The sequence below is a fragment of the Bartonella quintana genome (assembly GCF_009936175.1).
GTDB lineage: Bacteria > Pseudomonadota > Alphaproteobacteria > Rhizobiales > Rhizobiaceae > Bartonella > Bartonella quintana.
In genome coordinates this window covers 634,385-692,055 of the sequence record NZ_AP019773.1, presented here as the reverse complement: position 1 = coordinate 692,055, position 57,671 = coordinate 634,385, and the positions used below count along the sequence as shown (strand labels likewise).

The 57,671-nt window shown below is 38.2% G+C and carries 47 protein-coding genes and 5 tRNA genes (2 of these 52 running past the window's edge); 18 read left to right on the top strand and 34 right to left on the bottom strand.

Annotated elements, in window-relative coordinates; all coding sequences use genetic code 11:
* The 13 genes from rpoC to MF1_RS02685 form a co-directional block, all read right to left on the bottom strand.
* Positions 1-3,810, bottom strand: the 5' portion of a protein-coding gene (gene rpoC / locus MF1_RS02745) for a DNA-directed RNA polymerase subunit beta' (protein ID WP_042995392.1). Its footprint begins 399 nt before the window's first position; 3,810 of the gene's 4,209 nt are visible here — the first part of the coding sequence; it begins with the start codon at positions 3,808-3,810; its stop codon lies off the left edge, out of view.
* A gap of 175 nt (positions 3,811-3,985) precedes the next feature.
* Positions 3,986-8,137: a DNA-directed RNA polymerase subunit beta gene (gene rpoB / locus MF1_RS02740; protein ID WP_161510406.1), complete on the bottom strand. Its 4,152-nt coding sequence runs from the start codon at positions 8,135-8,137 to the stop codon at positions 3,986-3,988.
* Between the two features lie 297 nt (positions 8,138-8,434).
* A complete protein-coding gene (gene rplL, locus MF1_RS02735; RefSeq protein WP_011179457.1) occupies positions 8,435-8,806 on the bottom strand; it encodes a 50S ribosomal protein L7/L12 in 372 nt (123 codons plus the stop codon).
* 106 nt (positions 8,807-8,912) lie between these two features.
* Positions 8,913-9,431, bottom strand: a complete 519-nt coding sequence (gene rplJ / locus MF1_RS02730; protein ID WP_161510405.1) for a 50S ribosomal protein L10 — start codon at positions 9,429-9,431, stop codon at positions 8,913-8,915.
* 367 nt (positions 9,432-9,798) lie between these two features.
* On the bottom strand, positions 9,799-10,497 hold the full coding sequence (gene rplA, locus MF1_RS02725; protein ID WP_161510756.1) for a 50S ribosomal protein L1: 699 nt from the start codon (positions 10,495-10,497) through the stop codon (positions 9,799-9,801).
* A gap of 4 nt (positions 10,498-10,501) precedes the next feature.
* Positions 10,502-10,930: a 50S ribosomal protein L11 gene (rplK, locus tag MF1_RS02720; RefSeq protein WP_011179460.1), complete on the bottom strand. Its 429-nt coding sequence runs from the start codon at positions 10,928-10,930 to the stop codon at positions 10,502-10,504.
* A gap of 148 nt (positions 10,931-11,078) precedes the next feature.
* Positions 11,079-11,609 (bottom strand): transcription termination/antitermination protein NusG, encoded by a 531-nt coding sequence (gene nusG, locus MF1_RS02715; RefSeq protein ID WP_011179461.1) that lies wholly within the window; start codon positions 11,607-11,609, stop codon positions 11,079-11,081.
* A 20-nt stretch (positions 11,610-11,629) separates the two neighbouring features.
* Entirely contained in the window at positions 11,630-11,842 is a 213-nt protein-coding gene (gene secE / locus MF1_RS02710; protein ID WP_011179462.1) for a preprotein translocase subunit SecE, read from the bottom strand.
* 196 nt (positions 11,843-12,038) lie between these two features.
* Positions 12,039-12,114 (bottom strand) — tRNA-Trp (locus MF1_RS02705).
* Positions 12,115-12,173: 59 nt separating this feature from the next.
* Positions 12,174-13,349 (bottom strand): elongation factor Tu, encoded by a 1,176-nt coding sequence (gene tuf, locus MF1_RS02700; RefSeq protein ID WP_011179553.1) that lies wholly within the window; start codon positions 13,347-13,349, stop codon positions 12,174-12,176.
* 185 nt (positions 13,350-13,534) lie between these two features.
* A tRNA-Gly gene (locus tag MF1_RS02695) sits at positions 13,535-13,608 on the bottom strand.
* A 29-nt stretch (positions 13,609-13,637) separates the two neighbouring features.
* Positions 13,638-13,721, bottom strand: a tRNA-Tyr gene (locus tag MF1_RS02690).
* Positions 13,684-13,833: a hypothetical protein gene (locus tag MF1_RS02685; RefSeq protein WP_155245244.1), complete on the bottom strand. Its 150-nt coding sequence runs from the start codon at positions 13,831-13,833 to the stop codon at positions 13,684-13,686. The genes MF1_RS02690 and MF1_RS02685 overlap by 38 nt, the downstream gene beginning before the upstream one ends.
* 97 nt (positions 13,834-13,930) lie before the next feature.
* On the opposite strand from MF1_RS02685, the gene MF1_RS02680 reads away from it, so the two are divergent.
* Positions 13,931-14,761: a TrmH family RNA methyltransferase gene (locus tag MF1_RS02680; protein ID WP_014924151.1), complete on the top strand. Its 831-nt coding sequence runs from the start codon at positions 13,931-13,933 to the stop codon at positions 14,759-14,761.
* On the opposite strand, the gene MF1_RS02675 is transcribed toward MF1_RS02680, so the two are convergent.
* The 6 genes from MF1_RS02675 to MF1_RS02650 all read right to left on the bottom strand — a co-directional run bounded on the left by MF1_RS02675 (position 14,751) and on the right by MF1_RS02650 (position 21,519).
* Positions 14,751-15,491, bottom strand: a complete 741-nt coding sequence (locus MF1_RS02675; RefSeq protein ID WP_042995393.1) for a rhomboid family intramembrane serine protease — start codon at positions 15,489-15,491, stop codon at positions 14,751-14,753. The genes MF1_RS02680 and MF1_RS02675 overlap by 11 nt on opposite strands.
* Positions 15,492-16,078: 587 nt before the next feature.
* Positions 16,079-16,504, bottom strand: a complete 426-nt coding sequence (locus MF1_RS02670) for a DUF2155 domain-containing protein (RefSeq protein WP_174235332.1) — start codon at positions 16,502-16,504, stop codon at positions 16,079-16,081.
* Between the two features lie 83 nt (positions 16,505-16,587).
* Entirely contained in the window at positions 16,588-16,986 is a 399-nt protein-coding gene (locus MF1_RS02665) for an NADH:ubiquinone oxidoreductase subunit NDUFA12 (RefSeq protein WP_042995394.1), read from the bottom strand.
* 182 nt (positions 16,987-17,168) lie between these two features.
* Entirely contained in the window at positions 17,169-18,668 is a 1,500-nt protein-coding gene (gene gatB / locus MF1_RS02660) for an Asp-tRNA(Asn)/Glu-tRNA(Gln) amidotransferase subunit GatB (protein WP_161510403.1), read from the bottom strand.
* Between the two features lie 130 nt (positions 18,669-18,798).
* Positions 18,799-20,208, bottom strand: a complete 1,410-nt coding sequence (gene tig, locus MF1_RS02655) for a trigger factor (protein WP_161510402.1) — start codon at positions 20,206-20,208, stop codon at positions 18,799-18,801.
* A 1,137-nt stretch (positions 20,209-21,345) separates the two neighbouring features.
* Positions 21,346-21,519, bottom strand: a complete 174-nt coding sequence (locus MF1_RS02650; protein WP_161510401.1) for a hypothetical protein — start codon at positions 21,517-21,519, stop codon at positions 21,346-21,348.
* An 803-nt stretch (positions 21,520-22,322) separates the two neighbouring features.
* Here MF1_RS02650 and MF1_RS02645 point away from each other — a divergent pair.
* Complete coding sequence (locus MF1_RS02645) at positions 22,323-22,658, top strand: hypothetical protein (RefSeq protein WP_161510400.1); 336 nt, start codon at positions 22,323-22,325, stop codon at positions 22,656-22,658.
* Positions 22,659-22,742: 84 nt separating this feature from the next.
* Here the strand turns inward: MF1_RS02645 and MF1_RS02640 are convergent, their stop codons facing one another.
* From MF1_RS02640 to MF1_RS02610, 7 genes are all read right to left on the bottom strand, one after another.
* Positions 22,743-23,045, bottom strand: a complete 303-nt coding sequence (locus MF1_RS02640) for a hypothetical protein (protein WP_161510399.1) — start codon at positions 23,043-23,045, stop codon at positions 22,743-22,745.
* Positions 23,046-23,054: 9 nt separating this feature from the next.
* Entirely contained in the window at positions 23,055-23,177 is a 123-nt protein-coding gene (locus MF1_RS07040; RefSeq protein ID WP_276224804.1) for a hypothetical protein, read from the bottom strand.
* Between the two features lie 1,433 nt (positions 23,178-24,610).
* Positions 24,611-24,687 (bottom strand) — tRNA-Arg (locus tag MF1_RS02630).
* A 38-nt stretch (positions 24,688-24,725) separates the two neighbouring features.
* Positions 24,726-25,031, bottom strand: a complete 306-nt coding sequence (locus tag MF1_RS02625) for an ETC complex I subunit (RefSeq protein WP_011179470.1) — start codon at positions 25,029-25,031, stop codon at positions 24,726-24,728.
* 88 nt (positions 25,032-25,119) lie between these two features.
* A tRNA-Pro gene (locus MF1_RS02620) sits at positions 25,120-25,196 on the bottom strand.
* Between the two features lie 834 nt (positions 25,197-26,030).
* Positions 26,031-26,720 (bottom strand): DnaA regulatory inactivator HdaA, encoded by a 690-nt coding sequence (hdaA, locus tag MF1_RS02615; protein ID WP_161510397.1) that lies wholly within the window; start codon positions 26,718-26,720, stop codon positions 26,031-26,033.
* Positions 26,717-27,928, bottom strand: coding sequence for an AI-2E family transporter (locus MF1_RS02610; protein ID WP_042995583.1), 1,212 nt, complete (start codon positions 27,926-27,928; stop codon positions 26,717-26,719). The genes hdaA and MF1_RS02610 overlap by 4 nt, the downstream gene beginning before the upstream one ends.
* Before the next feature lie 168 nt (positions 27,929-28,096).
* Here MF1_RS02610 and purM point away from each other — a divergent pair, with 168 nt between their 5' ends.
* Positions 28,097-29,182 carry a phosphoribosylformylglycinamidine cyclo-ligase gene (purM, locus tag MF1_RS02605; RefSeq protein WP_014924161.1) on the top strand — a complete coding sequence of 362 codons (1,086 nt, stop codon included), beginning with the start codon at positions 28,097-28,099 and terminating at the stop codon, positions 29,180-29,182.
* Positions 29,179-29,790, top strand: coding sequence for a phosphoribosylglycinamide formyltransferase (purN, locus tag MF1_RS02600; protein ID WP_042995397.1), 612 nt, complete (start codon positions 29,179-29,181; stop codon positions 29,788-29,790). Before purM ends, purN begins: the two co-directional genes overlap by 4 nt.
* 216 nt (positions 29,791-30,006) lie before the next feature.
* On the opposite strand, the gene MF1_RS02595 is transcribed toward purN, so the two are convergent.
* Entirely contained in the window at positions 30,007-32,556 is a 2,550-nt protein-coding gene (locus MF1_RS02595) for a response regulator (protein ID WP_161510396.1), read from the bottom strand.
* 216 nt (positions 32,557-32,772) lie between these two features.
* Between MF1_RS02595 and MF1_RS02590 the strand changes: the two genes are divergently transcribed.
* The gene (locus tag MF1_RS02590; protein ID WP_014924164.1) at positions 32,773-33,291 is read left to right on the top strand and encodes a flagellar biosynthetic protein FliO; all 519 of its coding nucleotides are present in this window, start codon (positions 32,773-32,775) and stop codon (positions 33,289-33,291) included.
* A 52-nt stretch (positions 33,292-33,343) separates the two neighbouring features.
* Here MF1_RS02590 and dksA read toward each other — a convergent pair whose 3' ends face one another.
* Together dksA and MF1_RS02580 are read right to left on the bottom strand one after the other, a co-directional pair.
* Entirely contained in the window at positions 33,344-33,760 is a 417-nt protein-coding gene (gene dksA, locus MF1_RS02585) for an RNA polymerase-binding protein DksA (protein ID WP_011179478.1), read from the bottom strand.
* Between the two features lie 286 nt (positions 33,761-34,046).
* Positions 34,047-34,583, bottom strand: coding sequence for a flavin reductase (locus MF1_RS02580; protein WP_042995398.1), 537 nt, complete (start codon positions 34,581-34,583; stop codon positions 34,047-34,049).
* A gap of 145 nt (positions 34,584-34,728) precedes the next feature.
* On the opposite strand from MF1_RS02580, the gene rpe reads away from it, so the two are divergent.
* The 10 genes from rpe (at position 34,729) to MF1_RS02530 (ending at position 43,853) form a co-directional block, all read left to right on the top strand.
* Positions 34,729-35,403, top strand: coding sequence for a ribulose-phosphate 3-epimerase (gene rpe, locus MF1_RS02575; protein WP_161510395.1), 675 nt, complete (start codon positions 34,729-34,731; stop codon positions 35,401-35,403).
* Between the two features lie 9 nt (positions 35,404-35,412).
* Positions 35,413-36,717: an adenylosuccinate lyase gene (gene purB / locus MF1_RS02570; RefSeq protein ID WP_014924167.1), complete on the top strand. Its 1,305-nt coding sequence runs from the start codon at positions 35,413-35,415 to the stop codon at positions 36,715-36,717.
* Between the two features lie 75 nt (positions 36,718-36,792).
* The gene (locus tag MF1_RS02565) at positions 36,793-37,341 is read left to right on the top strand and encodes an RBBP9/YdeN family alpha/beta hydrolase (protein ID WP_014924168.1); all 549 of its coding nucleotides are present in this window, start codon (positions 36,793-36,795) and stop codon (positions 37,339-37,341) included.
* 175 nt (positions 37,342-37,516) lie between these two features.
* Positions 37,517-38,281 (top strand): phosphoribosylaminoimidazolesuccinocarboxamide synthase, encoded by a 765-nt coding sequence (gene purC, locus MF1_RS02560; RefSeq protein WP_014924169.1) that lies wholly within the window; start codon positions 37,517-37,519, stop codon positions 38,279-38,281.
* An 87-nt stretch (positions 38,282-38,368) separates the two neighbouring features.
* Positions 38,369-38,608, top strand: coding sequence for a phosphoribosylformylglycinamidine synthase subunit PurS (purS, locus tag MF1_RS02555; protein ID WP_014924170.1), 240 nt, complete (start codon positions 38,369-38,371; stop codon positions 38,606-38,608).
* 12 nt (positions 38,609-38,620) lie between these two features.
* The gene (gene purQ / locus MF1_RS02550) at positions 38,621-39,292 is read left to right on the top strand and encodes a phosphoribosylformylglycinamidine synthase subunit PurQ (protein ID WP_161510394.1); all 672 of its coding nucleotides are present in this window, start codon (positions 38,621-38,623) and stop codon (positions 39,290-39,292) included.
* A gap of 290 nt (positions 39,293-39,582) precedes the next feature.
* Complete coding sequence (gene purL, locus MF1_RS02545; RefSeq protein ID WP_161510393.1) at positions 39,583-41,793, top strand: phosphoribosylformylglycinamidine synthase subunit PurL; 2,211 nt, start codon at positions 39,583-39,585, stop codon at positions 41,791-41,793.
* 71 nt (positions 41,794-41,864) lie between these two features.
* Positions 41,865-42,098, top strand: a complete 234-nt coding sequence (locus tag MF1_RS02540; RefSeq protein WP_011179487.1) for a BolA/IbaG family iron-sulfur metabolism protein — start codon at positions 41,865-41,867, stop codon at positions 42,096-42,098.
* A gap of 98 nt (positions 42,099-42,196) precedes the next feature.
* The gene (grxD, locus tag MF1_RS02535; RefSeq protein ID WP_161510392.1) at positions 42,197-42,529 is read left to right on the top strand and encodes a Grx4 family monothiol glutaredoxin; all 333 of its coding nucleotides are present in this window, start codon (positions 42,197-42,199) and stop codon (positions 42,527-42,529) included.
* Positions 42,530-42,584: 55 nt separating this feature from the next.
* Positions 42,585-43,853: a multidrug effflux MFS transporter gene (locus MF1_RS02530; protein WP_161510391.1), complete on the top strand. Its 1,269-nt coding sequence runs from the start codon at positions 42,585-42,587 to the stop codon at positions 43,851-43,853.
* Between the two features lie 968 nt (positions 43,854-44,821).
* On the opposite strand, the gene parC is transcribed toward MF1_RS02530, so the two are convergent.
* Together parC and aspS are read right to left on the bottom strand one after the other, a co-directional pair.
* Entirely contained in the window at positions 44,822-47,071 is a 2,250-nt protein-coding gene (gene parC / locus MF1_RS02525) for a DNA topoisomerase IV subunit A (RefSeq protein ID WP_161510390.1), read from the bottom strand.
* Between the two features lie 746 nt (positions 47,072-47,817).
* Positions 47,818-49,611: an aspartate--tRNA ligase gene (gene aspS / locus MF1_RS02520; protein ID WP_014924175.1), complete on the bottom strand. Its 1,794-nt coding sequence runs from the start codon at positions 49,609-49,611 to the stop codon at positions 47,818-47,820.
* A 133-nt stretch (positions 49,612-49,744) separates the two neighbouring features.
* Here aspS and rnd point away from each other — a divergent pair, with 133 nt between their 5' ends.
* Complete coding sequence (gene rnd, locus MF1_RS02515) at positions 49,745-50,899, top strand: ribonuclease D (protein ID WP_161510389.1); 1,155 nt, start codon at positions 49,745-49,747, stop codon at positions 50,897-50,899.
* Between the two features lie 586 nt (positions 50,900-51,485).
* Here rnd and ppx read toward each other — a convergent pair.
* Positions 51,486-52,997 carry an exopolyphosphatase gene (ppx, locus tag MF1_RS02510; RefSeq protein WP_161510388.1) on the bottom strand — a complete coding sequence of 504 codons (1,512 nt, stop codon included), beginning with the start codon at positions 52,995-52,997 and terminating at the stop codon, positions 51,486-51,488.
* A 6-nt stretch (positions 52,998-53,003) separates the two neighbouring features.
* Positions 53,004-55,181 (bottom strand): RNA degradosome polyphosphate kinase, encoded by a 2,178-nt coding sequence (locus MF1_RS02505; RefSeq protein WP_161510387.1) that lies wholly within the window; start codon positions 55,179-55,181, stop codon positions 53,004-53,006.
* Between the two features lie 285 nt (positions 55,182-55,466).
* Between MF1_RS02505 and MF1_RS02500 the strand changes: the two genes are divergently transcribed.
* Both MF1_RS02500 and MF1_RS02495 read left to right on the top strand, forming a co-directional pair.
* The gene (locus MF1_RS02500) at positions 55,467-55,706 is read left to right on the top strand and encodes a zinc-finger domain-containing protein (protein ID WP_011179495.1); all 240 of its coding nucleotides are present in this window, start codon (positions 55,467-55,469) and stop codon (positions 55,704-55,706) included.
* 33 nt (positions 55,707-55,739) lie between these two features.
* A complete protein-coding gene (locus MF1_RS02495) occupies positions 55,740-56,975 on the top strand; it encodes an FAD-binding protein (protein WP_161510386.1) in 1,236 nt (411 codons plus the stop codon).
* A gap of 465 nt (positions 56,976-57,440) precedes the next feature.
* Here the strand turns inward: MF1_RS02495 and dnaE are convergent, their stop codons facing one another.
* On the bottom strand, positions 57,441-57,671 hold the end of the coding sequence (gene dnaE / locus MF1_RS02490) for a DNA polymerase III subunit alpha (protein ID WP_161510385.1). It continues 3,258 nt past the right edge of the window; the window shows 231 of its 3,489 coding nt (coding positions 3,259-3,489); the start codon falls outside the window, past its right edge; its stop codon occupies positions 57,441-57,443.

Sequence of the window (57,671 nt, the reverse complement as noted above, 5' to 3'; positions counted from 1 at the left end):
ATAACCAGAATCTCCAGATTCAGTAATTTCAACTTTTTGCAACATTTGACGAACAATCACTTCAATGTGCTTGTCATTAATTAAAACGCCCTGCAAACGATAAACTTCCTGAATTTCATTAACAAGATAAGATGCCAAAGCTTCAACACCCTTAATCGCCAAGATATCATGAGGAGCTGGATTACCATCAAGGATATAATCCCCTTTTTCAATTTGGTCGCCTTCTTGGAAGTGAAACAACTTGCCCTTTGGAATCAAATATTCTACTGGTTCGAGAGTTTCATCATTTGGTTCAATGATAATACGACGCTTATTTTTATAACCACGACCAAATTGAATTGTACCACTAACTTCGGCAATAATAGCATGATCTTTCGGACGCCGCGCTTCAAAAAGCTCAGCCACACGTGGAAGACCACCTGTAATATCTTTTGTTTTAGCACTTTCCATTGGCAAGCGAGCAATAACATCACCTGCCTTAACATGGGCACCAGGCTCAACAGAAAGAATAGTATCCACTGACATCATATAACGGGCTTCACCTCCCTTATATTTGGCAATGGCTTCACCTTTCTTGTCTGCATGGATGATAATGGCTGGTTTTAGATCAGCACCACGTGGATTAGCACGCCAATCAATCACTAAACGCTTCGTAATACCCGTAGATTCATCAGCCGTTTCAGTCACTGATAAACCATCAATCATGTCTTCAAAACCTACATACCCCTCAACTTCAGTAAGAATTGGACGCGTATAGGGATCCCATTCTGCAATACGTTGACCACATTTAACAACATCACCATCATCAACAAAAATACGCGCACCATAGCTAATACGATGCACAACCCGCTCTTTTCCGGATCCATCCTTGATAAGGATAACCATATTACGTCCCATAACCACTAAATGGCCTTCAGAATTATGAACCACATTGCGATTACGAATCTCTACTGTACCTTCATAAGATGCTTCTAAATGAGACGAATCCACAACCTGCGCCGTTCCCCCCAAGTGGAAAGTACGCATAGTAAGCTGAGTTCCTGGTTCACCAATTGACTGAGCGGCAATAACACCAACGGCCTCACCCTGATTAACCGGTGTCCCACGCGCCAAATCACGACCATAGCATTTGGCACAAACACCAAGGCGCGTTTCACATGTCAAAGCAGAGCGGATTTGAACAGACTGGATTCCGGCTTCTTCAATTTTAGCAACATCAGTCTCCTCAATCATCACACCACCTTCAACAATAACCTCTCCAGAAACTGGATGCAGAATATCAACAAGCGCTGTGCGACCAAGAATTCGTTGCCCAAGAGACGCAACAATTTGTCCTGCATCAACAATTGGCTGCATGGTAAGACCCTTTGCAGTACCACAATCAACTGCTGAAATAATAGCATCCTGTGCAACATCAACAAGACGCCGTGTTAGATAACCAGAGTTGGCAGTTTTTAATGCAGTATCAGCAAGACCTTTACGTGCACCGTGAGTGGAGTTAAAGTACTCATTAACAGTTAGGCCTTCCTTAAAGTTTGAAATGATTGGTGTTTCAATAATTTCACCTGATGGTTTTGCCATTAACCCACGCATACCAGCCAACTGTTTCATCTGGTTAGCAGAACCACGCGCACCGGAATGCGACATCATATAGATCGAATTCATTGGCCGCTGACGACCTGTTTTAGGATCAAATTCGACAGCCTGAATACGTTTCATCATTTCATCTGCAACGCGATCCGTACATTTCCCCCAAGCATCTACAACTTTGTTATATTTTTCACCTTGTGTAATCAGACCATCATTATATTGCTGTTCATACTCTTTAGCCAAAGCTTCCGTTTCTGCAACCAAACGTAACTTGCTATCAGGGATAACCATATCATCCTTACCAAATGAAATTCCCGCACGACAAGCATGAGAAAAGCCAAGCTGCATAATACGGTCACAGAAAATAACCGTCTCTTTTTGCCCACAGTGTCGATAAACCTGATCAATCATTTTAGAAATGTTCTTTTTAGTCATTTCTTGATTAACAATATCAAAGGAGATATTCGGGTTTTTTGGTAAAAGCTCACCAATAATCAAACGACCAGGTGTTGTATCATAAAGTTTAGCAACTTCTTTTCCGTCCTTATCGATATTTTTAACACGGCCTTTGATTTTCGTGTGAAGAGTTACAACCTTATTTTCCAGAGCATGATGGAGCTCACCCATATCAGAAAAAGCCATCCCCTCACCTGGTTCTTTTTCAGAAACAATCGAAAGATAGTAAAGACCAAGAACCATATCCTGTGACGGAACAATGATTGGCGCACCATTGGCTGGATGAAGAATATTATTGGTCGACATCATTAAAACACGCGCTTCAAGCTGTGCTTCAAGAGAAAGCGGAACGTGAACCGCCATCTGATCACCATCAAAATCCGCATTAAAAGCAGTACACACCAATGGATGAAGCTGTATAGCTTTTCCCTCAATCAAAATAGGCTCAAAGGCTTGAATCCCCAAACGGTGCAATGTCGGCGCACGATTCAGCAAAACAGGATGTTCACGAATAACCTCATCCAAGATATCCCAAACTTCTGGATGCTCTTTCTCAACAAGCTTTTTTGCCTGTTTTACAGTTGATGAATATCCCTTCGCATCAAGCCGTGCATAAATAAATGGCTTAAATAATTCGAGAGCCATTTTTTTGGGAAGACCACACTGATGTAATTTTAATTCAGGACCTGTCACAATAACAGAACGCCCTGAGTAATCAACACGTTTTCCAAGTAAGTTTTGACGGAAACGCCCTTGCTTACCCTTTAGCATGTCTGAAAGAGATTTTAGCGGACGCTTATTGGCTCCAGTAATCACACGCCCACGCCGGCCGTTATCAAATAATGCATCAACAGCTTCTTGCACCATACGTTTTTCATTGCGAACAATAATCCCAGGAGCACGCAACTCAATCAGTCGTTTCAACCGGTTATTACGATTTATAACCCGCCGATAAAGATCGTTCAAATCGGACGTAGCAAAACGACCACCATCAAGTGGAACCAATGGACGTAAATCCGGTGGAATAACCGGAATCGTTTTCATAATCATCCACTCCGGTCTATTGCCAGATTCAAGGAAATTCTCAACAATCTTAAGCCGTTTAATCAGTTTTTTCTGCTTTAATTCCGAAGTTGTCTCAGACAATTCGACACGCAAATCATTAGCAATTTTCTCCAACTCCATACCAGCTAGAAGTTCGTAAATAGCCTCAGCACCAATCATAGCTGTAAACTGATCTTCCCCGAACTCATCAATAGCAAGCATATACTCTTCTTCAGAAAGAAGCTGATGAAGCTTAAGGGATGTCAACCCTGATTCCGTTACAATATAATTCTCAAAATAGAGAACCCGTTCAATATCTTTCAAAGTCAAATCTAAAAGTGTGGAAATGCGACCTGGTAATGATTTAAGGAACCAAATATGAGCGACAGGTGCTGCAAGTTCAATGTGTCCCATACGCTCACGACGTACACGCGAAAGAGTAACCTCTACACCACATTTTTCACAGATAATGCCCTTATATTTCATGCGTTTATATTTACCGCATAGACATTCGTAGTCTTTAATCGGGCCAAATATACGTGCACAGAAAAGACCATCACGCTCTGGCTTAAAAGTCCTATAATTAATAGTCTCAGGCTTCTTGATCTCACCATACGACCAAGACAAAATCTTCTCAGGGCTCGCAATTGAAATACGAATAGAGTCAAATGTCTGCGCTGGCGCCTGAGGATTGAAAAGATTCATGACCTCGTGGTTCATGCCGTTCTCCTTCAAAGATTCTTAGAACCTATTGTAATATCTCATCAATTTTATTACAGACTTTATTTAAAATCTGTTTCTACTTTTTAACACTGTCTGTACGACCTTAATAGCAATTCCTTTATTTAACCTATCAGAACAATCAGAGCGCACTCTTTCCACTGCGCTCGTTAAATTATTGTTCTGTTGTATCAGACAATACTCGTTGTGCGATAAGCTCACGTGCATCATCAAGTTCTACATTAAGAGCAAGTGAACGCATCTCTTTCACCAACACATTAAAGCTCTCGGGTATACCTGCCTCAAATGTATCGTCACCGCGCACAATCGCCTCATAAACTTTTGTTCGACCAGCCACATCATCCGATTTCACTGTCAGCATCTCCTGCAAAGTATATGCTGCACCGTAAGCTTCAAGTGCCCAAACCTCCATTTCACCAAAACGCTGACCACCAAATTGTGCCTTACCACCTAATGGCTGCTGTGTAACAAGTGAATACGGACCAATCGAACGCGCATGAATCTTATCATCAACAAGGTGATGCAATTTCAACATATAAATATACCCCACCGTCACCGGACGATCAAAAGGCTCTCCAGTACGACCATCATAAAGCACAACCTGCCCTGAGCTATCCAAGTCCGCATCTTCGAGCATCATGTTGATATCAGCTTCATGTGCTCCATCAAAAACAGGTGTTGCAATTGAAACGCCTTTCCTCATCTGTAGCGCTAATTTGTAAAGGCTCTCATTATCGTACTGACGTACTGGTTCATTATGATCATTATCAGGCATAAGATTCTCGATACGCTGACGCAAAGGAAATATATCCCCTGTTTCTTGATACAAATCCACCAAATCGCCAATCTTCTTACCCATACCTGCACATGCCCATCCAAGATGTGTCTCAAGAATTTGACCAACATTCATACGACTAGGCACACCAAGTGGATTCAAGACGATATCAGCATGGGTTCCATCTTCAAGAAATGGCATATCTTCTATTGGAAGAATACGTGATACAACACCCTTATTACCATGACGTCCCGCCATCTTATCACCTGGTTGGATTTTGCGCTTTACAGCCACAAAAACCTTCACCATCTTCATGACACCAGGAGGCATTTCATCACCTCTCTGGACCTTCTCAACTTTATCCATAAAGCGACGTTGCAACGCTTCTTTTGATTCATCATACTGCTTGCGCAAAGCCTCAATTTCACTTTGAAGCTTTTCATCCTCAACGGTAAATTGCCACCACTGCGATCGTGGATAATGACCCATTATCGTATTATCAAGCTTCTTGCCTTTCGAAAAGCCTTTCGGACCTTCTACAGCAATTTTGCCTGTCAACATATCAGTAAGACGCGCATAAACATTACGATCAAGGATTGATTGTTCATCATCACGATCTTTAGCTAAACGTTCAATTTCCTCACGTTCAATGGCCATTGCACGTTCATCCTTTTCCACACCATGGCGGTTAAAAACACGAACTTCAACAACAGTCCCAAAAGCCCCAGGAGGCATTCGCATAGAAGTATCACGAACATCTGAAGCCTTTTCCCCAAAAATTGCACGCAGAAGTTTCTCTTCCGGTGTCATAGGACTCTCACCCTTTGGTGTAATTTTACCAACCAAAATATCACCAGGCTGAACTTCAGCACCAATATAGATAATTCCAGCCTCATCAAGATTCCTTAAGGACTCTTCCGCAACATTTGGAATATCACGCGTAATTTCTTCAGGACCAAGCTTTGTATCACGTGCAGCAACCTCAAACTCCTCAATATGAATCGAAGTAAAGACATCATCGGCAACGATACGCTCGGAAAGCAAAATGGAATCTTCATAATTGTACCCATTCCAAGGCATAAATGCCACAAGAACATTCCGACCAAGAGCTAGATCACCAAGATCCGTAGACGGACCATCCGCAATGATATTTCCCTTCTCTACCCGATCACCAACATGCACGAGAGGACGCTGATTAATACAAGTGGATTGATTGGAACGTTGAAATTTCTGTAAACGGTAAATATCAACCCCAGACTTTGAAGGATCTAAATCTTCTGTCGCACGAATAACAATACGGGTTGCATCAACTTGATCAACAATACCACCACGCTTTGCACTAACAGCAGCCCCTGAATCGCGAGCTACTATTGATTCCATACCCGTACCAACAAATGGTGCTTCAGCGCGTACAAGCGGAACGGCTTGACGCTGCATATTCGATCCCATCAACGCACGATTTGCATCATCATTTTCCAAAAATGGAATGAGAGCAGCAGCTACTGAAACTAACTGCTTTGGTGAAACATCCATCAAATCGACATGATCTCGCGGCGCCATCAAAACTTCCCCCGCATGACGGCAAACAACAAATTCGTCTGTAAAACGTCCCTCAGCGTCTAATGAAGAATTCGCCTGAGCCACATAATGCTTTGACTCTTCCATAGCAGAAAGATAAATAACTTCCGTTGTCACTTTACCATCAATAATTTTGCGATATGGACTTTCAATAAAACCATATTTATTAACCCGCGCAAAAGTTGCTAAGGAATTAATCAGACCAATATTAGGGCCTTCCGGCGTTTCAATCGGACAAATACGACCATAATGCGTAGGATGCACGTCACGAACTTCAAAGCCTGCACGTTCTCGTGTCAAGCCGCCTGGACCAAGAGCAGAAAGACGGCGCTTATGGGTAATTTCGGACAATGGATTGGTTTGGTCCATAAACTGCGACAATTGCGAAGACCCAAAAAATTCACGAACCGCTGCAGCAGCTGGCTTTGCGTTAATCAAATCCTGGGGCATGACAGTATCAATTTCAACCGATGACATACGCTCTTTTATCGCACGCTCCATACGAAGCAAACCAATGCGATATTGATTTTCCATCAATTCCCCAACTGAACGAACGCGACGATTGCCAAGATTATCAATATCATCAATTTCACCACGACCATCACGCAATTCAACCAACATTTTAACAACAGCAAGAATATCTTCCTGACGCAAAATGCGAACCGTATCTGGACAATCAAGATCCATACGTAAATTCATCTTAACACGTCCAACAGCCGAAAGATCATAACGTTCTGGATCAAAAAATAACGAATGGAACATAGCTGCTGCTGTATCCATTGTTGGTGGCTCACCTGGACGCATCACTCGATAAATATCAAACAACGCATCTTGCTGACTTTCATTTTTATCCACCTTTAAAGTATTGCGGATATATGCTCCAATATTCATGTGATCAATATCAAGAATATTAATTTGGTCAGCACTAACATCAAACAAAATTTTTAATGCTTTTTCATCAATTTCATCACCAGCTTCAAGGTAAATTTCACCTGTCTGGTAGTTAACTATATCTTCCGCTAAATAGGACCCTAATAAATCATCCTCAGTGATTTTAACCGCCTTTAGACCCTTTTCTGCTAAAGCTTTCGCAGCACGAACTGTTAGCTTTTTACCAGCCTCGGCAACAACTTCACCACTGTCTGCATCTACAAGATCAGAAATGAGCTTTACTCCTTTAAAGCGAGCAACAGAATAAGGAATGCGCCATCCATCCCCATCCCGTTCATAGGCAACTTTATTATAAAAAGTTGACAAAATATCTGATGCATCCATACCTAATGCCATCAAAAGACTCGTAATAGGAATCTTACGTCGCCGATCAATACGAGCATAAATGATGTCCTTAGCATCAAATTCAATATCAAGCCAAGAACCACGATAAGGAATAACACGGGCAGCAAAAAGAAACTTTCCCGATGAATGCGATTTTCCTTTATCATGATCAAAAAAGACACCGGGAGAACGATGCATCTGTGAAACAATAACACGCTCAGTACCATTAACGATAAAGGTACCATTCGTGGTCATTAAAGGCATATCGCCCATATAAACGCCTTGCTCTTTAATATCTTTGATATCTTTCGAACCAGTATCCTCATCAACATCAAAAACGATTAAACGCAATATCACCTTTAATGGCGCAGCATAAGTCAAATCACGTTGACGGCATTCTTCAACATCAAATTTTGGTAAATCAAATTCATAACCAACAAACTCGAGCATAGCTGTACCGGAAAAATCCGAAATAGGAAATACCGATTTAAACACAGCCTGCAAGCCTTCATCTGGACGCCCACCTTTCGGCTCCTCAATCATGAGAAACTGATCATATGATGCTTTTTGAACCTCAATAAGATTTGGCATTTCCGTCACTTCAGGAATCTTACCAAAAAACTTGCGTACGCGCTTACGACCATTGAATTGAGACGTCATTGCTAGGGTCTGAGCCATTATCGCTCCTCGATCTTTACTCTTCAAGGGAGACTAAACCTTGAAAGCTTTACATCATTAACCTGCACATGCAGACCAGTTCATTATGATACTCAATAGTGAGTACCACCAACTTGCCCCATTAATTAACACCAGCCGATCCACTTACTTGGCTTCACGACAGGGGCACTAGGAGTAAACCCCACATATCCGTTACAGTTACTAAACCGTTGAGAAAAGGGTTCCATTAATCGCCTTTCCTTTTTTCAAGAGAAAGAAGAAAATCGGTGAACATAAATGCCCACCGATAAAATTAAATTACTTAAATTCAACTTTAGCACCAGCAGCTTCAAGTTGAGATTTAATTTTTTCTGCTTCATCTTTAGAAGCACCCTCTTTAATAGGTTTAGGTGCTCCTTCAACCAGATCCTTAGCTTCTTTAAGGCCAAGTCCAGTAAGAGCGCGAACTTCTTTAATGACATTAATTTTCTGCGCACCACAGTCAACAAGAATAACATCAAACTCTGTCTTTTCTTCAGCAGCTGGAGCAGCAGCACCCGCAACAGTAGCTACAGCCACAGGAGCAGCAGCCGAAACGCCCCATTTTTCTTCAAGCAACTTAGAAAGCTCAGCAGCTTCCAAAAGGGTTAGGTTAGAAAGGTCTTCTACGATCTTCGCTAGATCAGCCATTTTAAAATTCCTTCAATTAAAAGATTCGAACCATTGTTTAGAATTTATTTAAAAAAACAGAAAAGCATCATCATAGCTCTTCTATCAACATGAACACAAAACAAGCCTAAGCCGTTTTACTCTCCTGAGCATATGCGCCAATGACACGTGCAACTTGACCAGCAGGTGCATTAACAATCTGTGCAATACGGGTTGCAGGGGTAGAAATCATACCAACGAGTTTCGCCCGCAACTCATTTAATGAAGGCAATGAAGCCAAAGACTTCACAGCATCTACACTCAAACTTGTTGCACCCATTGAACCGCCAAGAATGACAAATTTGTCATTGTTTTTCGCAAAATCAACAGCAACTTTTGGTGCCGTAATTGGGTCTTCTGAATAAGCAATAAGTGTCTGCCCAGTAAACAAATCCACTATCGATTCAGATTCCGTGCCCTGAAGAGCAATTTTAGCAAGACGGTTTTTGGCGACTTTAACAGCACCGCCAGCTTCACCCATTTTCGAACGAAGACTATTCATCTGTAAAACTGTCAAACCGGAATAATGTGCAACAACAACAGAACCAGACTTTCGAAAAGCCTCGTTAAGCCATGTGACAAATTCGCGTTTTTCCGCTCTATTCACTGTCTCTCTCCATTTGACAGATTTGTTTTAAACAAATCTGTTGGTTACCTTTGATAACATAAAATATTTCATGCTATCGATGAGGATCCTGTCCCCTTTTTCACGCACAGCGATCAAAGGCAACCCTGGCTCAAACCCTTTAAGTTTTTAAACTTTACAGTTTTTACTCCAGTCTCATGCAGGCTTTCTTTAGATTAAGATACTCAAATAGTATCACCCACAATCTCGGACAGGATATTCCGAAATTTCTTCCGGTATAACCCAAGCTTGATAAAGCTTAGATAGCCCAATGCCGGCAAAAACCGACACTTTAAATACAACTTTGATATTCACCTACCCAAAAATAAAATTACAAGTCTGCTCATAGCTACTCTGAACAAACGGTCGCAGGATCAACTTTAATTCCAATCCCCATAGTAGAAGAAACTGCAACACGCTTAATATATTCACCTTTTGCACCTTGCGGCCTAGCTTTAATAACCGCACTAGCAAAAGCTTTAATATTTTCTACTATCTTCTCAACCCCAAAAGAAGCCTTACCAATACCAGCATGCACAATACCAGCCTTTTCAACGCGAAACTCAACAGCACCACCCTTAGAAGCTTTAACAGTATTGGCAATATCAAGTGTCACAGTACCAACTTTGGGATTCGGCATTAAATTCCTTGGACCAAGAATCTTACCAAGACGACCAACAAGAAGCATCATGTCCGGCGTAGCAATACAACGATCAAAATCAATTGTCCCACTATTAATGCTTTCAAACAAGTCTTCAGCCCCCACAATATCAGCACCTGAAGCCTTAGCTTCCTCAGCTTTTTCTCCACGTGCGAAAACAGCAACACGGACATTACGTCCAGTCCCATTGGGTAAATGAGCAACACCTCGAACCATTTGATCTGCATGACGAGGATCAACACCCAAGTTCATGGAAATCTCTATTGTTTCATCAAACTTAGCAACTGCACGCTCTTTAACCATCGAAACCGCATCTTTTAAAGCGTAAAGTTCATTAAAATCAATATCTTTACGTATATCTTTTATTCTCTTTGCCACTTTTCTCATAACATTAGCCCACCACTTCCAAGCCCATAGAGCGAGCAGAACCTTCAACCATGCGCATTGCTGCCTCAATGTCATTTGCGTTAAGATCCTTCATCTTTGCTTCTGCAATTGAACGAATTTTATCCCGAGAGATCCTTCCGACAGACACTTTACCAGGTTCTTTTGAACCAGATTTCAAATTTACTTCCTTCTTCAAGAAAAATGATACAGGAGGCGTTTTTAGAGAAAATGTGAAAGATTTATCTTGGTAATAAGTGATAATAACTGGAATCGGTGCACCCTTTTCCATTTCCTGGGTCGCCGCATTAAATGCCTTACAGAATTCCATGATATTAATACCACGCTGACCAAGAGCAGGACCAATCGGTGGAGACGGGGTAGCCGCTCCTGCAGGAACCTGCAACTTGAGCTGACCTATACTTTTTTTTGCCATAATAATCTGCCTTCAATTTTACCGGTAAGCTGACAACTTATCTTGCCAGCCACCGACTGCAGTTGAGTGGTCCGGATCATTAAGCCGACAAAAGCCATAAATCACCTCCCACCAGTTACTTAAAGTGATTAAAACACCTTAAGCTTAATCAGAGTTTTTCAACCTGACCAAATTCCAAATCAACAGGCGTAGGACGCCCAAAAATCAGCACCTCAACCTTAAGACGAGAGCGTTCTTCTTCAACCTCTTGAACAATTCCATTAAACGAAACAAAAGGACCATCAGCAACACGAACTTGCTCGCCAACCTCAAATAATACAGATGACTTCGGAGATTCGACCCCTTCCTGAACTTGTTTAAGAATTTGCTCAGCTTCTCGATCAGAAATGGGAATAGGACGCGAATCCGAACCTAAAAAACCTGTCACTTTAGGTGTATTCTTAATGAGATGATAAACCTCATCTGTCAACTCAGCACAAACAAGAACATAACCGGGAAAAAATTTCCGCTCAGTATCAACCTTACGACCACGACGAACCTCAACAACACGCTCTGTAGGAACAAAAATCTTTTCAAACAGATGATCGAGCCCTTTTTGCTTCGCCTCCTTGTCAATAGCTTCCGCTATTTTCTTTTCAAAATTTGAATATGCTTGAACAATATACCAACGAGCAGCCACAGTCACACTTCCTTACACTATCAATTAAAAAGATACTTCAGGAGATCAATACCATGCCAAACACTAAAATGCATAATCTGATCCACAATAAAAAAGAAAGCTGCAGCCAATGACGTCACCAATAACACCATAAAAGTAGAGATCACCGTCTCACGACGCGTAGGCCACTTTACCTTAATTGTTTCTGCATAAACCTGTTTTAAAAAGGTAATGGGATTGGTTTTAGATGTCATCAGTACACTATACTCTTTCTAACCTTATTGTGATTTATAAAACAAAATAAAAACGAAAAAAATGTAAAATGCTACCCTTCAGCCTTATACAGTTTCCTCATCTTCTACTCAATACCGATTCACACACAAAAAAACAAGCCCCATACAAAAAGCAATTTAAATCTACCTCCTCACCAACGAAAACCCTACTAATCTCTGGCAGGGGCAGCAGGGCTTGAACCCGCGACCTGCGGTTTTGGAGACCGCCGCTCTACCAACTGAGCTATACCCCTAACTCTTAAAATCAAAATGCCTTTAAATACACCTTCAATAACTATTATTAAACCATTATTTATTCAATGATCTTAGAAACGATACCTGCACCAACAGTACGCCCCCCTTCACGAATAGCAAAGCGAAGTTTTTCTTCCATTGCAATCGGAACGATCAAAGAGACATCCATAGCGACATTATCGCCAGGCATAACCATCTCTATACCTTCTGGAAGCGTAACAATTCCGGTCACATCCGTGGTACGGAAGTAAAACTGAGGACGATAATTCGTAAAAAATGGAGTATGACGCCCACCTTCATCTTTCGTTAAAATGTAAGCCTCTGCTTTAAATCTAGTATGAGGGGTAACCGAACCAGGCTTCGCCAAAACTTGACCACGCTCGATCCCTTCACGATCAACACCACGAAGCAGTGCACCAATGTTATCACCGGCTTGACCTTGATCCAAAAGCTTGCGGAACATCTCAACCCCTGTAACTGTCGTCTTAGACGTTGGACGAATGCCGATAATCTCAATTTCCTCACCAACTTTAATAACACCACGCTCAACACGACCAGTCACAACAGTTCCACGACCGGAAATCGAAAAAACATCTTCAATCGGTAACAAAAACGGTTGATCAACAGGACGCTCAGGCGTCGGTATATAATTATCAACTTCACTCATTAAAAGACGAACCGCATCTTCACCAATGCTTTTATCTTTATCTTCAAGTGCCGCCAACGCAGATCCTTTAACTATTGGGATATCATCTCCTGGAAAATCATATTTTGATAAAAGCTCCCGAATCTCAAGCTCAACAAGCTCCAAAAGTTCAGCATCATCAACTTGATCAACTTTATTAAGAAAAACAACAATTGCCGGAACACCCACCTGACGCGCAAGCAAAATATGCTCACGAGTCTGAGGCATTGGACCATCAGCGGCAGAAACAACCAAAATCGCCCCATCCATCTGTGCCGCTCCCGTAATCATGTTCTTCACATAATCCGCATGCCCAGGACAATCAACATGTGCATAGTGCCGCTTCTCTGTCTCATATTCAACATGCGCCGTAGAAATAGTAATTCCACGTGCACGCTCCTCAGGTGCCGCATCAATTTGGTCATAAGCTTTAAATTCACCAAAATATTTCGTAATCGCTGCTGTCAATGAGGTCTTCCCATGGTCAACGTGACCAATCGTACCAATATTAACATGCGGCTTCGTACGTTCAAATTTGCTCTTTGCCATCGCTGTTAATCTCTTGTTTGTTAACACCTGGAAACAGGCTTGCACAATTGAATTAAACCAACTTGATACATCTATCACAACTCTTAGACAGTAAATCCTGTCCAATTTATGATGTATGATGGAAGGGCCCTCCCATCATGCTTACTCGCCTAATCATCAACAACTATCTAGCATCAATAAACGCTTGGAGCGGGTAGCGGGAATCGAACCCGCATATTCAGCTTGGAAGGCTGCTGCTCTACCATTGAGCTATACCCGCATACCACGTAATAACTCTCCTTCGATGAATGGTGGAGGGGGTTGGATTCGAACCAACGTAGCATACGCAACGGATTTACAGTCCGCCCCCTTTAACCACTCGGGCACCCCTCCATTCCATCGGCACAGTTGCGCGACGAGGCATCGCTGCAACCAAAATCTTGACTACCTGTTCAATGCAAATTGGCTGCGGAGTGGTTATGCCGGTTACTATCGTATCTGTCAACAGAATAAATACGATTCCGTACAAATTTCCTGCTAATAATTTCCAAACAACAACTTTTTTCTCTCTACTTTTGTCATAACCACGCTATAAAGAAGATATGAAAGAAAAAATGTCGAAAAATTTTCACTATGCTCATCTACAAGATCGATCTCGGGATAAAAAAAGCTTTCCCTTTCGACCTGCAGCGCACCTGAAACAGAAAGCAGCTCCCTTGAGACAAGGAACAATCCGTCTTTACGGTTTTCATACAGTTAATGCAGCTTTAAAAAATCCTAAAAGAGTTTTTGGACATCTCTATATCACATTAAATGCCTTAAAGCGATTAAATATACCCAAATCAGATTTACCTTGTTCCGTCACATTATACTCACCCAAACAACTTGATTCGCTCGTTGGAAGTGACGCAGTTCATCAAGGCATTATCTTGGAAACTGAATCCCTCAAGCCATGCCAATTGTCTGAACTAACGAATACCGATCTTGTCATTGTCATGGATCAAATTACCGATCCACATAATGTCGGTGCTATTATGCGTTCTGCAATTGCATTTAAAGCTGGAGCACTTATTACCACTTGTCGCCACTCTCCCCAAGAAAGTGGCGTTCTTGCTAAAGCCGCGTCGGGAGCTTTGGAGATAATTAATTATATCACCGTACGAAACCTTGCCGAAACACTTCAAGAACTTCATAAAGCAGGTTTTATCAGCCTTGGCCTCGATTCAGAAGGCGACCATTCCCTAGAAACAGCATTAACAGGAAGAAAAATCGCCCTTGTTCTAGGAGCAGAAGGTAAAGGCTTACGCAAAAAAACACGTGAAACCGTTTGCGCCTTAACACGTCTTGATATGCCCGGAAATATTAAATCATTAAATGTTTCAAACGCAGCAACAATAGCGCTCTACGTGGCTCATAAATATCTTAGAACGTAATTTTTGCTTTACTGCGCGAAATATCAAAAAAACCAACTAACAAAAAGCCTGAAAAAAGCCCACCAATATGAGCCTCCCATGCAATTGAAATATCCCCCCTTTCAAACAGAGAGGACGAAATACCTATAATAAAATTAACAATTAGCCATACACCAATATAAACAAGCACCGTCCTTGAACAAAGCGCTTTTTTAATCGACCACAAAGGGCCAAAAAATCTTTCATTCTGGGTACTGAAACCAAAATGAACAGGGGAAAAACCGTAACGTGCAACAGCACCCATCATTCCAGAAATTGCACCCGACGCCCCAACAAGCGATACCATACTAGCTTGATGAAATGAAAAATAAGTCAACGCAGAAATAGCTGCCGTTAACACCCAAAAAATTAAAAAACGTAAACTGCCAAAATGTCTTACCAAAGGAGACCCAAAAACCAAAAGCCAAGCCATATTAATAGCAATATGTTCGAAACTACCATGCATGAATGAATAACTCATAATAGTGTGAGCAAATGCTAAAGGCTCAGCCTTGAATAAGACGGGCCTAAACGAAAAAAATTCAAGGCTTTCAATATAGAGCTGATCAGAAAAAAAATACTGGGGAATGCAATAAATACAAAAACAAAGTGCTATCAAAACAACAATAACAAATGGAACATTCAACAATGGTGCTTTAGGCTGTTTTGGTAACAAAAGAGGATTATTACATTGGTGGTCAGCATCTTTCATTGTAGAAAATCTCGTACTCTTTAACAGAATTGACAGCTTGTTGCACAAAATAAATATATCAATTTTAATAATAAAAAAAACCGAACGTTTAAATTTACATTCTTTTGGTTCTTCCTCCTAGAGCCGAATATCTTTATGTAAAAATGTTTTTGTATCTTATACAAAAGATTTCCCAAAAAACGGATATCAAGAACACCATCCCCAAAATTGCTGTACTAAGCAAATTAAAATTGAGATTGTTTAAATTAGCTGAAATTTCTATTGTATCAACACAATCTTGATTATTAAGCTATTTAACGCGCATACCAATCGAAAAAAACAAACCGTCATTAGAATCAAAGGCTCATTAACTCATTTATGCTCTTTTTGTATGAAAACTGTAATAAAAATAACGCCTTATAATTTAGCAATTTTACATTTAGTATTCTTCCAAAAATCATCGTAAACGCAAATTAGATAACCTAATCTAAATACGAAAGTAAAAACATGCAAGATCCTTTAATTTCAATACCTTACTGCTATAATTTAAAAAAATATTCTTAAAAGATTTATAAAAAACCAATGAGCTGATTTCAGTATAGAACAAATTACTGAAGAGGCAGATTTTGAGAACTCCGCTTACAATCTTTTAACCATACATCATAAACAGGATGCTCTACCGCATTCAAGCCAGGACTATCCGCAAACATCCATCCTGTAAAAATACGCCGCACCTTTTTCTCTAATGTTATCTCATTAACTTCAACAAAACCAGTTGTATGGGTTGGCTCATCTTTGGACCCCGTATAACACACCCGAGGAGTCACCTGCAAAGCACCATATTGATAAACTTCACCAAGAGAAACTTCAAAAAGCGTAGTCCGACCAGTAATTTTATCAAGACCAGCAAAAACAACAATTGCATTGCTAACACGTTCAGCCGGCACCCCCCCCATTGAAGATAAGAGCACGACAATTCCCATGAAACAAGCACAAAAAACACGCCTCAATCCTGGCAGTAAAAAAAAATTCATAACATCAAATCAATCGCATTTAAAAAAACAACTCTAACTACAAAACACAGCAATAAGAAAAACACACTCACGCACTAAATACTTTATTCTTTAGGCGACCATGCATTATAATCTTCATATCTATAGGAACGCTCATCGTTATGAACAATGGAGCCCTTTGGTCTATAAGCTGCACTTGTCCCTGTCATATTAGCAACATGGGGCTTTTCCCATTCATACGGCTGATAATTCTCCTGCGTAGGTAAACAATCACAGCGGTGATGAATCCAACCATGCCAACCTGGTGGGATGGTAGAAGCTTCAGAATAATCTTTATAAATTACCCAACGACGTAAATAACCATCTTTATGATAGCCACCTTCATAATAAATATTCCCAAACTGGTCCTCCCCTACACGTTTGCCTTTCCACCACGTAAAAAAGCGCGTATTGATGGTATTACCACTCCACCACGTAAAAACTTGTTTTAAAAAACTCGCCATCCTTTCTTCCATTTCTTAGCATATCTACAAAATCAACTTTCGGAATAAACCTGTTATGACGCTTAAAATTACTAGAGATAAAAATTACCGATAAACTCAACCATAACTTCGTTTGATATGAAAACTTTAATTCGTATTTCTCAGCTACAATATCATATTTATAGATTTTTCTCCACCCCATATTAATCTATACCAAGTTTTACCTTAACCAGTTCATTAACAGTTTGAGGATTTGCCTTACCACCCGTTGCTTTCATTACCTGTCCAACAAACCAACCAATCAAAGTAGGTTTTTGCTTTGCTTGCGCAACTTTATCAGAATTATTGGAAACAATTTCATCAACAGCTCTCTCAATAGCTTTTATATCTGTTACCTGCTTCATATTGCGCTCTTCTACAACCTGACGTGGATCCCCACCTTCATTCCAAATAATTTCAAACAGATCCTTAGCAATTTTCCCAGAAATAGTTCCTTCTTTAATGAGATCAATAATTGCTCCCAATTGGCTTGGTGACACTGGTGTCTCTTCAATCGCACAATTATCTTTATTTAAAGCACCCAAAAGATCATTAATTACCCAATTAGCAGCCATTTTTCCATCACGCCCACATGCCACTTCTTCAAAATAATCAGCGATTGCTCTTTCTGCTACAAGAATGGAAGCATCATACGGAGTTAAACCCATTTTATTGATAAAACGTGCTTTTATATCATCAGGCAATTCCGGCAACTCTACAGCCAAAGCATCCACAAATGCTTGATCAAACTCCAATGGCAAAAGATCAGGATCAGGAAAATAACGATAGTCATGCGCCTCTTCCTTTGAACGCATAGAGCGCGTTTCACCTTTAGCTGCATCAAAAAGCCGAGTCTCTTGATCTATGACACCGCCATCTTCTAAAATCGCAATCTGACGCCGTGCCTCATATTCAATTGCTTGACCAATAAAGCGAATAGAATTAACATTTTTAATTTCACATCGCGTTCCAAAATTTTCACCAGGACGACGAACTGATACGTTAACATCCGCACGCATAGAGCCTTCATCCATATTGCCATCGCAGGTACCCAAATAACGAACAATTGTACGCAATTTCGTCATATAGGCTTTGGCTTCATCCGATGAGCGCATATCCGGTTTAGAAACAATTTCCATAAGAGCGACACCAGAACGGTTAAGATCTACAAAAGACATTGTTGGATGTTGATCGTGTATAGACTTCCCAGCGTCCTGCTCAAGGTGCAGTCTTTCAATCCCAATTTCAATATCTTCAAATTGGCCATTTGGATCCGGGCCAATAGATATAGTGATCCTCCCCTCACCTACAATTGGATATCGAAATTGAGAAATCTGATACCCCTGCGGTAAATCTGGATAAAAATAATTTTTACGATCAAAAACAGATTTCAGATTAATGTGAGCCTTTAATCCTAAACCAGTTCGAACCGCTTGACGAACACACTCTTGGTTAATAACAGGTAACATACCGGGCATAGCTGCATCAATAAGTGACACATGATTATTTGGTTCAGCTCCAAATTTCGTGGACGCACCTGAAAAAAGTTTTGAATTTGATATGATTTGCGCATGGACTTCCATGCCAATGATGACTTCCCAATCACCTGTAACTCCAGAAATAAAACGCTTAGAATCAGGAATACGCGTATCAATGATTCCCATTGCCAATCCACTACCAATATTTTAAAAATATACCTGACGGTTAATCTAAAACCACTTTAAGTGCAAGCCTACAATATAAATCTCAGAGAAAAGAGCCCTACTTTATCGGGCTATTCTCTTAGCGCAAATATTAACCTTTTTTAGGTGCTTTCTTTCTGATTGGAGTTTTCTCTACACCTTTTTTCTTTTCTGGTTTTTTTTCAGTTAAATCTGATTCATCATATTCCTTCATCAGCTCTTCAACTGTTACTTCTTTATCTGTGATTTTTATCCGTGACAGCAAATGGTCAATGACTTTTTCTTCAAAAATGGGAGCACGTAGATTTGCAACAGCCTCCGGTGTATTACGAAAAAAATTCATAATTTCTTTCTCTTGTCCAGGATACTGGCGAACCTGATCAAAAACTGCTGCCTTTAGTTCATCCTCACTTATTTTAACACCAGCCTTCATCCCAATTTCGGAAAGCACTAAACCGAGACGAACACGACGTTGCGCAAGCACATGATATTCTTCTCGTGCATGCTTCTCTGTAACACCTTCATCTTCGAAGCTGCGTCCAGCCTTTTTTAAATCGTCATTAACCTGAGCCCATATATTGTTAAATTCAATTTCCAAAAGCCCTTCAGGAATTTCAAAATTGTAATCAGCATCTAAAGCATCAAGAATTTGACGCTTAATTTTTTGGCGTGTTACTGAGCCATATTGGCTTTCAATCTGCCCACGAACAACTTCACGTAAGCGTTCTAGAGATTCTAAACCAACTTTTTTCGCCGCCTCATCATCAATCTTTAGTTCATCTGGTTTAGAGATAGCTTTAACAGTTATATCAAATTCCGCATCCCGACCAGCCAAATGGACTGCACTGTAATTATCAGGGAATTTAACAGAAATCGTCTTCGTATCCCCCGCTTTCACGTCAACCAATTGCTCCTCAAAACCAGGAATAAATTGTTTTGACCCAAGAATCAGTTGCGCATCACTATCTGCCCCACCCTCAAATGGAACACCCTCCAGCTTACCCAAATAATCTATTGTAACACAATCCCCTTCTTCAGAAAGTCCCTCTTTTAGCGAATAACTCCGCGTAGAAGAAAGAACACGTTCTACTTGTTCATCAATCTCTTTTTCAGGAACAGCCGCAATTTCACGAATAATTTCAATATGGTCAAAGTCTTTAATTTCAAATTTTGGCAAAACTTCATACTTTAAACTGAAAACAAAATCGGCTCTTCCATCCAGAATTTTTTCATCTTCATCTATATCAATTTGCGGCTGCATCGCTGGACGTTCGTTACGGTCAGCTAAAATAGAACGGGGCGCATCGCTAATAATCTCATTAAGAATTTCTGCCATAAAAGACTTACCGTACATTTTACGCAGGTATCCAGCAGGCACCTTACCGGGACGAAAACCATTAAGCTTGATCTTATCCTTGGTATCATCCAACCGTTCATTTAATTTTTCTTCTAAAGCTTTCGCCGGAACCACGATCTTAATTTCGCGCTTCAGTCCTTCATTAAGCGTCTCGGTAACCTGCATTAAACAACCTTCATTTTTCTAAGGAGGGGGATAACCCCACTCTAATAATCATTATATCCCAACACCTGATTGTCAAATCACTATGAAGCGGAATTCCAAACACTTAAGAAATCCGTAGTACTTAAAGAACTCCTTTAACGCGGATAGAGTGCACCACTAGGTACACATTTTCCTTTATTTTTCAAGTAGTTATTCAAAATAACAGAAAATAAAACCACCTGTAAAACTACCTTTAGTGAATGCATTACAGCGCTCTCAAAAGAAACCGTGATTATACAAAAGCGAATCATGGCTCCCTTGACGAACTCTTTAACCGCTAACTCTCTCTATCAACTTTTTTAAGTCTAGTAAATCCTGTTGTGAAAAACTATGCAAAGTTCTAATTAAGCATGCCAACAGTTTCGCGACTATAAAGAACAAAAAATTTTATTTAAAAACTTTACGACAAACATTTGCTCCTCTTCTCAATCGTGCTGCCATCTTTTGATCTAAAGCGTATTTCAAAGATCTTCTCTTCCGTGCCAACGGGTACAGATCTCTTACCAATCTCTACAGAAAATAAAAACGTTATCAACACACCAAAGTCTAGAAAACGTCCAGTACGATCAATGCGAACTTTGCATAAGATTTTATTAAATGATATAAGATTTAAACAGAACTCCGAAAGCGTAGCTTTACCGGCATAAACTGAGCAAACTATCCACCCATAATATTTTTCACGCCATCAGCAATGTGATTTAGTTTTTTTGCATTGGCAGCAACTCCATTAAATTTATCCATAATCCTAGCTAGATCCTTTCTCTTTTATGCAACTAATCCATGCTTGTTGAACAACAGGTTCAACAGCCCTCACAATTTCTCCGGCAGATGTAGTTAATTCCAGAAACCTTCCACAGACAATTCGATGTGTTTCAAAATCATTTGCCTCATTACGTACAAACAAATTATTCAAATTATCGTCGTTAATAAGGTAAGGAGAATATGTCGAATAAATGGCTTCATTATCTTTTATTTTCGATAAAGTTTGTAAAGAACTTAATATCTTTTCCTATGGATGAATATGTAAATTACTTGCTGGTTCATCCAATAAAAAACTCTTCCATTTTGCTTCTATGTTTGCGAACTTCTGTAAGGACTTTAAAACAAAAAACCAATAAAACCCTTTACTTCTCTCATGCAAACAAAACTAAAGAGGCTTTTTGCTTTAATTTGTAAACAACAATCTAAAAAACCACTATTACTATCGTGATCATCATGGGATTTTTCCATTATATAATCATCAAACAGATTTCCCTCTTCAGTAATATCCACCCAACCTTCCTTCACCACGGACTTCAAATAACCATTGATCTATCCTATACGCTGCTTAAAAGCATCATTAATATCTTCCTGAAAAATAATACCAAGATTTTCTTCTCTATTCTTTATACTTTTATCATTCATATACCCCCTATAAGCAGATTATTAAAGATTTTCTGCTATTGGAGATTTATCTTTGAGGTTAAAAGTGCATCCTGTAATAAGGTAGCATATCCATGATGGTTATTTTAAAAAAATCTATTTTTGCACAGACATCAAATATAAAATCATCATAGTAGATCTCAGTAAGGCGCTCCCTTATCCATATCATAACGGTATCATTTTTTGTACTTACCTGTTATTGATGTATATACTTCTTTAATACAGATGCTTTTTTAAATTCATAAACAAAAGACAATTCAAATGTTCCATAATTATTGTATTGATTTTCTTCACTACAGATTAAGTTTCCTTTGAGATTTCACAATTTATATCGTCAGCATCAAAAAATATACGCCGACAAAATGACTTTTTCACCAAAAAAGCACGTTTTGGATGAATAAAAGTAATAAAATCTTCCGACAGCTGTTCTCCTCGATAAAGAGAAGATATATAATAAATCGCTTTTTAAATTTTGGTTTTCCTGATTTATTATTCTTTACAAGAACATAAGAAAAAGAATTATTTCCCTTTGTAAAGTTTATTTCTACAGGATGTGGAACTCATCGAAAATTTTCTAACTTGAATAAAGTAAATATTATGACAATCCTCGACAGCACGCTAGAGAAAAATATCTTTATAGTATGTAGAATAAAATGTTTTGTATTGTACAGCTGTTTTTCTGTTTCTGTGAGAATCTTTCTTTTGATTACTTCTTTTTGGCTTCATTGGCTATCGTTCTTGCCTACTCTGCACTGCTTTTGGCATCATCTGCCTTCGTCATCGTATCAGAAGCTTTATTAGACGCACCATACACAACGTTTTATGCCTTTTCTGCTGTTGTCTTAGCCGAAGTTACTCTTACTTCTGCTAACCAGGATTTATCTTTTCCTTCTTGGGAAATTTGCCTGGCTTCGCTTAAACCACTTTGTGTCCTCTCCCTGTTTTCTCTTTGGTCTTTTCAGCCACACGTTACGCCGATTCGGCTCTGAGCTTTGCATTATTCCCTCCTTTCTTTGCTTTATTAACTTCGTCCTTGGCTTTATAAGCTAAATTCTCCGAAGTTTGAGCCTTCTTCAGGGCTTGTCTTGTTCGGCGTCATGTTTGGCAAAACCTGCTATCTCTTTTGACTTTTTCTCTGCCCATAAAACTTCTGCTGTTACTGTCTCTACCTTTTCTGCCTTTTTCTGTACTCCTTCTGCAACTTTCTTCACCTCTTTCACTGTCGATTTCGTACCACTTGCTGCTTGTTTCAAAGCATCGCAAGCGCTTTTGGCTACTTTTGCTAATCTTCTTTTTACTGCTTCTGCTTTACTCTTAGCTTCTTCGGCTAAATTCTTGGCTGCTTCATCACTTGCATTTACTGTTTGTTTATCCACACTCACTGCCTATTCTACTGTTTTCTTCGCTTCCATTGCCGTCGCTAATGATCTCAATACCGTTTTCTTCGCACGAGTAGCCTCGCCAACAACTGTACTTGCTGTTTGCTTCGCTTCATTGGCTACTGTCATAGCTGTTGTCTCCGCAACCTTCTTTGCTTCTTCCGCTGTTGCCTTTGCACTTCCTGCCTCTGTTGAGGCCTAATCTGCTACCGTCTTTGCTTCATTCGCTGCTGATGTCGCTGACACAGCTAATGTCACTGCTTCTACAGACCTGGTTGTAACTGTATCTGAGGAGCACTTTTCGCTGCTTAGGCAATCCCCTTGGCTGCATCTGCAACTGCTTTTGCCTGCTCCGAGACACCTTTGACTTGATCTGCTGTTTGCTTCTCTCCATCAGCGACTTCATTTGCCGGTTCTGAAGCTTGCTTTGCCTGTGCTCCCTGTCCACTGTCGCAAAAACTTCATATGGATAGAGCGACGCTGTCCCTAACAACTTAGGAACGACAACCGTATCCATGGAACTTTCCTCTATGATCTCCTCTTTTGTCACTGCTGGTATCTGATATTCATGCTTATGATACGGTAATATCTCCATTGTCTTTTTTCCTTACATCATTTTAACTCAATGATTACCATGAACATGAACACTCTTTTATTCTTCAATTTCGTTGCTTATTAATGCTCGTAAGTGCTCTTCTAAACCTTGTATGAAGCCTTCAAAACTCTGACTTTAAAACACCCCTCAATAAAATCAACCAGCCCGTTAAGCGGGGCATGGGCCATGTGCTCGCTTGAAGACAGAATTATCGAATTTGTGAAGAATCACTGATTTCTTAATATAGTGAATGGTTTCGACACCATTCTCACCCTCATGTGTTGATTGCAAAAACAACACTCATATTAATCGGATGCGTTTCAACCCTACCAAAAGCTTCCGTCATGATCTTATTTTATGACTGCTTGTTCTATCGTCGCTACAGGGGAATCCTGGTTATTTAGAAACATAATAGATAAGAAACTTATTCGCATACTTGATGAAAAAAGGAAGGGAGAGGTGTGCCTCTTGAACAAAACAACCAGAATCATCATCTCCTACAAATAAGAAGAAAAACAGTGCCCCCGTGAACCTGTGCTAACCACACTTTTAATCCGCCTGATAGGGATCTTCTGCTCCGCGAGTTTGCATTATGTTATCAAACGCATTATTGCATCTGTCCAATGCATCCTCTGTCAAGCCAAGACATTCCTCATCAATGATCTCATAATCAACACTATAACTCCTCTTTCTCCTCTGCAAGTGGTCAAAGGAAGAGGCATCCCGCCTGATCCTAGAAGAACTGCGTACCGGATCAACACTACCAAGACTATGATCATGCGCTCTCAAGGAATGTAGCTGCGTGCTGGCAAAATGGTGCTTTATATCAACAGCCTCTAGAAAACGACTTGCAATCAAAACAATCAAAAAGCTACAAAAAGGTTCGGAACAGAAAAAAATAAGTTAAAAGAATCAATAGAATAAAAATCTCTGTACTTTTATAACCTATTTATCTCCTACTTAAACATGGCGATCCCGACAGGATTCGAACCTGTGACCCACGGCTTAGAAGGCCGTTGCTCTATCCAGCTGAGCTACGGGACCAGCTGACTATTTTCTCAATTCAAAATAGCATTCTTAACTCAATGAGTCCAAGATTGCTGCCTATCACTGCGAAAATTATCAGAATAAGAAACAGCACGCCGAATCGGCCTATGTGTTTTTTCTACACGATAAGGAATAGCATTCTTGCGTGCAAAAGCAATTGCCTCTTCTTTTCTATTAAATCGGATCCTTACCTGGTTATTCATATCAGATGTCGCCGTATACCCCATAAGAGGCTCAAGCATTTTCGCTTGTATTGGCTCATACTGCAGAATCCAAAAACCAGTATTGCCCCTACCTGACTGCATAGCTGTCTTCGCAGGACTATAAATACGTGCGATCATGGTTCTTTTCCTTCAGATTACACAACGCTTGAATGATAATTTCCACCATACGCACCCAATTGGGCTACCTTTTATATCCAATCAAACATGGTCGGAGCGATAGGATTCGAACCTACGACCCCCTGATCCCAAATCAGGTGCGCTACCAGGCTGCGCTACGCTCCGCATACACTCATCTGATGTACATTCCCTAAAATTTTCATAACAGAAGTGCAAGAGAAAAACACATTTTTTTAAAATTTTGTTGCATTTCTTTACAAGTAAAGAGCTTTTTAAAATTTTTTTTGCTAAATAATACCTTATTGACAGAAATAACAAAAATGATACTCATAAAGGAACAAATCCAATTCACCTAAACAAACCAATAACTTTTTACATAGCCCGCAATTGTCCATATTACTTCGAAAGAGCATTAATGAAATCAGCAACATCTAACAGATATAATCTCAACAACAAAAATGACTTAAGTACCACAAAAAATTTTTAAATAGCATAAAGCTGCAACATCCTCACTTTACTAAAAATCCAACACGCATCATAGAAGAAAGACTGATTACCACCCGCTTCTCCTTCCTCCCAATCACTCTTATTTAAAAAAATTCCATGCTCTCCTACAATACCAATGCATAAAAAACAAACGTCTTTACACTCAAATCATAAAAGTTTCGTTATAAAATAAAGAGAGCTCCTCCTCACTCGAATCGTTTTGAAGTACTTGAAGAGCTTATGCAAGCTATAACAAAGAGCACAATGTCATAAATTAAAGCGCACCGCCATTCGAATAATGTACAATGACAATGCTAAAAATAAATCTATTAAAAAAGGAAAAGTGCTATCACGTAAGAAAAAAATCAAATGAAAACATCCCGTTTTATCTATTCTCACGATGTATCGTAAAAACAGAAAACTTAAATAACGACATTTCTATCCGCACACTGAAATGATGAGAGAACACAAGTGCTTCCTATTGAAAAATTTTAACGATGCTAAAAACAATTTTTATTGAATTTGCATGTTAAGAACTTCACCAATTACAGCACGTGTTATTTTGCTTTTTCTTTGTAATGCCAGCCGATCAACGGAATCAATAACACGCTTCAACGAAAATAGAGAGCGCTCACAACGGCTTACAAGATAGTAAACAGTATCCGGATGCACAATAATCTGCCTATCAGAAAAAAGTTTAAAAGCGACAGCTGTTAACAATGCATCATCAGGCTGATGAATCTTAACTAACATAACCGAATTAAGCCGACTCTTAAGATCATTTAACTTTAAATTCCATGCTGAAGGTACTGTCCGTGCAGTTATCAACAAAGTAGCTTGGCGCGTATCAAGGTTTGCTTGCTTAACGTTGTTTATTAAGTGAAAAAGTCCCGTCTCACTAATTTCACCCGCATCAATATCCTCAATTAAAAATGATTTGCCTGAAGAACCTATAGCAATAGCTTGATCGATTTCATTGCGATGAAGTCTTAAAGCATCAGTTTTCTGAGCCCATATGCTAGAAAAGTGGGTTTTTCCAGACCCTTCTTTTCCAACCAAAACAGCAATAGGCAAAATCCAATTCGGCCAATGATCAATAAGCTGGAAAGCCATACGATTGCTTTCCGTCACCACTAAATCATCAAATTGAAAAACCGGATTATAAGAAAAATCCAAAGGCAATTGCGTTTCACGCTCATTCATTCTAGCGGCTCCGAATTTCCACTTCGCGAATACATCTGAGAATTAAGATAAGTATGAAGAGCAAAACGAACCAAAACACCAACAGCCGCCGCTGCAGGAACAGCAACAAGCATACCAGTGAAACCAAAGAGTGAAGAAAAAGCAAAAAGTGCAAACATCAACCACACCGGATGCAACCCTACTGACGAACCCACAAGTTTCGGCTGAAGAATATAGCCTTCAATAAATTGACCAATTAAAAAGATAAATATAACCACAATGATCCAACCCCAATTATTCGGGTAAAACTGGACCCATGCAACACCAACAGAGAGTACAAAACCACTCATTGTACCAATGTAAGGAACAAAGCTAATAAGACCAATAAACATACCAATTAAAAGACCAAAATTGAGCCCCGTGATGGTCAGGCCAATACTATAATAACCCCCCAATATTAAACAAACTGTTCCTTGCCCACGAACAAAACCAGCGATAGCTCTATCCATTTCATGAAAAATACTGCGAACAGTTTCAAGATGATCCCGCGGTATTAACGAATCAACTGCTGTAACCATACGCGGCCAATCTAATAACATGTAAAAGGCTACCACAGGTGCCACAACGAAGAGGCTGACAATATTAACAATCGATTTTCCTGACTTCAAAAGCGAATTTAAGAGAGATGTAATAAAATCAGAACTTTGCCCCAAAAGCCCTTTAATATTACTATGCAATTCATTTGGATCACTCCCAAAATAACGCCTTACCCAATCAAAATCATGTTCAACGAAAAAAGTTTGAATACGATTGATATAAACGGGCAAACCATTACTCACAAATTGTTGTATTTGCCAACTGGTAATAGGAATCAAAATAATTAAAGCAGCAACAAAAACAAAAATAATAAACAAAGTGATGAGGATAGTGCCAAAGACACGACAAATACCAAACTTTTCAAGTAATTGGACAATGGGATTAAGAAAGTAAGCCAACACAATCCCTGCTACGAAAGGAAGTAAAATTGATCCAAAAACAAGCATAAAAAGAATGAAAAAAACCAGCGTACCAACCCAGAAAAAAATTTGCTTTTTCATATTATTCGGTAACAGTACTTGAGTATAAGCTGGCACATAAGTCTTATAACTATCACGAGACCCACTCTCACGAACTTTCTTTTTCATAAGCTGTAAAGTAGAATGATCGTGATTATCTGATATCCTAGTCATAAAATATCCTAAAAAAAACTCTTCACAAAGATTATAAACTTCTTTTACATGGGTCAACAAGCAAAGTTGCTTATTTTCTTAAATGCTAAATATCAATACCTCTTGCAGAGATGACTCTATCATGGCATGCATAATATCAAAACCTGATTTTCCATAAGGAAGGTTCCAATGAGCAACCAAGATCTCATAAATTGTAAGTCCAACAGTGGTCTTACCTACGCAAAAGCCGGTGTAGACATCGATGTGGGTAATGCCATGGTGGAAAAAATTAAACCCTTCATACGCTCAACAAAACGAGCAGGAGCAGATGTAGAAATTGGTGGCTTTGGCGGCCTTTTTGATTTAAAAGCAGCAGGCTTAACCGATCCTATCCTCGTAGCAGCCAACGATGGTGTGGGTACAAAATTAAAAATTGCCATTGAGGTCGGTATCCATGATACTGTTGGTATTGATCTGGTAGCCATGTGCATCAATGATTTACTCGTACAAGGTGCTGAACCTCTCTTTTTTCTTGATTATTTTGCAACTGGAAAACTTGACCTTGAACAGGGTGCTGCAATCGTTTCTGGTATTGCAGTAGGATGTCAGCAAGCAGGTGCAGCTCTTATTGGAGGAGAAACTGCAGAAATGCCTGGTATGTACGCCAAGGGAGATTATGACTTGGCAGGCTTTGCTGTAGGAGCTACCGAACGTAGCGCATTACTCCCTTCAAAAGATCTTGCAGAAGGTGATATTATTTTAGGTCTTAGCTCATCTGGAATTCATTCCAACGGCTTTTCTCTCGTCAGACGAATCGTCCAACAAAGTGGTCTAAAATGGGGCGATTATGCCCCTTTTAATCCCCAAATGAACCTTGGTACAGCACTTCTCACACCAACACGCATTTATGTAAAATCACTCTTACCTATTATAAAAACTTACAAAGGAATTAAAGCTCTTGCTCATATCACGGGAGGAGGCTTGCCTGAAAATATTCCACGCGTACTTCCATCCTCTCTATGTGCCGAAATTAATCTTTCTGCCATTCATGTTCCACCAGTCTTTTCATGGATTGCCAAACAAGGAAAAATAGAAGAAACAGAGATGTTACGAACATTCAATTGTGGTATTGGCATGGTCATTATTGTAGCGCAACATGCAGTTGAAACAATTACACAAATACTTGAAATGCAAGGAGAAATTGTTACTTTACTTGGCATTTTAACAAAACATCCAACTAAAAAAATACTTTATAAAGGTGTACTTCATTTATGAAAAAAAAAATAGTCGTTTTTATTTCTGGCAACGGATCTAATATGGTTTCTCTCGCTAAAGCAAGCCAGCAACAGGAATACCCTGCTGAAATCATTGCCGTTATCTGCGATAATCCTCATGCTGCCGGCATTGAAAAAGCACGTAACAATAACCTTCCTACTCACATTATTGATCGCAAAAGTTACACAACAAGAGAAGCACATGAAGAATCTATCTTTACGGTCTTAGCCCAATATAAACCGGATCTTCTTTGCTTTGCTGGCTATATGCGCCTCATTTCACCGCATTTTGTAAAGCTCTATGAAGAGCGAATTTTAAACATTCATCCTTCTCTTTTACCTTCATTTAAAGGTTTGAAGCCACACGAAAGAGTTTTACAAGCAGGCGTTAAAATCACTGGTTGCACTGTTCATCTTGTTACAAACGACATGGATGCAGGAAAGATTCTTGCCCAAGCGGCTGTTCCAGTCTGTCCCAATGATACCGCTGAATGCTTAGCACAAAGAGTCCTTAAAGCTGAAAATCAACTCTATCCCAAAGCCCTAAAAACATTCATTGAAGGAAACAACAAAATGACAGATGCTCAACAACAACTTTTATCCTTTTGAATACGTTAGATTAAGCTCTATAAAAATTTTGACATAATTAAATCCATAGTTTTTATAAAATTCTTTGTGGGAAATGTGCAATAGCTTTCTTCATTTTTTCACTTTACCCTTATTTATTTAGTTCACTGTTATGCGATTTACTGGTTTTACGCATTTTTTATAATGATCGTTCCAAAATACGCTGACTTTTTGTCTAAAAAACACAATTTCTCTATTTCACTGCGCAAGCGTTTCTTTAACTGCTAGAGTTAACTGTTTGAGTGTAAATGGTTTAGATAAAAAGCCGAAAATAGCATTTTGTGGAAGATTTTTAGTAAAAGCATCTTTCGTGTACCCAGAAACAAAAATAAATTTAATATCAGGATATTTTTGACGCGATTCTTTGAGCAAAGTCGGCCCATCCATTTCTGGCATCACCACATCGGAAACAATAATATCAACAGCGCCCTTACTTTCTTCAAGAATGGCAAGCGCTTCCACCCCACTTGCAGCTTCCAAAACATTATATCCTCTCATTTGAAGTGCCCTCACCCCACCCATTCTGACAGCATCTTCATCTTCAACCAGCAAAACAGTTGCCGATCCAGTTAAGTCTATATTTTTTTCCTGCTCTTCACCTTTTTCAATTTTCTGAGAAACTTCACTATCAGTATCAGGAATATAACGCGGAAGAAAGATATGAAATGTTGCCCCTTCCCCTTCTCGGCTATCACAGTAAATGTAACCACCTGTCTGTTTGATAATTCCATAAACCATTGATAAACCAAGCCCAGTTCCTTTTCCAACTTCTTTTGTTGTAAAAAATGGTTCAAACATTTTTTTTTGTACAGCAGCTGATATACCAGTTCCTGTATCTGAAATAGTCAGCTGTACATATTCGCCAATTGCAAAACCAACATTATCAAATTCAGCACTTTGTTGTTTTGTAATATTATTGGTTGCAATCGTAACAACACCTCCCTCTGACATAGCATCACGTGCATTAATAACCAAATTTATAATAACACGCTGAAAAGATGCTTGATCAACTTCAACGCTCCACAAATCTCTCCCATGAATAATTTTCAACTGAATATTATTGCCTAAAAGAGGTAAAATAAGATTGCGAATATCTGACAAAAGTTCTGTAAAATCAACTTTTTCAGGTCGAAGCGTTTGCTTTCTAGAAAAAGCTAATAATTGCTGCACAAGTGCAGCCGCACGGTTAGCATTATTTTTAATATTAATAAGATCAGCATGTGCTGGATCAGAACTACGATGCATATTTAAAAGAAAATCGCATGACATCAAAATCGCTGTTAAAACGTTATTAAAATCATGCGCAATACCACCAGCCAATTGCCCGACAGCTTGCATTTTTTGACTTTGCATTATTTTATCTTCAAGCATTTTTTGTTCTGTTGTTTCTATAACAGATATAATGATCAAATCTTGTAATGCATCATTATGATATGGCGCTAAAGGCATAAAATAGAGACGCACATGGCGCTCCTCATTATTTTCTAAAACTGTTTCTATCGAAACTGAATAATTTTTATTTATCGTAATTTTCTGAAATGCACGCTCTAGCTGTGCACGATCACGGCGAGATATAACATCATAAAGATTAAGAGTTTTTCTCGCACATCCCATGAGTGATGAAAAAGCACCATTTATGTGAACCAATTGCCCTTTCTGTTTCTGATCCACTACTGCTATTGCAAATGGGCTTGCCTCAAAATACTCTACCAATAGACTTGGTAATTTTGATTGATAATCATTCTCTACCTTTTGTATCAATCGAGGCACCATCACAATACGATAAACGGCTTCATCTTCTAAGAGAGAAGAAGCACACATAAAACAATTCAATATTTTCCTGCTTCCGACCTCTGAATTTAAATATAATGAAAACGTATAAGGCGTAGAGTAATCTAAACTTTGATGCTTGTTATTTTGCAAACAAATATCACTCCATACACTATTGGCTTCAACACCACCAAAGAGCAAATCAAAATTATACTGACCAATAGTAAAATTTGCCAAGTCAATTGAAAACCATTCGGCAAAAATCGCATTTGCATAAAGAATCGTTCCCTGTGTATTAACGGATAAAAAACCAACAGGTGCTTGATCTAAGTGATTGATAGCTTCTTGGAGATTTGAGAAAAAAACTTCACGGCACTCTTGCAAGTGCGAAATATCAGCAATACGCCAAAATAAAAGTTTTTTTCTCCGCTTTGTTATCGGTTGAACAGAAATATTGTACCAACTAGAGTTTTTTTGCACAGAATGAGCAAAAATCGGCTCTTCCACCTTTAATTCTTCTTGCGCTGCAAGATCACTAAATGCTGCAATCTTTAAACGATACGCCAATGCACCAGCCCCTGGAAGATCAGCAATAATCGCATAACAAGAGGAATCAGGCTTATAGGTAAGAATTTTTCGATAATTTTGATTAGAATAATAAACAAAACCTGACAAATCAGAAACTACAATTGCATCATCGGTACTATTAAAAATGCTGAAATCAAAGCCTTCATAAAACTGCGATGCATTATATCTCAAAATCTCCATTCCTATCAGAACGAGTGCAGTAACCCCAATAACCGCTAAAGCCAAAAAAGACACCAACACAGTTTTTTGCAGATAGCTTTGCGGATAAAGAAAACCTAGAATACCCACTAAGAATAGAAAAGCTATTACAAAAACAACACCACAAATCATAGTCCCCCGATGTACAGAAACAGACGATGATCTTTCAATATTCTCAAAACCTTTATCCATCTATATTTGCCTTGATTATAGCTATTTTTTTATGCCACAAATTGCCTCCATATTATAATTATTGTTATGCTATATACCATAAAATATCCGCCTAAGAAAAATCACTCAATGTTTAAAAAATCTTGTTTTATATTATTAAGTGAACCTTTTAAGGGTATCTTTACAAACTTATCTCAATAAAAAATAATATTTTCATTATAAAATGGGAGAAGCTCTATGTATGTCTGGTTATCAAGCAAAATAGGCACATCCGCAGCTAACATAACAACAAGCTTTGTATTTTTTATCATAACAATCGTTGCTATTGCGGCAATTATCCTGTTTTTACGTCGTTTAAATACAAGAACATTTAGCATCAACAAAAAAAAGCTCCCATCGCGACTAACCCTCTGCGATAAAATTTCTATCGATCGCACACGTCGTCTTATTTTGATACGTTGTGATGATAGAGAGCATTTGCTTCTTATTGGTGGACTGACAGATGTTGTGGTAGAATCCAATATTATCACACCCATCACACAAAAAAGAAAGACACAGCAAACATTAACAACAACAGAAACTAATCAAAGCCCTCACCTTACAGAAAAAACACCTTTTTGCGTAAGTGAAAAAAAGCATACGCAAGATAGTACTTCCGTTTGTTTTATGAATCAACAGGTGGAAGATTCAGCAATTACCGCTGAAATCGAAGGACGGCACGAGCCATCTTTATTTATTCCTGTTCCCAAAAAATAAAATACCCAATTTTAGCGTTAAGCATTTCATTTGTTCATCATCTCTATCGATTTTAATCTTCGCGATAAACTTTTTCCAGGCGTTCATGACGTTCTTGTGCTTCTAATGACAAAACTGCAATCGGTCGAGCCTCAAGGCGCTTTATACTAATAGGCTCACCAGTTTCTTTACAAAAACCGTAAGTCCCATCATCAATGCGCTCTAAAGCAGCATCTATCTTTGAAATAAGCTTTCTCTGACGATCACGAGCACGTAATTCGATTGTACGATCAGTTTCGCAAGATGCTCTATCAGTCAGATCAGGTTGACCGCCATTCTCTTCCTGCAAATTTTCCAAAGTCTCACGGGCTTCTCTTAATATATCATTCTTCCAAGAAACCAATTTAGCACGAAAATACGCCTTTTGCCGCTCATTCATAAAAGGCTCATCTTCACTAGGACGATATTGACCATCAATCTCTTCGTTCATTCCATAAAAACCTCCATATATGGATGTGGGGTCTATATATTGTTCAATATCGATCAACACAAGTGCAAAATGCTTTTTTATAACACTCTAAAAATGTGTTTAAAGTCATTGTTTAGGTCTTCAGTCACTTTTTTGCATAGCATGTATTCTCTTGAAATAATAACTGATTAGGACTCTTCCATACATCATACGTCTTTTTTTCAGCCATTCTAAAAAACATAAAAATCGTTGAGCTAAAACCCAAACGTACCAACAACAAATCATCTTAGTAAAAAAATAAAAATTTTTATAAAGGTAGAGTATGATATCCACGATTCAAATACATCAAAGCCTCTTTTTCTTGATTACAGTTGATTGCAACAACTTCACCAATCAAAACGTAATGGGTTGCATGCTCGTGCCAACAAATCAAACGACAATCAAATGAAGCTAAAGCATCTGAAAGACTAGGGGCACCAGTCTGCAAAGTCCCCCATTGTGCTATATCAAAACATTCAGTTTCTGTGGAATTGCAGCGCCTGGAAAAAACATCCGCTAGTGGACGATGTTTTCCTGCCAAGCTATTAACACAAAAATTCCCATTTTCCATAAATAACTGATTCTTAGGATTATGGCGCATTAGGCAAACAAGAAGTGTTGGGGGATCATCAGATAAAGAACAACACGCTGAAATTGTCACCCCGCGCCTTCCCTTAATGCCATTTGTTGTCACAATATGCACAGCTCCTGCAAAATGACTCATAGCGTCTCGATATTCTTGCGAAGAAACAGTAACAATATGTTGAAGTTTAGGCATTAAATATGTTGTTATATGATTTGACATATCTTTCACTTACACAGCTTTAAAATTTCGAATAGTATTTTCCTAAAAAGATTTATAACACATACTCTTTCTTTTACATCACAACACAAATGATATTTTAGTATACAACACCACATGCTAAAAAGAGCCAACTAAGGAGATCTTAATGCCTCGTTCTCATCTCATTTCGCCTTCACTTTTGGCTGCTGATTTTTCCAAACTCGGCCAAGAAGTATTAGATATTGTTGATGCTGGCGCAGACTGGCTCCATCTTGATATTATGGACGGTCACTTTGTTCCTAATATCACTTTTGGCCCCAATATCGTCAAGGCACTCCGTCCATTAACCAGAGCAATATTTGACGTCCATCTTATGATCTCACCGGCAGATCCTTACCTTGAAGCCTTTGCACAAGCTGGTTCAGATATCATAACCATTCACGCTGAAGCAGAGCTTCATCTTCATCGTTCACTGCAAAAAATCAAAGGAATGGGAAAAAAAGCAGGACTTGCAATCAATCCAAGCACACCAGAACCTGTACTTGAGTATTTGCTTGATCAATTAGATCTTATCCTCATCATGACAGTTAATCCTGGTTTTGGTGAACAAAGTTTTATTCCAGAAATGAAAGATAAAATCAAACGCGTTAAAAGCATGATTGCTCATCGACCTATTGATCTTGTAGTTGATGGTGGTATCACTGTTGATACAATCGGAATAACTGCAAAAGCTGGTGCAAATGTATTTGTCGCAGGCTCTGCAATTTATAAAGATGGAAACAAAGAGCTTTATAAAACACGTATAAGTGCATTGCGCCACGCTGCAAGCCTCTCACAATAAGGAAAAATTATGATAGAACGTTATTCTCGCCCTGAAATGGTAACAATTTGGTCACCTAAAACGAAATATCGCATTTGGTTCGAAATTGAAGCACATGCCTGTGATGCCCTCGCTCAACTGGGTATTATTCCAAAAGAAGCAGCAAAGGTGATTTGGGAAAAAGGAGCAGCAGCCGAATTTGATGTTAATCGCATTAATGAAATTGAGGCAATCACCAAACATGATGTTATAGCATTTTTAACGCACTTAGGTGAATTTATTGGCCCAGAAGCTCGCTTTATCCACCAAGGCATGACATCATCAGATGTCCTAGATACAACACTTAATATTCAATTGATGCGTGCGAGTGATATTTTGCTAAAAGACATAGATCAGCTTCTTGAAGCATTGAAAAAACGTGCTTTTCAACATAAAGAAACAATCACTATTGGGCGTAGTCACGGTATTCATGCTGAACCGACAACATTTGGAGTCAAATTTGCTCTTGCATATGCTGAATTTTCTCGTTGTCACAACCGTCTTCTTGCTGCACGAGAAGAAATTTCTACTTGTGCTATCTCAGGAGCTGTAGGAACTTTTGCTAATATTGATCCATATATTGAAGAACATGTAGCAAAAGCATTAGGGTTACGCATTGAACCTGTTTCCACCCAAGTTATACCACGTGATCGTCACGCCATGTTCTTTGCAACGCTTGGTGTTATTGCTTCATCCATTGAAAGATTAGCCATAGAAATACGCCATTTGCAACGAACAGAAGTTCTTGAAGCAGAAGAACATTTTTCACCTGGACAAAAGGGGTCATCCGCCATGCCCCATAAACGTAATCCAGTTTTAACAGAAAATTTAACTGGGTTAGCACGCATGGTGCGTGCCTTTGCAATACCTGCAATGGAAAATGTAGCACTTTGGCATGAACGTGATATTTCTCATTCATCCGTTGAACGTTATATTGGCCCTGATGCTACCATTACTCTTGATTTTGCTCTTGCTCGACTGACCTACGTAATTGAAAATTTAATTGTCTATCCAGAAAATATGCAAAAAAATCTCAATAAATTTCGTGGTCTTGTTCATTCACAACGGGTGCTTTTAGCACTTACACAAGCTGGAATCAGTCGTGAAGATTCTTATCGGATTGTACAACGAAATGCGATGAAAGTTTGGGAACAAGGAAAAGACTTTTTAGAAGAATTGCTCAACGACAAAGATGTAACAAAAGCATTAAGTAAAGAAGAAATTTGCGAAAAATTTGACCTTTCTTACCATACAAAACATATCGACACGATTTTTAAACGCGTCTTTGAGGAATGACAAAATTGTATATAAAGAATAAATATATTGCCTTCTCCCTGTGATTAAAGCACATTATAACACAGGAAACACTCCATGAAAGCCAATCAACTCGATATTCTCATTGTTCCCGGCTATAAAGGATCTGGTCCTGACCATTGGCAAACACGATGGGAACAAAAATTGTCTACAGCACGCCGTGTTAAACAAGCCCATTGGTCAAAACCTGTTTGTGAAGACTGGGTAAACGCAGTTAAAGCGGCTATTGCACAAGCTCAAAAACCTGTTGCTATTATTGCTCATTCATTAGGTGTTCCAACCGCTATTCATGCAACTGTACAGAATGCAGAAAAAATTTGCGGCGCTTTTTTTGTTGCACCTCCAGACGTAAGCAATGAAAAAATACGCCCCAAATACTTAAAGACATTCGGCCCATATCGTCGCGAAAAATTACCTTTTCCCTCCATAGTCATAGCCAGCCGCAATGATGAATTTTGCCAATTCTCAGTTGCAGAAAATCTTGCCAATGATTGGGGAGCACTTTTTGTTGACGCTGGGCAGTCTGGCCACATCAATGTAGAATCTGGGCATGGGCCTTGGCCTGAAGGACTTATGGTTCTCTCTCATTTTTTTGCAAAGATGTGATCCAATAAGATAATCTTTTTCACTCTGTCTATTTAAGTTTTATTTTTCTTTGTAAAAACTCCAATGATAAAAAAAATTACAAAGTGCTACAGCAATCATTGAGAATTTCTGCCAATTAGGATAATATTAGTCATCAATGCTATTCAAAGCTCCTCAAAGATAATAGAGAATTACAATGAATCGTCGCCACCGTATTTATGAAGGCAAGGCCAAAATTCTATATGAGGGACCTGAACCAGGGACCTATATTCAATTTTTTAAAGATGACGCAACTGCTTTTAATGCAAAAAAGCATGAAGTCATCGACGGAAAAGGAGTTTTAAATAACCGTATTTCGGAACATATCTTTAGCCATCTTGGCCGCTTAGGCATCCCAACACACTTTATCAAGCGTATAAATATGCGCGAACAACTTATTAAAGCCGTTGAAATTATTCCATTGGAAGTTGTTGTTCGTAACGTTGCTGCTGGCTCTCTTTCTAAGCGTTTGGGATTGGAAGAAGGAACTGCTCTTTCGCAATCCATTATTGAATTTTATTATAAGAATGATTCTCTTGATGACCCAATGGTAACTGAAGAACATATCACCGCTTTTGGCTGGGCTGTTCCACAAGAAATAGAAGATATTATGCAACTTTCAATTCGTATTAATGACTTTCTTTCTGGACTTTTTGCTGCTGCTAATATTCAATTAATTGATTTCAAAATGGAATTTGGCCGCTTATGGGAAGATGAAGCGATGCGCATTGTTCTTGCTGATGAAATATCTCCTGATTCTGCCCGGTTATGGGATATGCAAACACGAGAAAAAATGGATAAAGATCGTTTTCGGCGTAATATGGGAGGCCTTATTAATGCCTATCAAGAGGTAGCAAAGCGTCTCGGTATCATCAATGAAAATGAACCTCCGCGACCAACCGGTCCAGTTTTAGTAAAATAAAAAACAAGGTGATATTAATCACCTTCCTTTAAATTGTAAGTACGTACATCTTCAAAGAGCAGTGCTTCTAACAACAGGAAATAGAAAATGAAAGCGCGTGTTACAGTTACTCTCAAAAGCAGGGTTCTTGATCCACAAGGAGAAGCAATTGCTGGTGCTTTAAAGAGTTTAGCTTTCACAGGTATTCACTCTATTCGCCAAGGAAAAGTTTTTGATATTGTGCTTGATGATCAGTCTGCTGAGAATGCCAAGAAAAAGCTTGAAAAAATGTGTGAAGAGTTACTTGCAAATACTGTCATTGAAAATTACACAATAGAACTTCTTTAAGTGAAACTCTCTATGAAAACTGCTATTATTCAATTACCTGGATTAAATCGCGATCAGGATATGCTTGCAGCATTACATCACATAACCGGAGTTGAACCAATTAAAATTTGGCAAACAGAGTCAACGATTCCAGATGTAGATGTCATTTTTATTCCTGGCGGTTTTTCTTATGGAGACTACTTAAGATGTGGCGCTATTGGTGCTCGAACACCTGTCTTGCAAGCTGTTCGTGAAAAAGCACAAAAAGGTGTCACGGTGATAGGCATTTGTAATGGATTTCAAATTTTATTAGAAGCTAGACTATTGCCTGGTACTTTAATGCGTAATACTTCATTAAAATTTGTTTGTCGTGAAATAAAATTAGAAGTAGTGAATGCCAACACAAGATTTTCTCGCTATTATTCCAAAGGACAAATCATTCGTTGTCCTGTTGCCCATCACGATGGAAACTACTTTGTTGATAATGAAACATTAAAACAAATGGAAGACAATGAACAAATTGTTTTCCGTTATGCAGAAAATACAAACCCTAACGGTTCGATAAGAGATATTGCTGGTATTATCAATAAAGCTGGGAATATTCTTGGTATGATGCCTCATCCTGAAAATTTTATTGAACCCGCACATAGTGGTACTGATGGCCGTTTACTTTTCCAAAGTGCTTTAGAATTGACAAATGGATGATGATAAAAAATCTAACTGTTTTAAAACAACAAATCTGTATCATCTTCCACGCAGTAAATTTATAAACAAAGCGCTTTACATACAAAAATGGATATTATTTCTCTAAACACACAAAGATTTATTCTAAGATCATTTCTGCTCTTTGAATCCATCTAGCAAATAACCAGAATATAAGCCTATGAATTATGAACGGTTACATTATCAAACAACGCAATCAGTTGTAGTTAAAGCTGCTAGATTAAAAAAAATAAAAGTGCTAAATTTCGATTAATTCGACGGATACAATACTCATGAATTCTTGCAATAACATCGCCATTACACCAGAATTGATTGCACAACATGGCCTAAAAAGTGATGAATATCAGCATATCCTAACATTAATTGGTAGAGAGCCAACATTTACCGAACTTGGAATTTTTTCTGCAATGTGGAACGAACATTGTTCCTATAAATCATCTAAAAAATGGCTTAAAACTCTCCCAATAAAAGGAAAGTGTGTCATTCAAGGCCCTGGTGAAAACGCTGGTGTCATTGATATCGGTAAGGGGCAATGTGTAGTTTTCAAAATGGAAAGCCATAACCATCCTTCTTACATTGAGCCTTATCAAGGTGCAGCAACAGGTATGGGTGGTATTTTGCGTGATGTCTTTACAATGGGAGCCCGCCCTGTCGCAGCTATGAATGCATTGCGATTTGGATCTCCCAATCATCCCCGAACACGCCATCTTGTTGCTGGCGTCGTTTCTGGAATCGGTGGCTACAGCAATGCTTTTGGCGTTCCAACTGTTGGTGGAGAAGTAAATTTTGACGAGCGCTATAATGGTAATATCCTTGTTAACGCTTTTGTAGCTGGTATTGCAAAGACAGATTCTATTTTTTATTCTAAAGCGCAAGGAGTTGGGCTTCCAGTTGTTTATCTTGGTGCCAAAACAGGACGTGATGGTGTTGGTGGAGCAATGATGGCTTCTGCCGAATTCAATGATTCAATTGATGAAAAACGTCCAACTGTTCAAGTGGGTGATCCTTTTATTGAAAAATGCCTTCTTGAAGCCTGTTTAGAGCTTATGGAACTAAAAGCTATCGTTGCGATTCAAGATATGGGCGCAGCAGGACTAACATCTTCTGCAGTTGAAATGGGGGCAAAAGGAAATCTAGGAATACAGCTTAATCTGGATAAAGTCCCCACTCGAGAAGAAAACATGACAGCCTATGAAATAATGCTTTCTGAAAGCCAAGAACGTATGCTCATGGTGTTAAAACCAGAACTAAAAAAACGAGCAGCTGCAATTTTTCAAAAATGGGGTCTTCATTTTTCCATCATTGGAAAAACAACAGATGATTTACGTTTCCGTGTCACGCATCAAGGAGAAGAAGTCGTCAATCTTCCTATCAAAGAACTCGGTGATGAAGCACCGGTTTATGATCGCCCTTGGATAGAACCTGCCCTAAAACCTACCCTTAAAGCAGAAGAAGTGAAAAAAATTGAAAATTTTGCCGATGTACTCCTGAAATTATTGAATTCTGCTAATCAAAGCTCAAGGCGATGGGTTTATGAGCAATACGATACACTTATCCAAGGAAATACGCTTGTTCGTCCAGGAGGCGATGCAGGTGTCATCCGTGTAAGCAATAACGATAAACGTGCTCTTGCTTTTTCTTGTGATGTGACGCCTCGTTATTGTGAAGCTGATCCCTATGAAGGAGGAAAACAAGCAGTCGTAGAATGTTGGCGCAACATTAGCACTACGGGTGCAACACCACTAGCAGCTACAGATAACCTCAATTTCGGTAATCCTGAGAATCCTAAAATTATGGGACAGCTAGTTTTTGCCATTAAAGGTATAAGTGAAGCTTGTCGGGTTCTAGATTTTCCAATCGTTTCAGGAAATGTCTCTCTTTATAATGAAACCAATGGAGAAGCAATTCTTCCGACTCCTACAATAGCTGGTGTCGGACTTCTTGATAACTGGTCTAAAACCGTGACAATCGGTGGTATGCAAAATAAAGATAGTATTGTTTTAATTGGACCTTGCGGCTCACATTTAGGACAATCAATTTATGCGCGTAACATTTTAAATATTGATGCGGGTGCCCCACCACATATAGATTTGCAACTTGAAAAAAAGCATGGACAATTTGTTCGAGATGTCATTCATCGTGGTTTTGTTAATGCTGCTCATGATATTTCTGACGGAGGATTAGCACTTGCGCTTGCAGAAATGGTAATTAAAGCAAGTAAAGGAATTAGAATAAAATTAAGCAATAAGTCACCACAGCACGCGGAGCTTTTTGGAGAAGATCAAGCACGTTATATTTTAGCTATTAAACCTCATGCACTTAATAGCCTTAAAGAACTTGCACAAGTAAACGAGATTTCCTTAACAGAGCTTGGTACAGTTGAAGGTAATTCCCTCAATATAGATTCGATATTAAACCTTTCGATAGACAAACTGACACAAAACTATGAAAGCTGGTTTCCGCAATTTATGAACGAAGCATGAAGAGCTATTTATTTTTTTGATTATAATAGATCATTCTTAGAGAAAAACAAATAAACAAGAGGAGAATAATCATGGCAATGAGTGCACAAGCAATTGAGACACTTATTCGCGAAGGCATTCCCGATGCAATTGTGGCAATCCGTGATCTCGCTGGAGATGGTGAACATTACGCTGCAGAAGTTATTTCAGAAAGTTTTCTAGGTAAAAGCCGTGTTCAACAACACAAAATGGTCTATGATGCTCTCAAAGGCAATATGGGGGACACACTTCACGCTCTAGTACTAAAAACAAATGTTCCCAAATAATCTAAAAATTTCCTCTTGCATTCATTCACTTAATACGATTAGAAAATAATATTAGTGTAAATACATATTTAAAAAATCTGCGATACTGAGGAATAAAGATGGCTACTGTTCATGACTTTATTGACAACGAAATTAAAACAAATGACGTTATTTTATTCATGAAAGGAATACCTGAAGCTCCGCAATGTGGATTTTCTGGACAAGTCGTTCAAATTCTTGATTATTTAGGATTAAAATATAAAGGAATTAATATCTTAACTTCTGACGAATTGCGTCAAGGGATCAAAGAATACTCAAATTGGCCAACAATTCCACAACTCTATATCAAAGGTGAATTTATTGGTGGCTGTGATATTGTTAAAGAAATGTTTCAAAGCAATGAGTTACAAGAACTTTTAAAAGAAAAAAAAATTAGCTTTAATCTATTATAAATTATCTCTGTTTTTATTCATTTCTTTAGCAAAAATTTTTATTTCAAGGTTATATATGTCATATTCAGTCGATGAACAAAAACACATAGATGCAATCAGAAAAAAGATTGGATATAAAGAGTTTATTATTATCCTTGCAGCACTTATGGCAATTAATTCTATAGCCATTGATATTATGCTACCAGCTATGCCTGATATTTTAAAAAGTCTGCATGTTTCTAATGAAAATGATCAGCATTATATTATTTCCTGTTACCTTATCAGCTATGGTCTTACACAAATACTTTTTGGTCCCATAAGTGATCGTTATGGACGACGAAAGCTTGTTCTTATTGGTCTTGCTTTTTATTCCCTTGCAGCAATTTGTTGTGCGTTTGTATCAAGTTTACCTATATTACTCATTTTACGTGTTCTGCAAGGGATTGGAGGGGCAGCTATGCGTGTACTTACAGTTTCAATTATACGTGACCTCTACGAAGGCCGAAAAATGGCAGAGGTCATATCTATAGTCATGATGGTTTTCCTCCTTGCTCCAATGATTGGACCAGCAACAGGGCAGATCATCTTATTATTTGGGCATTGGCAATTTATTTTTGCATTCATGGCCTTTATTGGTTTCAGCCTAATGATTTGGATCTATTTACGCTTGCCTGAAACTCTTCATACACAACGCTCTCTTTCTCTTTCTTCTATAAAAAATAATCTTTGGCTTGTTATGGCTGATCGCTCTAGTATTAGTTATACACTTGCTGCTTCTATTGTCTTAGGCTGCATTTTTATTGCGATTAATACATCGCAACAGATTTATGAGGGTATCTACAATTTAGGATTCTGGTTTCCAATCGCTTTTGCAATTGGTGCTGCATTTCAAGTTATAGCATCTTTCCTAAACTCTCTATTCGTTGGGCATTTTGGGATGCGACGTATCGCCCACAGTATGCTTTTGTTATTTTGTATTGTTTCATGTATTTTTTTTGTTAGCTCAATCTTAACAGGCGGTATTATCTCTTTCCCTTTTTATATGTTGTTATACTGTATACTGATGTTTACCTGGGGTGGTATTATGGCCAATTTTAATACACTTGCTCTCGAATCTGTCGGGAAATTTGCCGGAACAGCCTCTTCTGTATCTGGTTTTCTTCAAACATCCATAGGTACAGGCCTTAGCTTTCTCATTGCACAACAATTTAATGAAACAACCATTCCCAATTCGGCAGGTTTTTTCTTTCTTAGCCTCATTGCTATATTCCTCGTCTTATGGGCTGAACGTGGACATTTTTTTGACAACATAATACTGAATAAGCGTCACTGTAAAAAAGGTTAATATTCTTTAACAGCACTACAGAAAGACCAAACTAGATAGCATTCTTTTTCTCGCTTGTCTAAAGCTAGATTTTTTACACCTAACTCTCTAAGTCTGGGGATTATTTAAACATAAATCAAGCATCCCAGAAAGAGAAACCTTCTTTATCGAATCACCAGAAGGTACAACTAAAATGTTTATAACTTTATTGAAGAAGCCTTCGATAAAGTGGCGTTCTTCATAAAGGTATTCACCATCATTATGTTGATATTCCTGTTTGAGCTACAATAAAGAAAGACAGAAATATTGTTTTGCTTCCTTCCCTCTTCAACAAGCTGAAATACTTAAATCATATCATTTCTGTTTCCTGGAATGAGAAGAAAGTCCAAAGCTTAGCCCAAGGAATCTACCACAGGATAACTCTTCGGGGTCAAATCTTCGCTTGCTTTTGCCAACGTTTCCCTCTTCATGCTAACCTTCTCTACCTCTGCAGCACAGATCTATAGCTTACAGAACAAGGATAAGCCCAAACAAAGGCAATATCGATCTTCACAGATACACCATCCTTGTCCATAGTCTTTGATAAGCTTTTCCAAAACCGAATATGTAATCCTTTTCTGACACAAGAAATTCATAAAAAATTTACCAGTAGCATGCACTTGCCATAAATGCATAATACATGAATTGTACATTACTTGCCTTAGGGTAGGGAAAACTCTCACCATTGAGCTCACGTTTTTAAAATAATAAAATGAACACCTTAACAAAACGATGTGTAAAGTTCTCAATCCTCACGCGCATCTGAAAAACTTATCTTCAAGCAACGGTAAATCCTTTGCCAATCTCTACACTTGATATCATACTTCATCATAGTAACGATTCTGTCTTTATAAATAGGATGTACATAAATAGGATGTACCACCACTTCACCTTTTCTCTCAAATCTTAACGATGTACCCAAAACCTAAGAATTAAATATACAATACAACTTAATTGATAAATTTTCCTGATTTTGGAAAACCTTTGGGAACCATACGCCCTACCCCAGCACGCGTTCCCATCCATTCAATGAGGTCATGAGCCTGGCGATTAAAGCTACGTTCAGCTGTATCTTGCCAACTTAATCCCTCTGATAAATTAAAAGTTTTTGCATCTACAACACCACCCTCTTTATACCGTTGTAAACGAACACCTTTACCGCGACTCATTTCTGGTATTTGTTCAATAGGAAAAATGAGCATTTTGCGATTTTCACCAATCACTGCAAGATGATCACCTTTTACTGGAATGCAAAGTTTTACTTTATCAAGGAACTTTACATTCATAACTTGCTTTCCTTTTCGTGTATTAGCAATCACTTCAGTTGCAGGCACAATAAAACCATTTCCATAAGACGAAATTAAAAGCAGTTTCTCTTCTACATTGTGCACAAAAGCTGTAAGAATATCGTGCTCATCGTCCATATCGACTAAAATACGAATTGGCTCACCATGCCCCCGTCCTCCAGGCAAATCATTCGCATTAATACAAAAAAACTTTCCTCCTGTACTTATCATCGTAATCTTATCTGTAGTGAACGCTGGAAATGCTAACTTTAAGCAATCCCCTTCTTTGAAAGAAAGTGCTTTGTAATCACTCAAATGCCCCCTCAAAGCACGCATCCAACCTTTTTCAGAAATAACAATCGTTACCGGTTCTTTTTCGATCATTGCCTGATGAATATCATCAATAGCATGTCTTGGTGCTTCTTCAAACGTTGTACGCCTTTTCCCTAAAAGAGTTTCAGGACCAAAAATTTTACGAACTTTTCTTATTTCCTCCGAAATCATTTTCCATTGTTTTGTGCTGGAAGCTAATAAATTCTGCAATTTTTCCTTGTCAGCTTTCAAAGCATCAAATTCTTTATGGATTTCAAATTCTTCAAGCTTATGTAAAGACCGTAACCGCATATTAAGAATAGCTTCAGCTTGATTTTCCGTTAATTCAAAACAGTTGATCAGTTCTTTTTTCGGCTCATCTTTTTCACGAATAATTTGGATCACCTCATCAAGATTCAAATATGCGATAAGATATCCATGAAGAATTTCTAATCGACAATCAATTTCATTAAGGCGATAAGTGGAACGACGAATAAGTACTTGTTGACGATGCTCAAGCCATTGCTGCAAGCTTTCACGCAAAGAAAGAACATTCGGTACTTTTCCTAAAGATAAAACATTCAGATTCAGAGGAAATCTTACTTCAAAATCAGTTAACTTAAAAAGAGACTCCATGAGGAGTTCAGGATCAACTGTACGATTTTTAGGAACAAGCACAATGCGGATATCTTCTGCCGATTCATCATGAATATCTTCAAGCATCGGTAACCGCCGTGCAAGCAATAATTCTGCTGTTTTTTCAATAAGACGTGACTTTTGAACTTGGTAGGGAATCTCTGTAACAATAATCACATAAGAACCACGGCTACCAGTTTCTTGATGCCAACGCGAACGCAACCGAAAAAAACCACGCCCTATACGATAAGATTCCTCAATACTTTTTTTAGGCTCAACCAAAATACCACCCGTGGGGAAGTCAGGCCCAAGCACAAACTGATTTAATTTCTCATCATTTGCATCAGGATGAGCAATCAAATGCAACGCAGCATCACAGAGTTCAGCAGCATTATGAGGTGGAATAGACGTTGCCATACCAACAGCAATACCCGATGAACCATTTGCTAAAAGATTAGGAAAAGCCCCTGGTAAAACAACAGGCTCTTCATCTTCCTCATTATAGGTTAAACGAAAATCAATAGCATTTTCATTAATCCCCTCAAGCAATAACGCCGCTACTTCAGTCATGCGTGCTTCCGTATAACGCATAGCAGCAGCATTATCACCATCAATATTACCAAAATTGCCTTGTCCATCAACCAGTGGATAACGAACAGCAAAACTTTGAGCCAAGCGTACTAATGCATCATAAATAGATGCATCACCATGAGGATGAAACTTCCCCATGACATCGCCAACAATCCGTGCACACTTAGCATAGGACTGCTCTGGATTGAGTTTAAGCAAACGCATCGCGTGAACAATACGCCGATGCACAGGTTTTAACCCATCACGTACATCAGGTAATGCACGATGTGTAATGGTAGAAAGTGCATAAGCTAAATAGCGATCTTGTAAAGCAAAACGTAATTCTATTGGCTCAATGTGTTCTTTATCAAAAGGTAAATTCATTTTATCAGGCATAGTATTAGGATAAAAATTCCTAAAATAATGAGCAATTATTCTATAAAACTTTTTAAGTACAATCTTTTATCAGTCAACTATTTTTGTTCAAAATTAACTATATAAAGATAAACATTACGATTTAAACATGAATGAAGAATTATAGCAATTTGAAAAATTTATGTGCACCCCTTATATCTGAGCAACAGATAGAAATGTCTAAAAAGTTTAAATCGATACTCTTTAAAGAAACAAAAAGAATATTGTCTTTAAGCAATTAATATAAAAAAGAAAAAATTATAAGAAAGTAAAAAATTATTTATAATTAAAATAAATGATTAGAATTTTTATTATAATAAATAAAATATGAACAAATTCTTTTTCTAATTTAGATTCATATAAATGAAAAAATTTAAATCTTAAATGGTTTTTATTTTTTAATAATAATATAATAAAAATAAATTATAATATTTAATAAATATTATAATCATAAATTATACATATAATTTATAACAAAATTTTACAATCATTTAAACTTCATAATATTTTAAACAAAAAAAATAACACAATATTTAAAATAATATATAAATTATTATAAATACTAAAATATATAATCCATTTTACAGTATTGAAGAAATTTTAAAAGCATATATCTGAATTTATTATCAAATAATATAAACACTAAAGTAAGTTAAAAGCATTTAAACCTACCTCATACAGAAAAGCAGCAGAAACATCAATCACACGGATCTCCTCCACAACTAATTTTATGAACCATTTTTGGCAGCAGGAGCAACACGTATCCCTAAATCACGTAATTGTGCAGAAGAAACGTCAGATGGAGCACTCATCAAAAGATCAAGCGCTTGCTGATTCATAGGAAACAAAGCAATCTCACGTAAATTTTTCACGCCTTGCAACAGCATAATAATACGATCAACACCGGCCGCCATACCGCCATGCGGTGGTGCCCCATAATGAAATGCACGATAAAGAGCACCAAAACGATCTTCTACCACTTCTCTAGAAAGACCAGCAAGATTGAAAACTTTAAGCATCATTTCTGGAGAATGATTACGGATTCCACCCGATGCAATCTCATAACCATTACAAACAAGATCATACTGAAAAGCTTTAAGAGTAAGAGGATCTTGACACTCAAGAGCATTTTTCCCACCCTGAGGCATTGAAAAAGGATTATGTGCAAAATCTAGCTTTTTCTCATCTTCATTCCATTCAAAAAATGGAAAATCAACAATCCACGCTAAAGAAAAACACTCCCGATCGATAAGATCTAATTCTTCTCCTATTCGTGTGCGCACAGCTCCAGCAAAAGTTGAAAACTTCTTTGGATTACCTGCAATAAAAAAACAGGCATCACCACTTTCAAGACCAAGCTGGATACGGAGTGCTTCAGTCCTCTGTTCACCAATATTTTTGGCGATAGGACCAGCTCCTTCAAACTTTCCCTCTTCTTCACGCCAGAAAATATAACCGAGGCCTGGTTGCCCTTCACTTTGTGCCCACACGTTCATACGATCACAAAAAGCACGACTTCCACCCGTTTTAGCCGGAATAGCCCACACTTGTGCATTTTCATCATTCATTAAAATCTGAGCAAAAATCTTAAAACAAGAATCATAAAAATGCTGAGAGACATCTTGCATAATAATCGGATTACGCAAATCAGGTTTATCAGAACCATACTTTTGCATTGCTTCATCATACGAAATACGAGGAAAGTTCTGTGTGACAGGTTTTCCATTTGCAAATTCTTCAAAAATAGAACGCATAATAGGTTCCATTGTTACAAAAACATCTTCCTGCTCAACAAAACTCATTTCAACATCTAATTGATAAAATTCACCTGGAAGACGATCTGCCCGTGGATCTTCATCTCTAAAACATGGAGCAATTTGAAAATAACGATCAAACCCTGACATCATTAACAATTGTTTGTACTGTTGAGGTGCTTGCGGCAATGCGTAAAATTTTCCCTGATGAATACGACTCGGAACCAAAAAATCGCGTGCTCCTTCCGGTGATGATGCAGTCAAAAGTGGTGTAGTAAATTCTGTAAAACCATTATTCTGCATAGACCGTCTGATAGCAGTAATAATTTCAGTGCGACGCATTATATTTTTGTGCATGGTTTCACGACGTAAATCAAGAAAACGATACTTTAAACGAATATCTTCTGGATAATCAGGTTCGCCAAAAACGGGTAGAGGAAGCTCATCAGATTTTGAAAGAATTTCCACCTCTTTCACAAAAATTTCAATCTCGCCTGTTGGAAGAACTGTATTAATAACTTCATCAGAACGTGCACACACTTCCCCATCTACACGAATGACCCATTCAGAACGCACCTTTTCGATAATTTCAAAAGCTGGCGAAGCTGGATTAGCAACGATTTGCGTGATCCCAAAATGATCACGCAAATCCACAAAAAGAATTCCGCCATGATCTCGAACACGATGAACCCATCCTGAAAGACGAACATATTTTCCTACATCGTGTCTACGAAGAGCAGCGCAATTATGACTGCGATAACGGTGCATATTTTTGCCTTTGATTATAATAACTCACATGCGCTACAAACGCTTTTTAACAACCATTTGTCAAGATATGACGATGAAGACTCAAAAAAAAAATCAATACAAAGACAAATTAAATTTATCTGGTTATAATAGAATGATGAGACTTATTACACAAACAACAGATCTTGAAATTGCACTTGCCGCTTTACGTCCCTCTGATTTTGTCACAGTAGACACAGAATTTATCCGCGAAACAACTTTTTGGCCTCAACTGTGTTTAATCCAGCTCGCATCACCAGATGTTACAATGTTGATTGATCCAATGGCACAAAATATGGATCTAAAACCTTTTTTTGACCTAATGGTAGATGAAAAAATTGTTAAAGTTTTTCACGCTGCCCGCCAAGACATTGAAATTATTTATCATCTCGGAGGTGTCATTCCTTATCCTCTTTTCGACACCCAAATAGCAGGATCAATCTGCGGATTTGGTGATTCTATCTCCTATGATCAAATTGTACAACGCTGCACGGGGCATCAACTTGATAAATCATCCCGATTTACAGACTGGAGCTGCCGCCCTCTGTCTGAAAAACAATTGCTCTATGCCCTTGCCGATGTAACCTATCTAAGAGACGTTTACCTCTTATTGAAAAAACAGCTAGAAAAAAACAAGCGCATGCACTGGATGGATGACGAAATAACCACTCTATCAACACCGAAAACTTACGATATACCAGAAAATGAAGCATGGAAAAAAGTAAAAGGAAAAATAAAAAAACCCCGTGAACTTGCTGTATTACAAAAAATAGCAGCTTGGCGTGAACGCGAAGCACGGAGATATAATGTTCCACGTCGCCATATCATGAAAGATGAATGCCTTATCGAAATTGCAATTCAACAACCAAAAGATGAATCTGCATTAAACCGTTTGCGCAGTCTTAATAAAAATTGGGATAAATTATCAATTGCGCAAACATTAATCAAAACTATCCACGAAGGCTTAGAGGTTGATACTGCTACTTTACCAGCCCTTCCTAAACATAATCTACTTAACGATACAAAAACTGCTGCCATTGATCTTCTCAAAGTGTTGTTAAAACTGGTAGCAAATGAAAATGGCATTGCACCCAAAATCATTGCAACTTCTCATGATTTAGAAAAAATCGCGAATGGGTGTATAAAGCAAGATATCCCCGCGATGAATGGTTGGCGCTATGAAATATTTGGTCAAAAAGCTGAACAAATGTTAAAGGGTAAGATAGGATTTTATTTTAGAAATGGAAAAATAATCACCAAACAGCTTTAATTTATAAAGGACATTCCATTATATTCTAAAATTGATGATTGATGCGAAAAAACATTATAAAGAGCGTCGCCTATCTTTATTTTCGTATAAAATTTCAAAATTCAAAAGAGCAGAATTTTGCAATCTCATCTGCAAAATAAATTGATTATTTTAAAATGAAGAAGAGTTTTAGAAAAATTTTGAGCACTCTTATTGCAGAAAAATGGTTATGCTCTTCATTTTTCTAAATCAATTGGGACTGCGTTCCACAACTGACACAAATACAATAAAGAAGGCCAGTCACAATTTAATATTCAGCCAATGCCTGTTCGAAAATAACGCCTAAAGCTTCGTCAAATCTAATCAAATGCCAGCCCCTCTTAGTATAGAAGAGAGAACTAGAGAAAAAGTCTCTATAATAATATTGCCCTATTACAAAAATAGTAGCTTGGTGTAAATGCAAAGCACAAAGATGTAATGTTCTGTATAGCTATATCATAAAAGATGAATGCTATCTGGAAATCGCAATAAAACAATCAAAAGATAAATATACACAACAACAGAGACACATTACAATATATGAATGAACTCCGATAGTAGAAAAGAATCAGAAAATCTCAAAAGCAAGACGCAGCTTTATTATTTTTGACAATTTCTTCAACCGTCCAAGGGGACGTTCTCCTAATAAATCAGCGTGACGTCTCGGGATATGTAACACAACATGATCTGTTTTTTTATGCCATGATAAATGGGGTAAAATCCCTGCGGTAGAAGCACTAAAAAGATGAGCAATACGCATAATTTCACCGAGAATGCGTGCTTTCTCAATTATATTTTTGGTTGCCAGTCGAAAAATAGCAAGAGATTCTTCATCAATCAGCGAACTCGTATTGCGAAAAAAAACAGCGAGCGCAACATAAATACGTCCCTCATGAGAAATACCAGAATAAGATCCTAAAGCTATCTGATGAGCCGCCTCATTGCCTCGATAATCTGGATGGATACGCCAACCAATGTCCGCAAGAAGACAAGCAGCTTTACGGTAACGGCATTCATTTTCAGTTTCTGAAATTCCAAAAACTTCAAAGGCATTGGTAGTAAAACCAATGAGTTCTTCTGCCTGCTTTGGTGAACGCGCTCGTAGAATAGCCATTTCTGTGCATGCTGCAATTAAAGGATCTGAACTACGAATCTCTTGAGGTAGCCGTGAATAAAGAAAGCCTTCACGGACTCCAGCTCCAGAAAAGATTATCTTTTCAAACCCTATACACTGAATAAGTTCAATAAGAACAATCGCCCCATACGATAAAAGCTGACGACGATTCTGTGAAACAGCTAAAATCCCTTTCATATTATCAATATTGCCACTTGCTACAAGATGCAAGAAATTCTCCATCTCAATTGCATCAACTTCATAACCATGCACAACAGGTAGCTGATAGTGTTTGGCTGCCATATGAAGTTTTGCCAAATTACGCCAAGTCCCCCCTACTGCGTAAAAATAACGTGCCATGCCTTTATAAACGACAGCAGATTTATAAAATTGCTCATGGGCAATTTTTGCGGCCATAGCGATATCATTATTTGACATAGACCGTAGCCATAAACCTCCTAACGGCAAAGTTATTCCTTTACCTACATCAGCATTATCAATATCAATAAGTTCGAGACTTCCGCCTCCAAGATCACCAGAAATACCCTTTGGTCGATAAAAAGTAGAAATAACCCCATATGCTGAATAAATAGCCTCTTCAGTTCCTGAAAGAAGATGTATTTTTTGTTGTAAAATATTTTCAGCATCTCGAATAAACGCTAACCCATTTTTCGCTTCTCGTGCTGCTGCTGTTGCTAGAATATAGACCTCATCTGCCCCAATCTGTTGACAAAGCACACGGAATCTTTTCAGTGTCCGCAGTGCTATTTTAATCGATTTTTCTTCTAAAAATCCAGTTTTTTCAACACCTTGACCAAGACCACAAAGAACTTTTTCATTAAATAAAACTGTTGGTAAACGAACGAGACCTTCATAAATAACAAGCCGAACAGAATTTGAGCCAATATCGATAACAGCGATAGGTTTACACCCTTTCAGCCGCCCCTGAGCATTTATATACGCCATTGGATTTCAGTCTTTTACTTCAGCTTGCTGCCGATGCAACGCAACCAAACGCGAAGCAGAAGACTCAAAAGATTTTTCCCACCCCGAAAGACCTGCGTTGGTCATAAAATATTCCTGTGCATTAAATGGGCTTTCACCTCTTTGCGGTATTATACGTTTTGACGTTCCGTCACTTAGTATATCAAAGCTTTGTTGATTATCAATGATATTAGCCAACATAATTTGTAAAAGAATCTGCTTACGAACCATTTTGTTAAAAACTGGAACCAATATTTCAATACGATAATCCAGATTACGAGGCATCATATCAGCAGATCCTAAATAAACAAGCGCATTCTCACCTGGTAAATCTCCACCATTACCAAAACAAAAAATGCGGCTATGCTCAAGAAAACGCCCTACAATTGATTTCACACGAATATTATCTGAAATTCCCGGAATACCAGAACGCAAACAACATATGCCACGCACGACCAAATCGATCTGTACACCCGCTTGACTGGCACGGTATAAAGCATCAATAATTTCAGGATCAACCAATGCATTAACTTTTATCCAAATAGCAGCAAATCGCCCCTTTTGCGCATTGGTAATTTCTTCTTCGATATGCTTAAGAATACGGCTGCGCAATGTTAAAGGCGAAAAAGCAATCTTCATTGCTTTATTTGGACGCACATATTGAGCGATATAATTGAATAGTAATGCAACATCATGACCAATATCATCATCAGTGGTAAAAAAAGAGAGATCAGTATAAACTTTAGCATTAATGGGATGGTAATTTCCAGTTCCAAGATGAACGTAAAAGCAATGGCGGTTTCCTTCACGCCGCACAACAAGCGACATTTTAGCATGTGTTTTTAAGGTAATAAAACCAAAAAAAACTTGAACGCCCGCACGCTCAAGATCACGTGCCCAACGAATATTCGCTTCTTCATCAAAACGCGCTTTAAGTTCTACCAAAGCCGTCACCGACTTACCCTGTTTGGCAGCATCAATTAAAGCGCTAACAATTGGGCTATCATTCGATGTGCGATAAAGGGTTTGTTTGATTTCAATAACATCAGGATCACTAGCAGCCTGACGTAAAAACTGTACAACAACATCAAATGATTCATAAGGATGATGAATCACGATATCACTCTTACGAATAGCCGCAAAGCAATCACCATTATGCTCACGAATATATTCAGGAAAACGAGGAATATAAGGAATAAATTTTAAATCACTGCGTGAAATCGAAACAATCTCTGAGACCATATTAAGTGCTAAAAATCCATCAAGAACACTTATACAATCATCAGGAACAGCAAGACCATTGGTTATAAATTGGCGTAAATTTTCTGGCATTTTTGCGTCAAATTCAATTTGAATAACCTGCCCGCGACGACGCCTTTTAAGCGCAGCTTCAAAAAAATGAACAAGATCTTCAGCCTCTTCTTCTACTTCAATATCACTATCGCGAATCACTCTAAATGTACCAATTCCATCAACTTCGTAATCAGGAAATATATGACTTATAAAAAGGCACATAACATCTTCAGCCGCAATAAAACGAAAACGATTGTCTTCCTGAGGAAGGAGAATAAAACGTTTCAGAACAGTTGGGAGTGGTAACAACACTATAATAGAGTGTTGATTAGCACACCGGGATAATTGAAGAGCAATAGAAAGCGTTAAATTAGGAATAAATGGAAAAGAACGATCAAGATCAACAGGCAAAGGCGTTAAAACAGGAAAAATCGTATCAAAAAAATATTTTTCAAGCCATGATTTTTCAATTTCTGCAAGCTTAGCAGGACAAATAATTTCAATATCATTTTGTTTTAATTCATGACATAAAACCCGCAATTCTCGCAACTGATGAGCCTGCAAACGTGAAGTCTCAGCTAACACAAAATCAAGTTGCTCCTGCGGTGTGCACCCATCTGCACTGCATGCTGTAACTCCAGCACGAATTTGAGCAGCAAGGCCAGCAACACGCACCATAAAAAACTCATCAAGATTTGTCGCTGAAATCGAAAGAAATTGTAGCCGTTCTAATAAAGGATTTTTCGGATTAGCAGCCTCCATCAATACACGATTATTAAATTGAAGCCATGAAAATTCTCGGTTAATAAACCGCGTCGGACTTTCCATTGTTATGTCCGACATAGAAATCTGATCTGCAACCGTTTTTTTCATATATTTTAGCTAATCTTCCTTTTATACTTTCCCAAATCCTTATGATTAAATCTCTCATAAAACATTTTACGATATATTACCGTAATCACAACATATCAATTGCCTAGTTTTCTTCATGATATTACATTTCACATTTCAAAACATTTGGGAACCATTCCCTTTTCCATACGCAGATTATTTTAAAAAGTACCTTGCATTATTATAAGCTTTATTACAAACTCATGCATATAAAAGACAGGATCCAAATCATGCCGTATCAGGCAATTTATCTGGAGTTTGTACACTATGGCTGATCATAACATTCCCCATTTTCAAAATGACCTGGGATATAAAATAATTGAAATTGGTGTCAAAGAATTTATGTGTGTAGGTGCCACACAACCATTCGACCATCCACACATCTTTATCGATATGGGATCGGCCGATGAGAAAATTTGCCCTTATTGTTCAACGCTTTATCGCTATGATCCCTCGCTACCGCACGATCAAACAAACCCTATGGGATGTCTCTATCAACCCCAATAATGCATTTTCTGCTTTTTCAAGATGAAGTAACTCATGGACCTATCGCCAATCATTGTTGGAGGGGGTATTGCTGGCTTAAGCTCTGCTTTGGCACTCGCTCATAAAGGAATTGCAAGCACTATTATCGAAAAGTGTAAACAGCTTGATAGTGTAGGTGCTGGTATTCAACTCACTCCAAACGCGACATGCATTTTTTCTCATTGGGGGATTCTTAGCAAACTCATAGAAATGGCTATAACTCCACAATTTCTTCAGTTAAAAGATGGAATATCTTTAAAAACACATCTGCACACTGATCTTATTAATTTATCAGAAAAACGTTGGAAGGCTCCTTATATTACGATTCATCGAGCCAACTTACAAAAAGTTTTATACAACGCTGTTATTAAAAATCCCCTTATCAAATACAAAACAGGTGAAACTGTTGTATCGTCTACCCAAACGGCAACCAGCAGCATTAACATAAAAACAATAAAAACAGATGCACCAACTAAAACAGAATACCACCAATTTTACTCAACGCCTCTCCTCATTGGATGCGATGGAGTTTGGTCGACATTACGGCAATTGGCTCCTCTTCACGAAAGAGCAAATTTTAGTGGTTTCATTGCCTGGCGTGCAACAATAGAATTTGAAAATCTTCCCAAAAGCTTTTGTTCTTTATTACAAAATATGAAGACAATTATCGCCTGGATGGGCCCCAAAAATCATCTTGTTGTCTATCCTATTCAACCATCAGCAAAAGTTTTTAATTTTGTAGCCATTACGCATGGAGAAAATTCAAAAAAAGGATGGGCGCATAAAGGAAAAAAAGAGGAGCTTAAATTTCTTTTTAAAGATTGGAATCAGCAAATTTTGCAAATTTTTGACCATATTGATGAATGGAGCTATTGGCCGCTATTTCAAATGAAATATAACCGTTTTTTAGGGTTAGAACGACAAGTGTTTGTTGGTGATTGTGCACATGCAGCCTTACCCTTTGCAGCACAAGGTGCAGCTATGGCAATAGAAGACGCCGCTACATTAGCAGAAGTCCTCTCCCTTAAAGATTGTTCATTAATGAAAGCTCTTTCACTTTACCAAAAAATACGCAGTCCTCGAATTACAGCGGTAAAAAAACATGGGGATTTTAACAGAATGGCCTACCATGCAACTGGTCCCATAGCAATTGCACGTAATTTGATCATGAAAATTCGCACACCAGAAAGCATCATGTCTAGTCTTGATTGGCTTTATATGTATGATGCTGTGAACTTAATAAAAAAATGAAATAAACAGATATATAGTAAAAACTTATAAAATTTAAAATCCCAAATTGCTTTGGGCTTTCATGTATGAAATGGAAACAATCTTCTTAAATAGACACTTAACCAGAGCTATCATTCTATTTACGAACATCGAGTATTGCTACTGTTCTTGCATTTAAACATTTCAGAGCTCTCGTATTCACTCCGCCCATCAATCAACCTTTTGGACTGCAATCATACAATTTTTTCTCAATAAATAATGAGTGCACGAAACAGGAAAACATTGCGATATCAAACAGTTTTATATTGCATAAATATTGATTTTATGATGAGAGTTGATAATTTAATGCGCAATCAATCGGTCTAAACTGATCGCAAACAAAAGAAAGATCTTTTAGAATCTACAATCTGATTCAAAGTTAAATTTTAAGCTACTGATAAAACAACACTGGCACTCAAACCAAGCAGCAACCTCATATTATTGAACTTAAGTCAACTCCACATCAACAACACCATGTATCGATTTCATAGCACTCACCACACTTGAATCTACCTTATATCGCTTTGGAAGTGTAATTTCGACTTCCCGTAATCCATCTTCTTGAATCAAAATGAGCCCTACCTCTCCATTCCCATTAGGATTTAGATTCTGCTCAATTTGTGGAAGCATATCAACTGTTTTTATAAAGAGGCGCATCATTTTATGATGCTGTGCTGC

Coding starts and splice junctions, on each gene's coding strand:
- rpoB (WP_161510406.1), bottom strand. CDS start 8,137: ATGGCTCAGACCCTAGCAATGACGTCTCAATTCAATGGTCGTAAGCGC.
- rplL (WP_011179457.1), bottom strand. CDS start 8,806: ATGGCTGATCTAGCGAAGATCGTAGAAGACCTTTCTAACCTAACCCTT.
- rplA (WP_161510756.1), bottom strand. CDS start 10,497: ATGAGAAAAGTGGCAAAGAGAATAAAAGATATACGTAAAGATATTGAT.
- rplK (WP_011179460.1), bottom strand. CDS start 10,930: ATGGCAAAAAAAAGTATAGGTCAGCTCAAGTTGCAGGTTCCTGCAGGA.
- secE (WP_011179462.1), bottom strand. CDS start 11,842: ATGACATCTAAAACCAATCCCATTACCTTTTTAAAACAGGTTTATGCA.
- tuf (WP_011179553.1), bottom strand. CDS start 13,349: ATGGCAAAGAGCAAATTTGAACGTACGAAGCCGCATGTTAATATTGGT.
- MF1_RS02680 (WP_014924151.1), top strand. CDS start 13,931: ATGAAAGAAAAAATGTCGAAAAATTTTCACTATGCTCATCTACAAGAT.
- MF1_RS02675 (WP_042995393.1), bottom strand. CDS start 15,491: ATGAAAGATGCTGACCACCAATGTAATAATCCTCTTTTGTTACCAAAA.
- MF1_RS02670 (WP_174235332.1), bottom strand. CDS start 16,504: ATGAATTTTTTTTTACTGCCAGGATTGAGGCGTGTTTTTTGTGCTTGT.
- MF1_RS02665 (WP_042995394.1), bottom strand. CDS start 16,986: ATGGCGAGTTTTTTAAAACAAGTTTTTACGTGGTGGAGTGGTAATACC.
- gatB (WP_161510403.1), bottom strand. CDS start 18,668: ATGGGAATCATTGATACGCGTATTCCTGATTCTAAGCGTTTTATTTCT.
- tig (WP_161510402.1), bottom strand. CDS start 20,208: ATGCAGGTTACCGAGACGCTTAATGAAGGACTGAAGCGCGAAATTAAG.
- MF1_RS02645 (WP_161510400.1), top strand. CDS start 22,323: ATGTTTTGTATTGTACAGCTGTTTTTCTGTTTCTGTGAGAATCTTTCT.
- MF1_RS07040 (WP_276224804.1), bottom strand. CDS start 23,177: ATGACAGTAGCCAATGAAGCGAAGCAAACAGCAAGTACAGTTGTTGGC.
- MF1_RS02625 (WP_011179470.1), bottom strand. CDS start 25,031: ATGATCGCACGTATTTATAGTCCTGCGAAGACAGCTATGCAGTCAGGT.
- hdaA (WP_161510397.1), bottom strand. CDS start 26,720: ATGAATGAGCGTGAAACGCAATTGCCTTTGGATTTTTCTTATAATCCG.
- MF1_RS02610 (WP_042995583.1), bottom strand. CDS start 27,928: ATGACTAGGATATCAGATAATCACGATCATTCTACTTTACAGCTTATG.
- purM (WP_014924161.1), top strand. CDS start 28,097: ATGAGCAACCAAGATCTCATAAATTGTAAGTCCAACAGTGGTCTTACC.
- purN (WP_042995397.1), top strand. CDS start 29,179: ATGAAAAAAAAAATAGTCGTTTTTATTTCTGGCAACGGATCTAATATG.
- MF1_RS02595 (WP_161510396.1), bottom strand. CDS start 32,556: ATGGATAAAGGTTTTGAGAATATTGAAAGATCATCGTCTGTTTCTGTA.
- MF1_RS02590 (WP_014924164.1), top strand. CDS start 32,773: ATGTATGTCTGGTTATCAAGCAAAATAGGCACATCCGCAGCTAACATA.
- dksA (WP_011179478.1), bottom strand. CDS start 33,760: ATGAACGAAGAGATTGATGGTCAATATCGTCCTAGTGAAGATGAGCCT.
- MF1_RS02580 (WP_042995398.1), bottom strand. CDS start 34,583: ATGTCAAATCATATAACAACATATTTAATGCCTAAACTTCAACATATT.
- rpe (WP_161510395.1), top strand. CDS start 34,729: ATGCCTCGTTCTCATCTCATTTCGCCTTCACTTTTGGCTGCTGATTTT.
- purB (WP_014924167.1), top strand. CDS start 35,413: ATGATAGAACGTTATTCTCGCCCTGAAATGGTAACAATTTGGTCACCT.
- MF1_RS02565 (WP_014924168.1), top strand. CDS start 36,793: ATGAAAGCCAATCAACTCGATATTCTCATTGTTCCCGGCTATAAAGGA.
- purC (WP_014924169.1), top strand. CDS start 37,517: ATGAATCGTCGCCACCGTATTTATGAAGGCAAGGCCAAAATTCTATAT.
- purS (WP_014924170.1), top strand. CDS start 38,369: ATGAAAGCGCGTGTTACAGTTACTCTCAAAAGCAGGGTTCTTGATCCA.
- purQ (WP_161510394.1), top strand. CDS start 38,621: ATGAAAACTGCTATTATTCAATTACCTGGATTAAATCGCGATCAGGAT.
- purL (WP_161510393.1), top strand. CDS start 39,583: ATGAATTCTTGCAATAACATCGCCATTACACCAGAATTGATTGCACAA.
- MF1_RS02540 (WP_011179487.1), top strand. CDS start 41,865: ATGGCAATGAGTGCACAAGCAATTGAGACACTTATTCGCGAAGGCATT.
- grxD (WP_161510392.1), top strand. CDS start 42,197: ATGGCTACTGTTCATGACTTTATTGACAACGAAATTAAAACAAATGAC.
- MF1_RS02530 (WP_161510391.1), top strand. CDS start 42,585: ATGTCATATTCAGTCGATGAACAAAAACACATAGATGCAATCAGAAAA.
- parC (WP_161510390.1), bottom strand. CDS start 47,071: ATGCCTGATAAAATGAATTTACCTTTTGATAAAGAACACATTGAGCCA.
- aspS (WP_014924175.1), bottom strand. CDS start 49,611: ATGCACCGTTATCGCAGTCATAATTGCGCTGCTCTTCGTAGACACGAT.
- rnd (WP_161510389.1), top strand. CDS start 49,745: ATGATGAGACTTATTACACAAACAACAGATCTTGAAATTGCACTTGCC.
- ppx (WP_161510388.1), bottom strand. CDS start 52,997: ATGGCGTATATAAATGCTCAGGGGCGGCTGAAAGGGTGTAAACCTATC.
- MF1_RS02505 (WP_161510387.1), bottom strand. CDS start 55,181: ATGAAAAAAACGGTTGCAGATCAGATTTCTATGTCGGACATAACAATG.
- MF1_RS02500 (WP_011179495.1), top strand. CDS start 55,467: ATGGCTGATCATAACATTCCCCATTTTCAAAATGACCTGGGATATAAA.
- MF1_RS02495 (WP_161510386.1), top strand. CDS start 55,740: ATGGACCTATCGCCAATCATTGTTGGAGGGGGTATTGCTGGCTTAAGC.